This window comes from Shewanella sp. P1-14-1 (assembly GCF_001401775.1).
Lineage (GTDB): Bacteria > Pseudomonadota > Gammaproteobacteria > Enterobacterales > Shewanellaceae > Shewanella > Shewanella japonica.
Window position 1 is genome coordinate 1 of record NZ_LKTL01000031.1, and the last position, 50,429, is coordinate 50,429.

A 50,429-nucleotide genomic window follows, 5' to 3' on the forward strand; every position below is an offset into this window, starting at 1 on the left:
AGCAACGGCAATGACCTGTCTGCCAACGACACTGAAAACCTTGATGCTGTTGATGCTGAGCTAACAGTAGACTTAGTGATTGATGCATCTAACCAAGGTGACATCACTGGTACATCACAAGATATTCCAGCTGGCGGTACAGTCACTCTGGTTATCACCGATATTGCGGGTACTGCAATTACCATCACTGATGTGGCAGTAAACGCAGATGGCACTTACTCTGTCGATAACGTTGACCTATCAACACTTGTGGATGGCGACATCACAGTGGTGGCAACCGCGACTGACAGCAACGGCAACGACCTGTCTGCCAACGACACTGAAAACCTTGATGTCACTGACGGCTCTATCACTGTCGCCTTAACGGTTAATGATGGAACTGAAACAGCAAATATTTCTGGTAGCACTGTCGATGTAGCCCCAGGAAGCACTGTAACGCTGACTCTCACAGATATCACTGGCGCAGTGCAAGTAGTGACTAGTGTAACCGTTGATAATGACGGTAACTATACAATTTCAGGTGTCGATATCTCTGGTTTAGCAGATGGTGATATCACCGTCGATGCTTCTGCTGAAGATCGTAATGGAAATACTGTTAGTGCAGATGATACTGACGAATTAGATTCGACCGCACCAACATTAGACATCACTGTCGCAGACGCCACTCTTGAGTTTGGTGTTTCTACCCTGGTTACATTTACATTTAGTGAGGCAGTCACTAACTTTAACTTAGTTGATGATGTCGTTGTTTCGGGTGGTACACTTACTAATCTCGTTACAAATGATGGCGGTGAAACTTGGACAGCCACATTCACTCCAACTGATGGCTACAGCGGCCCTGCTAGCATCACAGTGAATGACGATACCTACACAGATTTATCAGGTAACTTAGGTTCCGGTGATAGTGAAAACCTCACCATTGCAGATAACACAGTTGATGCCGTTGATGATGCTGTTGGCACCATATTCACAACGTCAGCAGACTCAGACAATAACTGGGTAAGCCCAGTAAATGCAGATGGAGAAGCTGACTTTACTATCAGCGCAAGAAATGCTGATGGCAGCGTTGGCGCAATCTCAGTCAATGCCGATAATAACCACATAGGCGTAGCTGGCTCGCCACGATCTGCTGGTCAAATTTCAGGACAAATTGAATATGACTCTGAAACAGGCACATCTGAAGCCATAATCATTGATTTCAATGGTCTTGTTAATCAAGCAGAATTTAGCGTTTCACGTATGTTCGCTGATGAAAATAGTGGTGAACAAGGTACATGGTACGCTTACTATAATGGCCAATTAGTGGCTTCTGAAACTTTCACAACCTCAACCGGTACAACAGGTAGTTTTACCATCAATACCGGTAACCTAGTATTTGACCAATTAGTCTTTGAAGCAGCGCCAACAATTAGCGAAGCCAACGGCGGCGCAGCACTCGCAGACTCATCTGATTACTATTTAGATTCTGTTACCGTTACAGGCCCTGCATTAGTCGATGCGTACGTTGTGCAAGAAGATTCAACCTTGGTCATTAGCGATGTTTCTGAAGGGTTATTTGCTAATGATAGTGATGCGCAAAACCATGACTTTGACATCAGTCATGTCAACGGTAACGCATACGTCTACGGGCAAGAGATTACGCTTACTAGCGGTGCTAAACTCATTATTAATGCTGACGGGACATACACCTATGATGTTAATGGTGCATTCGACAGTCTAACTGCAGGTGAATTAGATACTGATACATTTACATATACGCTAACTGATGAATATGGCGCTGTCGACACCGCCACAGTTACCATCAACATTGTTGGTGTTAACTTAGTGCCAGAAACAGTTGCAGATCAATTAGCAGTACTTGAAGGTGAATCGCTATTATTTAGTGCATCAGATCTACTCATCAATGACACAGATCCTGAAGGTGACAGCTTATCAGTAACTCGATTTGCTCCTAGCAACTCTGACGTCGATAGTATTGATGCGACACAAGCAGGACAAAGCTTCACTACCACACTGGGTGGCACCATCACAATTAATAGCGATGGAAGCTATACGTATGAAGCACCACAAAACCTCGACCATACAAGTAGCGATACACTGGTTGATAGTTTCTATTACCAAGCTACCGATGGAACTGGTGCCTCTTCTTGGACCCAAGTATCAATTGATGTAAATGATACAGCTCCTGTAGCTGAAGATGATACAGACCATGTTGGCTTTGGTGGTTTAGCATTTGGTGATGTCATCACGGCAGCAGGAACCGATGGCTCCGGTATTGATAACCTTGGCGCTGATAGTGCACAGATAACAAGTGTGACGTTTGGTGACGTGACTTATAGCGGTTTTGATGCTGATGGAAACCTGACTATCACCACAGATAAAGGTGTACTCACCATCAACCAAGATGGTAGTTATCAATACCAGTCAACCCAAACTGATACGATTATTGATAGCTTATCATTCAATGACTTGGTCAATAATAATGGGGTTTCATTATATGGCTTTGGTAGTGGGGCATCGTTTAACTTTAATAGCTTAGGAGTGCCTGGTAATAATGTCGGAGATAATGGCTCTAGAATTGGAGTCGGCAACTCTACCATTAGCAATGGTGAACAACTTGTCATTGACCTTGGCTCTGAAGCTCCTTTCAATGCGTTAGACATTAGCTTAACCAATGTCGGTAACTCTGAAAGCGTCATTTGGACCGTTTATGATGCAGATGGCAATCTAGTAGAGACAGGTACAACGAATAGTAATAGCCTTAATATCTCTACCAGCTCGCCGTTCCAATATCTGGTACTTTCAGCAAATTCAGGTACAACATATGGCCTTAATGCAATCACAGCTTCTTCCATTGGTGATGGTGTAATTTCTAGTGAGGAGTTTACTTACCAGCTCACAGATATTGATGGTGATTCAAGTACAGCGATATTAACTGTAAACCAAGATTCAACCCCACTTGCTGAAAATAATGCCGCTATTGTATCCGAAGCAGGTTTGGCAGGTGGTACTGAAGAAGGAACCAATTCGCACATTGCAACCGGAAACTTACTTGATAATGACTCTGGTGTTAGTAGTAGCACTGTTATAACAAGTATTGAAGGTGTCGTACCTGTCAATGGCATTATCTCAATAACGACAGCTGATGGTGTATTAACCGTTTACACCGATGATAGCAACGGCTTTAGAGCAGGTGACTATCAGTATGAATTAACGTCTACAAATACAACCAGTAACGATGTTTTAGAGAACTTCAATTACGTCATCGAAAACGGTGTAGGTGACACGAGCAGTGCCACTTTAACGGTATCAATTACTGATGATAAGCCGATGGTGAATGATATTGAGCAGAACTTGCAAGCAAGTGCTGCACCTATCACAACAAACTTGACCTTAGTATTAGATGTGTCAGGCAGTATGGACAACAGTGCAGGTAATGGTAAAACTTACCTAGAAACAGCAATTGAATCATTAACAGCACTTATCAATGAGGTCGACTCAACGGGTAATGTGAATGTTCAAATTGTTGCTTACTCAGATTCTGTTAGTAATTCTAGCTGGCTAATTGATGATATCGATAGCGCCATTAATTACTTAAATGCATTACAAGCTGGCGGTGGTACATATTACGATAGCGCCTTGAATGAAGTGATGTCGAATGTTGTCTTACCACCAGCAGACCAAAGCTTTGTTTACTTTATCTCTGACGGTGTGCCTTCAAGTGGACACAATATTGATGGAACTTTACAGAGTAACTGGGAAAGCTACCTTGATACTTATTATGATATTTCATTCGGTATCGGTATTGGCAATGCAGATTTAGATGAAATTTACCCAATTTCTTACCCTCAAACGACTGAAATAACAGAAGAAGAGCATGCGATCAAAGTTAACGATGCTGACGATTTAACGAATACAATTCTTGATTATTTCGAGTCCAATGCCGTTAGTGGCAGTTTAGGTATTCTCGGTACTAGCTCTACGGGTGTATTAGTTGGTGCCGATGGCGGTTATGTTAACCAAATCGTTGTCGATAACACGACTTACTCGATTAATATGGCAGATCCGATCCAAGTTATCACCACTGCGCTTGGCGCGACATTCACCATTGATTTCTCAACTGGTGAATATAGTTACTTTATTGATTCGACAGAAAACATTCTTAATGAGCAAGAAAATATCGAAGTCACAATTATCGATAACGATGGTGACTCAGATACATTGAACCTAGCTATCAATATCGATTACTACGCTTCACTCGATGCCAATGTAAATAATGTCATTACTAACCAAGCTCAAGGCAGTAATATCACGATTGCAACTGAGTATTTAACCCATGGAGATGCAACGCCAAGCGATGCTCAGGTAACAAGTGTCAACGGAACCAATGCTTCATTAGCAAACGACGCTGTCACTGTTACTGCCGCAAATGATGAAGATTCTTTTGAATATACTTTAACAGGCAATGGTGCCAGTGACACAGCTGAAGTGTCCATTGATTATCAAAATTCCAATGTCCTCACAGGTACAGCAGAAAACGATATTATCATTGCGACGTCAACTGCTGTTAATCCGGCATCTTCTTTGATTAAAGCAACAGTGAAATCAGGAGATACCTATAATGCTTCCAACCAGTTCGGTTTTGAAGCAGCATTGCTCGCTGCAGGAATATCTATCACCCAAATAGAAATTAATCTCAGAGGTGGAGGAGATACCAATGCGATAGTAGACGTCAGTCAGTCTAATTTAGTAAAAGGAACTGACTCCGTTGGCATTAATGACAGTGATTCAAATATCTTTGCCAATATGACGCAAGATAGCGGCACACTGACCGCAGTATTTACGGCAGGAGACTTCACGAACGGAGATGAATTCTGGTTTGCGTTTGATACCGATAATTTAGGTAGTGACACTGGCGCAAGTTTAGTTGGTGCGACATTCACGATTACCTTAAGTGACGGAACCATCCAAACTGGTACGTATATTTCCGATGGAAACTCAGGAGCAACAGGCAGCTTGTACTTTGCTGACGCGATTCTTGAGGGCGGAGCCGGTGATGATGTACTCATTGGCGGTGAAGGTAACGATATGCTTATCGGTGGTTTAGGTGATGATTTGCTTATCGGTGGCTTAGGTGATGATGTCTTAAGTGGCGGTGAAGGAAGTAACACCTTCGCATGGAATGCCAATGACACCGGCAGTGACACAATCACTGACTTCGACACAAGTAAAGATAGCTTAGATTTACGCGATTTATTGGTGAATGAAGATCTATCTAACTTAGAAGACATGCTGAGCTTCAGTTACGACGGTAACAATACCACTATTGATGTCGACGTTAATCTAGATGGCACTGCTGATCAAAAAATCGTGCTAAACGGTGTCGATTTAACTGACATCTACGGTAGTTCAGCTAATGGCGAAATCATTAACGGACTGCTAGATGACGGCGCTTTAATCGTCGATACATCAGATAACGCACCCGCACAAAATGCTGCAGCAATCGATCCATTGGAAAATAACCTGGATGGTAATATTATTCCTTAAATACAACAATTTGTTGACGCTACGTAGTAATATGTTAGCGTCTGCACATTGTGCTTAACAAAACTATAATTACAAAGGATAAGTAATAAGTGCCAGCAACTGCGTCTGACCAACAAGAACAGTGGACGATTTCGGCTTCACAGCGAACAACTGTCGATCCCCTGCTTGATTGTCTTGTGTTAATGACTGAACATTTTGGTTCGCCTTGCTCAAGTGATTCACTTGCGGCAGGCTTACCATTGACTAGTGCTGTCATTACTCCAGAGTTACTGCCACAAGCCGCTTCTCGTGGCGGTTTATCTGCAAAATTGACCCGTAAAGATTTAAATCAAATCTCGGATATTTTGCTACCTTGTATTTTATTATTGAAAGATAAAAAAGCCTGTATTTTACGAAAAATTGATATTGATGCGGATCAAGTCACTATTCAATTGCCAGAAACAGGCGGACAAGAAACCCTCACAGTAGAAGAACTCGAAACCCTTTATGTGGGTTATTTATTTCTTGTGAAGCAGGAGTTTCGTGGAGATAACAGCTTTGATGTTCATATCCATGACAATAGCACTCACTGGCTAATTCAAAGTATTAAAGACTCTGCTCCCATTTATCGAGACGCATTAATCGCTTCAGTATTAGTCAACCTGTTTGCACTGGTATCCCCTCTATTTATCATGAATGTCTATGATAAAGTGGTACCCAACCTAGCATTTGAGTCTTTATGGGTATTAGCGATTGGGGCAGGAATCGCCTATTTGTTTGATTTAATTCTACGTCAGCTTCGTAGTTACTTGATTGATATAGCTGGTAAAAAAGTCGACATTATTGTGTCTTCAAAGTTATTTGCCAAAGCCATTGGAATCCCACTATCAAAACGCTCTCCCAGTGTCGGCGGTATGGCTCGACAGCTCAGTGAATTCGATAGTATTCGTGAAATTTTAACCTCAGCAACCATTACCACATTGGTTGATTTACCTTTTGCACTCTTGTTCGTGACCATTATATATATTGTGGCGGGAGACCTAGCCGTCATTCCAGTAATAGGCGGTATTATCATTATTGGTTTTACGCTCTTTATTCAGCCCAAACTCAAAGCTGCTATTGAAGAAAGTAACCGTTTCTCAAGCCTCAAACATGGTCATTTAATTGAAAGCCTTACAGCTCTTGAATCAATTAAAGCCAATGGTGCTGAAGGGCTTGTTCAAAAAAGCTGGCAGCAGATGATAGGCCATACTGCTAACTGGCAATTAAAATCAAAAAAACTAACAAACTCAGTCAGTAATGTTGCTAATTTTATTGTACAGCTCACCGTGGTTTGCGTCGTTATATTAGGGGTTTACCGCGTCGCTGATAATGCAATTTCAATGGGTGGCATCATTGCAGCGGTGATGCTTTCAAGCAGAGCGATTTCACCCATGGCACAGTTAGCAGGTCTGATTACGCGAGGCAATCAAACAGCCAGCTCATTGCGACAACTTGATGAAGTAATGAATCAAGAAGAAGAATTTGAAAACAAAGGCCACCTCGTTAGTAAACAGCGCTTACAAGGTAAAATTGACGCGGATAATGTCGCATTTACTTTCCCAGAAGCTGAAAAACCGGTTTTACACCCACTTTCTGTGCACATTAAGCCAGGTGAGAGAATTGCCATCATTGGCCGCAATGGTTCAGGTAAAAGTACCTTAGCAAAACTGCTGGTTGGTCTGTATAAACCAACACAGGGCAGCCTTCGATATGACGGATTAGATTCAGGTCAAATTCACCCAAGTGACTTACGCAGTAACTTTGGCTACTTACCGCAAGATGTCACCTTATTTCATGGTTCAATTAAAGACAATATCTTGTTTGGAACTCGTCAAGTCACCGAACATCAACTGATCCGAGCGGTGCAGCTATCTGGGGTCAGTATGTTTACCAACCTTGAGTCAGAAGGCTTAGATCAACAAGTTGGTGAAGGCGGCTTATCGCTCAGTCGTGGCCAACGACAAACTGTGGCTCTTGCTCGAGCGACACTCAATGACCCGCCAGTATTATTAATGGACGAACCTACTGCTAGCCTAGATGCACGAGCAGAAAAACAATTTATTCGTTCAATGGAACATGTCAGTAAAGACCGCACACTATTACTGATTACCCATAAAATGCATTTATTGCGTTTAGTGGATCGCATTATTGTCTTAGACAAAGGCCATGTAATAGCTGATGGGCCAAAAGACAGCATTTTAGAAAAACTCAATAATGGATTACTTGCAGGAGGTCGTGCCTCATGAGTAATAAATTATCGAATCACGACTTAGAGATGGTTGATGATGTCTATGGCGCCATGATGACAGACTCCCCTCGTGGCCATAGTCTTATCATATGGTCACTGGCAGCCATGACCTTATGTTTCTTTATTTGGTCTTATTTTTCTGAGTTAGATCAAGTGACATCTGGAATGGGAAAAGTAATCCCCTCCTCTCAAATTCAACTTATTGATAGTCTCGATGGCGGTGTACTGCAAGAGATATATGTTCAAGAAGGAATGATCGTCACTAAAGGGCAACCGCTAGTTAAAATTGATGATATTCGTTTTCGTTCAGACTTTGCCCAACAAGAACAAGAAGTGTATAGCTTACAAACCAATGTTATACGCATGCGCACTGAACTTGATAGCATCGTTATTTCTGATATGTCGTCTAACTGGCGAGAACAAGTCAAAATCACCAAACAACCTTTAGTGTTCTCTGATGAAATTATTGAACAAGAACCTGACTTAGTTAAAAACCAGCAAGCAGAATACTCAGGCCGTCTTGACAACCTTACCAATCAACTGGAAATTTTGGTGCGTCAAATACAACAGCGCCAACAAGAAACAGAAGAGCTGACGTCTAAAATCTCTACGCTAACTAAAAGTTACCAGCTTATTTCTCGTGAGCTTGAATTAACGAAACCATTAGCCCAAAAAGGGATTGTACCCGAAGTTGAGTTACTTAAACTCGAACGCACGGTCAACGACATCCAAGGTGAATTAAAAACAATGCGCTTATTGCGCCCTAAGCTAAAGGCATCGATGGATGAGGCAATTTTAAAACGACGTGAAGCTGTATTCGTTTATGCTGCTGATTTACGTGCCAGTTTAAACGAGATGCAAACTAAGCTTTCTCGTATGAACCAAGCCCAAATTGGTGCTTTTGACAAAATTAATAAAGCTGTGATTACTTCGCCGGTAAACGGAACCATTAAAACATTACATATCAATACTCTAGGTGGCGTAGTTCAACCCGGAGAAGAGATTATTGAAATCGTACCTTCAGAAGATCAGCTATTAATCGAAACTAAAATTACACCACAAGATATTGCATTTTTGCACCCAGGCTTACCCGCTGTCGTCAAAGTCACTGCTTATGATTTTACCCGTTACGGCGGCCTTAAAGGCACTGTTGAACATATCAGTGCAGACACCAGTCAAGATGAAGAAGGCAATAGCTTCTATACTATACGTGTCAGAACTGAAGAATCGAATTTAACAAAAAGCGATGGCACAAAGATGCCAATTATTCCCGGCATGCTCACATCAGTGGACGTCATTACCGGGCAAAGAACTATCCTTGAGTACATTTTGAACCCGATATTACGGGCAAAAGAAACAGCACTTAGAGAGAATTAGCCAAAAAACCGGGAGGGTTTTTTACATGAAAATTAACATTAACCAATGCAGTAAATTAAGTATCTTCGCATTGGCAATGTCAGCAATTTTTGCAACGCCTTTGCTTAACGCACAATCGTTAGAGCAGGCTGTTGCACACACTCTGGATACCAATCCTGAGCTTCGTATTGCGTTTAACCGTTTTAAAGCACGCGAAGAACAAGTTAACCAAGCCATTGCTGGGTATATGCCAACTGTAGATTTAACAGGGGCCTATGGATGGGAACAAACTGACAGTCCTTCAACTCGTCGTAAAAGACAGCCAGGAAATGACAATCTGGATGAAGGCGTCATGGAACTTGAACGAGGTGAAGCAGGGTTTAGTATCAAACAAATGCTGTTTGATGGTTTTTATACAAGTAGTGAAGTTGACCGTTTTTCTTTCGAAGCGAGTTCTGAGCAATGGGCGTTATTCGCCGCTGCAGAAGATATCGCACTCGAAGTTAGTAAAGTGTACATGAATTACATTAAAGCTGAGCAACTGTTGGTGCTTTCAGAGAAAAACTTAAATAGCCATAAAGAAATTTATGAGCAAATTAAGGAACGTACTGATTCAGGTTTAGGCTCGATTGCTGATTTATCGCAAATCTCTGGTCGACTGGCTCGTGCAAATGCCAATCTGATGTCAGCTAAAAACAATCTATCTGATGCAAGAGCCCAATATATTCGCATCGTTGAAATTGCACCTGAAAACCTAGTTGTTCCTGTGCCTGATATAGATTTACTCCCTGCTAACATCGCAGAGAGTGTCATCATGGCCCAAGACAACCACCCAATTTTAAAATCGGCAAGTAGTGATATCAAAGCCGCCGATAGTGAGCGCAGTTCAGCACAATCTAATTACTATCCAAAATTCTCATTAGAATTAAACGGTAACTGGAATAATAACCTTGATGGTGAAGATGGTTATGGCACAGGAACCACACTTGACCCTTATGTGAATGGTTACAGTAATGATCTGGTTGGTATGGTTCGAGTGAAGTACAACTTATTCTCTGGCGGTAAAGATCTCGCACGAGAAAAGGAAGCTGCCTACAAAATTAACGAAGCGAAAGAAATTCGCCAACGTGCTCATCGTCAAGTCGTTGAAGGTGTGCACCTTTCATGGAATGCTTATGAAATGTTAGCGCCGCAAAAGCAATATATTCGTGATCATGTTATTGCCTCAAAAGATACTCAAGTTGCTTATGCTCAGCAATTTAACCTAGGGCAACGTAGCTTGTTAGATTTACTTGATACTGAAAACGAACTTTATCAAGCCCGTCAGGACTATCTACAAACAGAATATGATGAAACGATTGCAAAATATCGCTTATTGAATGCAACTGGACAGTTACTAGATTCATTACGTGTTACTCGACCAGATATTTGGCAAGGCGAACGTGACTACGAAGGAGGAGTAAAATAATGAAATACCTCATTTTACTACTCAGCATGACACTAACGGTGGGCTGTTCAATGCGTGATATCGTCACCGCAGACAGCCCAACTGAGCAGCAATTCGATTTAAACGATAACGATAAAGACGGCGTTATTGTGGCACGTGAGCGCTGTTTAGATACCGTCATTGGCGCAGGCATAGATAATTATGGCTGCCCAACAATTAGCGAAATCAACGAACGCCAAGAGTTAGAGATTTTATTTGAAAATGACTCAGATCATATCAACACACGCTTTTACCAACAAATAGAAGAAGTGGCTGACTTGATGAAGTTATACCCAAATACGGTTGTGACTATAGAGGGACATTGCAGTAAAACTGGAACATATGAGCACAATTTAACGCTTTCACAAGCGCGTGCTGATAATGTTGTGAATGTCTTAGTTGATACCTTCAATATCGATAGATCACGTTTAACGGCAATTGGCTACAGCTATGATCAGCCAATTGATTTAAGTGGTACGCCTGAAGCAAATGAAGCAAACAGACGTGTTATTGCTGAAGTTACAGGCGATGATCAAAGAACAGATATGAAGTGGCACATATACACGGTTGATCAATAAGCTTTTAATGTAAGGAACTGATTTTTGCCAAAGCAGGGTTATTCGCAATTACAAAGTGTTACGCGAGCTTGCCGTTACCCATTATTGGCATCTATTTTCATTGTGTCGGGGCTTTACGCAGCAGCTCCGGCAACAATGGATGCACAGAAAACGATCAGCGCCTTATCAGATCAATACGGTGAACGCGCCGGAAAGCGTGCTAAAGCTTGGTTTAAAATCGTCAATGACGCGCAAAACCTTGACGATATAGCCAAGCTTGAAAAAGTGAATAGCTTTTTTAATTTATTTAAATTTGTCGATGATAATAAAGTCTGGGGGGAGTCGAATTATTGGGCCTCCCCTATGGAGTTTATCGGCGTCAATGCAGGCGACTGTGAAGACTTTTCCATCGCCAAATATTTTACGCTCCTTCAGGTTGGTATTGCTGAAGATAAGTTACGCATTACTATGGTTAAAGCAACATCTGTAAACCAATACCATATGGTCTTAGCTTATTATGAAACCCCTGGGGCAATCCCATTGGTGCTAGATAATTTAGATCCAGTGATTAAGCCTGCTACCAAAAGAAATGATTTGCTGCCTGTTTACAGCTTCAATGGTAAGCAATTATGGCTTAATAAAGAGAAAGGACGAGGTGTGCTTGCGGGCTCTTCCTCGCGTCTTGAAAAATGGAATGATTTAAAATTAAGGTTGGGCATAGACCGGTTACGGCAGCCCAAACAAAAAATGGAGTAGTGGCCAAGATGACCCTTTTTCGTCAAATCTATGCGTTACTGTTTGGTTTATTTTTATTGGTTATAACCAGTCTAGGTTATGTTCAATTTACAGAAACCCAAAGCTTTCTCGTTAAGCAAATGGATTCAGATCTCAACAATGCCAGTCACTCTCTTGGTATTATGCTGGTGCCTGCTTTAGAAAGTGGCGATGACGTTGCGGCTGAAACTTTAGTGAATGTCATTTTTGAAGGCGGTTATTATCAGCAAATCAAATTGACTTGGCTGGTTGACGGTAAACAACAAGTTTGGAATAACGCCATTCGTATCGAAGGCGTGCCTCAATGGTTTATCGACTTAGATTTGTTTACGACCATCACTAAAGAAAGTGTTATCACTTCTGGCTGGTTACAACTCGCTAAAATTGAAATTACCGCCCACCCAGGCTTTGGTTACCATGAGCTTTGGCGCATTATTTCTAATACAATTATCATTTTTTCAATTCTATTTTTACTTGCCATCGTTTGCGCACGTTTTGGCTTAAGCTACATTCTCAAGCCATTACACGCACTATCAGAACATGCTAAAAAGGTCGCAAACCGTCAGTTTGGCCCTGATATGCCAGCGCCAAAAACTAAAGAACTACAAGAGTTAGTCGGCGCATTTAATAGTATGTCTGCACAGCTAAAACAAGTCTTTAGCTCATTAGATGAAGAAGTATCAGCCCTACGTAAAAAGAATTTAGTTGACCAAGTTTCTGGCTTACCGAATCGACAATACATGGTCAGTCGAATAAATGGCTGGTTAGGTGAGCCGAGTAGTGGCGCCATATTTTTAGCTAAGTTTGATTGGCTAGAAGAAGTACACAGTAAGTATGGCTATCAAGTTCGTGATGAAACCATCAAGTTATTATCACAAAAACTTGAGCATCATTTAAACGAGGTATCCCCATCCGTCATTGCCCGAATTGCTGCGTATGAATTCGCTTTTCTAGTCACGGATGTAGAACACGATCAACTCACTAAGTACTTACAGACCTTACTAAGAACCTTGAATAAAGAAATTTCTAAAGCAGGCTGTAAGCCTAATGAAGGTTTCGCAATTGGTGTGGCTGAACGTACAGGGCACATGACGGTCAGTGATATTTTGGCTCAGGCTGATAATGCGCTGCAAAAATCATTAAAAGACAACAAGGTATTCCATTGGTTTGAGACCAATGAGCATCAACTATTTAGCCGCGAACAATGGCGAGATAACCTCACTGATGCCATTAAAAACAAAAAATTCCAATTTAGATGGCAGCCCGTTTTACTAACTGAAAACGAAGAAGTCTGTCAGCGTGAGGTATATTGTCAGTTGATGGTTAACGATAAACTTCAACATGCCGGTCAATTTATGCCTTATGTGGAGTTACTGTCTTTAGGTACCTTAATGGATCAATGCCTCATTGAAACCGTGATTGATAACCGCCTGCTTGAGCGAAACTATGAGCCGTTAGCGATTAACCTCACATTCCAGAGTATCAGTGACCCGCATTTCCATTCATGGCTACAAGGTTTACTGCGTAATACCGCATTCCCTGAAAGGATCTGCTTTGAAATCCCTGAGGCCAGTGTGTATAGCGACTTAGATAATTGCGAAAATCTGTGTAACATTATCAGAGATAATGGCGCCAAGTTTGGTATTGACCATTTTGGTCGCCAGTTTGGCTCAATGAGCTACTTACAAAGCCTACGTCCAAGCTATGTAAAACTCGATCAATCTTTTGCCTACATGGAAGATGACCAACATAATACTGAGCTATGTCGCGCCTTAGCAAATGTCGCCAAAGGCTTAGATATCCAAGTTATCGTGACAGGTATACAACAGCAAGAGCAGCTCGAGCGATTTACTTCAATGCGCTTAGATGCATATCAAGGGTTTATTGCTCCGCCTATCGCAATTACCTTTTAAGCTGTTTACTGCTATTAAAGCCACTCACTGAGTGGCTTTTTTATGACTTTAGCCAACATGAGATTTAAGCTGACTGAATATCAGACACAAAAAAGCCACTCAAAGAGTGGCTTTTTTGTTTATTTGGTCGGTGATAGAGGATTCGAACCTCTGACCCTCTGCTCCCAAAGCAGATGCGCTACCGGGCTGCGCTAATCACCGGAAATCGTATTGATATGTTGAGTCTAACAAGGCAAGCCTTAGCTCCACTCTAATAGAGTGAGTGATACGTAATCAATAAACGCTAATCACTAAGTTGTAAATTAATACGGTAGGCCAATTTGAAAGGATCAAAAATAAATCACTAATTGGAATACAAAAATTTGGTCGGTGATAGAGGATTCGAACCTCTGACCCTCTGCTCCCAAAGCAGATGCGCTACCGGGCTGCGCTAATCACCGAGATATTCTATAAATAGAATGTAGATTGAATGGGGTGACTGATGGGGCTCGAACCCACGACAACCGGAATCACAATCCGGGGCTCTACCAACTGAGCTACAATCACCACTGATTTCAATCTTGCTAACAAACGACCTTACCGAATGGTGCGCCCAGAAGGATTCGAACCTTCGGCCTTACCCTCCGGAGGGGTACGCTCTATCCAGCTGAGCTATGGGCGCTCGTCTTGGTTAGCGACGCACATAATAGGGATAAATCACCTTCACGTCCACCTTTGTTTAAAACTTTTTTGTTCGTTTGCTCAAGTTTTGAGTAAATTGTGAGGTTTTTAAGCAATTTTCAAAATAAACGTCTAATACTTAGCTGCTAAAAAGAGATATTTTCATATTTCAGCCTAAAGGACTAACTAATAGTTCCCTTTGTTGCTCAAGCTTCATATACTCAAGTGTGGGTAGTTAGCATAAAAGGATTGAAGGAGTCATATGGAAAAGGGAGCCTTCCCTAATCACTCTAATAATATCGAACATCTACAAAGAAGGGTGTCGAGGCTTAGACGTTTAGCGACAAAATATAAGCGCGCAGAAATCATTCAAAATGCGCTATTAGAAATTTCCAATATTGCTACCCAAGCGATCTCACTTGACGCTTTCTATAAAGGTGTCCACAGTCATCTGCAAAGCTTGATCCATGCCGATAACTTTTTCATTGCCTCTTTCGATAATCAAACTGGCACCATATCCTTACCTTTTTTTGCTGATGAGAAAGATCCCCACCCATCAGAGCTATATCCAGATGAAGAAATATCATCATTATTAGAGCGTGGCATTACAGGTTATGTGCTAAAAACCGGTGAACCACTTTTTTGTAATGAGCGACGTTTTAATGAATTGGTCGAAGAAGGAAAAATTGATGGCTTAGGTTCACCTTGCCTTCAATGGCTCGGCGTTCCCATCAAACACAATAACCATGTCTCAGGAGTATTGGTCGTTCAAAGCTACAGCGACGATATTATCTATGGTGAGCTCGAACTCGAATTAATGGGCTTTATTTGCCACCATATTTCAGGTGTTATGGAGCGACTGCGTCACAATGAAGAGCTTGAAATAGCAATTATTGAACGTACTAAAGAACTCAGCGAAGCGTATGACAAAGTAAAACTTGAAGTTACTGAGCGTGTTAAAGCAGAGAAACTGCAAAAGTCATTATTTCAAATCGCTGATTTATCCGCATCTGATGTGACTCAAGCCGAGTTTTACCCACAAATCCATCAAGTCATCAGCCAATTACTGCCTGCTGACAACTGTTTTATCGCATTAGTACACAAGCCATCACAAACCTTATCTTTTCCTTTTTATGTCTCGCAGATGAACGCCGAAGCGCCTAAACCAAGGGCGTTAAAGGATGGCTTAACAGAGTATATTTTAAAGCACCAGCAACCACTATTGTTAAATCAGCAAGACATTAAAAGGATGATTACTGCGGGTGAGATTTATGGCAGTAATCCCGATTTAAACCACACTCAAACTATGAAGCAATGGATTGGTATTCCGTTATTCATTCACGGGGAAATAGCCGGTGGATTAACGATTTACAGTCTGACCGACAAAAACTCCTTTGCCACTAAAGATTTAGAGCTACTCACCTTTGTCTCGCAGCATATTGCCAATGCAATTGAGCGTAAACTTGCCGCTGAGCAGTTAAAGCGAAGCTATGAGCAACTTGAGGATAAGGTCGAAAAACGCACCAAAGCGATTGCTGAGATCAATGACAACTTACAACGTCAAATCATGCAACGTAAAAAAATCGAAGCTCAATTGGTTTACGATGCTAAACATGACAATTTAACCGGTTTACCTAACCGTAGCTTTTTCATGGAGCGGCTATCACAAGCCATTAAGCATGTTCGACGTCATCAAAACGAGCAGTTTTCCCTGTTATTTATTGATTTAGATGGCTTCAAGCAAATCAATGACACCTTAGGTCACCTTGAAGGTGATCGCTTTTTGATTGAAACATCAACTCGGCTAAAAATGTGTATTCGAGACAATGACACTTTAGCTCGCTTGGGCGGTGATGAATTTGTCATTTTACTCGACTCCATCCACCAGCACCGAGATGCCGAAGATGTATGTGAGCGCATCTTGCAAGCTATTGCAGAGCCATACACATTAGCTCAACAGCAAGTGATTTCTGGTGCCAGTATTGGCGTGGCTTACAGTTCTGTTAACACTTCAGATAACAGTGAGTCAGTATTGCGTAATGCCGATACCGCAATGTATCAAGCAAAGTCAAAAGGCAAAGGCTGTTATGTTGTTTTTGACCAGAAAACCGAATACAGCTTCAATCAACGTATCGCGCTGGAGCAAGACTTTTTACACGCCCTAGAGCGCAATGAAATCATAGTAGAGCTAACGCCCATCGTCACTTTCGATCAAAGCCATATTTTAGCCTATGAGCCAGTTAGCTACTGGCACCATCCTAGCGAAGGGATGATTGATAACCATCAGTTAAAAGCACTTGCCGAGCAAACGCAAAGCATGATGATGTTAGACGATTATATTTTTCAATATATTGATCAACACTACCAAGCTTTAGCAAATGGATTAGGTGACAACATTCACTTTCATATTCCACTATCAAGTCAGCACATTAAACATAAATACGGCCTTCGCAGCTTAAAGAACACCATTAAGCGCAGTCGTATCTGTGCCACAAAGCTATGGGTATTCTTTCATGAGAAGTCATTTGTGCAAGACAGCACTAACCATATCAGTGCCTTTGAGTCTTTAACCGAAATGGGTGTCAATATTGGAATAAATGGTTATGGAACAGGTTATAGTTCACTGAGTAGCTTAAGCTTTTTACCGATTAAAGCGTTAAAACTCGATGCCGATGTTAGCCAACACTTACTCAATGAAAAACAACTGCAACTGGCTAAAGCCTATCAGCTTATCGCTCAAACATTGGGGTTCGATATGTATGCAGAAGGTATAAATACTTCAGAGCAGAAGCAAAGTTTATCAAAACTGGGCTATAGCCAAGGGCAAGGTAACGTTTTTTCTATCGTTAATATTGTCCTAACAGATCTTAATGACGTTAAAGAAGCCGTAAGCTAACCTCGCACTCAACCTTGGCATTACCGTTTACTTTTTAAACATATCTCTTAGGTTAGCAATATTCGCTTTAGCAGATTGCACCTTCTCTTGTTCAGTTTGTTTAGGCTTGCGGTTTTCCCAAATCAAATCGTCTTGAGGTAACTCCATTAAGAAGCGACTCGGCTCACAACGCATAGTCTCACCAAACTGACGACGTTCACGGCACATAGTAAACCACAACTCTTTTTGCGCACGTGTAATTCCTACATAGGCGAGACGACGTTCTTCATCAACATTATCTTCATCAATACTCGATTGATGAGGCAAAATTCGTTCTTCAGTACCTACCATAAAGACATAGGGATATTCCAACCCCTTTGAAGCGTGTAACGTCATCAACTGAACTTGGTCACCGCCTTCATCTTCTTGGTTTCGTTCCATCATGTCTCGCAGCGTAAGACGTGTTACCACCTCAGGTAGCGTCATCGGTTCATCAAGCTCATCACCTTCCAGCATTTCCGTCACCCAACGATAAAGCTCAGAAATATTCTTCATCCGCATTTCTGCAGCTTTGGCGCTGGTACTGGTTTCGTACAAGTAATCTTCGTAATTAATTTTACGAATTAACTGCTTGATCGCATCTACCGGCTCACCACGAGTTGCTATCTCTCCAGTATCGACAATAAATTTTCCGAATTGATACAAGGATGACATCGCCGCTGGCGCTAAATGGTGATTCAGCTCAGCTTGAAAAATCGCTTCAAACATCGAAATATGTTTTTGGTTCGCATAGTTGCCTAAGCGCTCTAAGGTAGCTGGGCCGATTCCACGCTTAGGTAAGTTCACTACACGTAAAAACGCATTATCATCATCTGGATTAACGACCAGACGCAAATATGCCATGATATCTTTAATTTCAGCTCGAGCGAAAAATGATGTGCCACCAGACAATTTATAAGGAATACGGTTGGTCATCAATGCCCGTTCGAGTAAACGAGACTGGTGATTTCCTCGATATAATATGGCGTAATCACCAAATTTAGTTTTGCCGACAAACTTATGACGAACAATTTCAGCAACGACTCGCTCAGCTTCTTGCTCTTCATTCGCGGCAAACAACACACGCAGTGGCTCACCATAAGCAAGTTCACTGAACAGCGTTTTATCGTACACATGGGGGTTGTTAGCAATGAGAATGTTGGCTGCTCTTAAAATCCGCTGGCTTGAGCGGTAATTTTGCTCCAACTTAATCAGTTTAAGTTTAGGGAAATCTTTACCCAGTAAGACTAAGTTCTGCGGTTTTGCTCCCCGCCATGAATAGATGGATTGATCATCATCCCCTACCACGGTAAAGCGAGCACGTTCACCCACTAACAGCTTCACTAGCTCATATTGACTGGTATTTGTGTCTTGGTATTCATCGACTAGCAAGTATTGAATACGGGTTTGCCAGCGTGTTCTGACTTCTTCGTTATGACGCAATAAAAGCGTTGGCAATAAAATCAAATCATCAAAATCAAGCGCATTATAGGCTTTCATATGTTGGGCATAACGTTGATAAAGCTTGGCAAACAATTGTGTTTGCTCATCTCCACCTCGTTTAATTGCCACATCAGGCACGACTAAGTCGCCTTTCCAATTTGAAATCGCACCGGCTAGCGCTTTAATTAAATCTTTGTCTTCTTCAAGTTCATCTTCAGTCAGCTCTTTTAACAGCGCAAAGGTATCTTGATCATCAAATAATGAAAAGCCAGCCTTTAAACCAACCACTTTATGTTCACGCTTAATGATCTCAAGCCCTAATGTATGGAACGTCGAGATCCATAATCCTCTGGCTTCTTTGCGTCCCATGGACTGAGCTACACGCTCTTTCATCTCTCGTGCCGCTTTATTAGTAAAAGTCACCGCAGCAATATTGCGTGCTTTATAGCCGCACTTTTCAACTAAGTATGCAATTTTGTTAATAATTACCCGAGTTTTACCACTGCCTGCACCCGCTAATACTAAACAAGGTCCAGAAACATAGTGAACGGCATCATTTTGCCCAGGATTTAACTTCATGCTGACGACTTTACCAATAACCAAAATAAACGGAGTGCGATCATACCAGAAAGCCACGATCGACAATCAATAAATTTAAACGTCTACTGCGATCAAAAAGCCAATGACGATCGTATCACTCCACTAAGGTGAACTCACCCATAGGCTTAATCGATAACTTTGGACATGGCCGGTTGCTGAGGTACAATTACCCCATAGACTAGAAACCTAATTTAATATGGAATTGATGATGATTAATCCAAAAAAACTTGAAGAAGTGGCTAAGCAGTTAAGTGAAAACCTTCCTAGCGGCGTTAAACAATTCGCTGGCGAATTTGAAGAGCGCTCTAAGCAGGTGCTTCAAAGCCAACTGATGAAGTTAGACGTGGTTTCTCGAGAAGAATTTGAAGTACAACAGCACGTGTTATTAAAAACTCGTGAAAAGCTCGAAGCACTGCAAGCACAAGTCGACGAATTAGAAAAAAAATTGTCTGCTGACGCTTAATACATAATGATCTAACAAAAATGGCATCCTTTGGGATGCCATTTTTTTAACCTTAATTTATCTCAACTGATTGTATTAAGATTAGTTAAGCACTTCATCTAGCGCTCGTAGACATAAAGCTACGTTTTCGCGTCGAGCCCCAAAACCCATCAAGCCGATACGCCATGCTTTACCAGCTAATGCACCGAGTCCAGCACCAATCTCTAAATTATAAGTATTGAGTAACTGCTGACGCACTGCGGCATCATCCACCCCTTCAGGAATATAAACCGCATTTAATTGCGGTAAACGGCACGTTTCATCCACGACGAAAGTCAGCCCTAACTGCTCAAGTCCATCACGTAATATTTGATGCATATCCTGATGACGTTTCCACGCATTTTCCAAGCCTTCATTAGCCAGTAAACGCAGTGATTCATGTAATGCATATAAGGCATTCACTGGTGCAGTATGATGATAACTGCGTTTAGCGCCGGTTTCTTTATTACCCCAATAACCCATCACTAAGGTTTGATCTAAAAACCAGCTTTGGACAGGGGTCTTGCGACTTTTAATCTTTTCTACTGCTTTGGCTGAAAATGACACTGGAGAAATACCAGGAACACATGATAGACATTTCTGACTGCCCGAATAAATCGCATCAATGCCCCATTCATCCACACGCAGCTCTACCCCACCTAGTGATGTCACAGCGTCAACAATGGAAATACAATCATGTTGTTGAGCCAAGGCACATAGGCTTTTGGCATCTGATAAAGCACCGGTTGAGGTTTCAGCATGAACAAAAGCTAAAAACTTAGCGTCAGGATTTGCGTTTAACGCAGCTTCTACTGCTGAAACAGATACAGGTTCGCCCCATTCATTATCAACAACAACCGCTGTAGCACCTACACGCTCAACATTTTGGCGCATGCGCTCACCGAACACACCATTACGGCAAACAATGACTTTCTCACCCGGCTCGACCAAATTAACAAAACACGTTTCCATTCCCGCACTCCCTGGTGCAGAAACAGCTAAAGTCATTTCATTATTGGTTTGAAAAGCATATTGAATTAAGGATTTCAGCTCATCCATCATCGCAACAAACAATGGATCTAAGTGGCCTATTGTTGGCCTAGCTTGGGCGGCTAACACTTCAGGATACACATCCGAAGGGCCTGGTCCCATAAGGGTACGGCGAGGTGGCATAAAGGCATTTATGCCAGATACAGAATTAGTGGGTACAGATAACATCAAAGTCTCCTTGGCTCGAGGTCAGTTGTAATAGCTCAATGAAACCTACATTTTTTATTTTACTTAACGCCACCGAATATGATTTCGTTTGTGGCTTTCTCGCCTCTTTGGGCAGAAATGACAATAACACAGACTATGTATTGAATCTGTATCCTATTGAAATTTATTAGCTTGAAATCGCTTTTTTATCTAAAAGGCTCCCTAAGTAGGAAGCCTTTATTCGCGATTTAATTTAGTGACCAGAGTTCAAAAACAATTGATAAGCAGGGCTATCAGTTTCCTCTTGGTAAACAAAACCGAGCTCTGTTAAAAAACGAGCAAACGCCGCTTCGTCAGAAGATGGGACTTCAAACCCAGCTAGCACACGCCCAAATGCAGCGCCGTGGTTGCGATAATGGAATAAACTGATATTCCATTGGCTTTGTAAGGTGGTCAAAAACTTCAACAGTGCACCAGGGTGCTCAGGAAACTCAAAGCTAAATAGACGCTCATCTAATGGCTCTGGTGGTCTGCCACCAACCATATAACGCACATGCAGTTTGGCCGTTTCATCTTCTGATAAATCTTGCACCTGAAAGTCTTCCGACTCTAGGTTAGCAATAATCTCATCTAATTCAGCTTGACCTTGGCTTATACGAATGCCGGCAAATACCACCGCACTGTCACGACTGCTAAATCGATAATTAAACTCGGTCATTGCACGTTTATTTAAAATTTGGCAAAAACGTAAAAAGCTCCCTGGTTTCTCAGGCACTTTAACCGCTAAAACCGCCTCTTTTTGCTCGCCTAATTCACAGCGTTCAGACACATAACGTAAGCTATGAAAGTTCACATTCGCACCACTTAAAATGGCGGCTACCCGCTCACCTTTACCAGCTTCTTTAGGGTGTTGTTGCAAGTATTTCTTTAATCCTGCAATAGACAATGCCCCAGCCGGTTCTGAAATTGCACGGGTATCTTCAAAAATATCTTTAACTGCGGCGCAGATTTCATCTGAGGTGACAGTAACCACATCATCAACATAATGTTTTGCGATTCTAAATGGCTCTTCACCGATACGTTTAACTGCAACTCCATCTGCAAATAGTCCAACTTGAGATAGAGACACTGGCTCGCCTGCATCTAACGCCGCTTTTAAGCAAGCGGCATCTTCTGGCTCAACACCAATAATCTTAACTTGTGGCATCACAGCTTTATAATAAGCAGCGATGCCAGCAATCAGTCCACCACCACCGACAGGAACAAACACGGTATCGATATCACGTTGCTGTTGTATCATTTCTTGTGCGACAGTGCCTTGACCTGCAATGACATGTTCATCATCAAATGGGGCAATGTAAGTGCGCATTTCACGCTCAGCAAGTTGCTTTGCATGTTCGTTTGCTTGATCAAACCCTTCACCAAACAACACCACATTGCCACCAAGGCGCTTTACCGCATCAATTTTAATATCAGGCGTTGTGCCAGGCATAACAATCACGGCATCAATACCACGGCTTGCCGCCGACATCGCCACACCTTGCGCATGATTACCAGCTGACGCACAAACCACCCCATTCTTACATTGATCAGGAGTCAGTTGCGCCATACAGTTATACGCGCCACGTAGTTTAAAAGAGTGTACCGGCTGCATGTCTTCACGCTTTAAGTACACCTGACACCCCAATCTGGCTGACAGTTTATTTAAGCTCGATAACGGCGTTACTTTGGCCACATCATAAACTGATGATAACAGCGTTTTTTGCAAATATTCTTGTGCTAAAGACATAGGCCTCATTCCATCAGTTTTAGGTTAACGCTCATGTTTACACTAGCCTTCTAGCTTACTGCGATCTCTTACCGCACCTTTATCAGCACTGGTTGCCAATAATGCATAAGCTTTGAGTGCTAATGACACATAACGCTCGCGAGCTAGTGGTTTCCAGGCTTGTAGCCCTTTGGCTTCCATCGCTGCTTTACGCTGCGCTAATACATCATCAGAAACCGCGAGTTTGATCGAGCGTGAAGGAATATCAATTTCTATTTGGTCGCCATTCTCAACCAAGGCAATGGTGCCACCCGCAGCTGCTTCAGGAGAAATATGACCAATAGACAATCCTGACGTCCCACCAGAGAATCGGCCATCAGTAATCAATGCACAGGCTTTACCTAAACCTCGAGATTTAAGGTATGTGGTTGGATACAGCATTTCTTGCATGCCTGGGCCACCTTTAGGACCTTCATAGCGGATAACAACCACATCACCAGCAACCACTTCGCCACCTAAAATGCCGTCAACAGCATCATCTTGGCTTTCATAAATACGTGCCGTCCCGACAAAAGTCAGGTTTTCTTCATCCACACCGGCCGTTTTAACAATACAGCCATTCTCAGCAACGTTGCCTGACAACACCGCTAAACCGCCTTCTTGGCTAAAGGCATTTTCACGAGTACGAATACACCCTTCTTGACGGTCATCATCCACACTATCCCAATAACAGTCTTGGCTAAATGCAGTTTGTGTTGGAATGCCTGCTGGACCTGCACTATAAAAGCGGCGAATCGTTTCATCTTGAGTTTGGGCAATATCATACTTTGCTAGAACAGACTTTAAATCGCCGCCATTATCAGCAGCAACATGCGGCACATCCGTATGCAGTAAGCCAGCTCTATCTAGCTCACCTAGAATGCCCATAACACCACCCGCACGATGCACATCTTCCATATGATATTTAGGTGTTGAAGGCGCAACCTTACATAAATGAGGCACAAGGCGTGACATTCTATCGATGTCAGCCATCGTAAAGTCCACCTCACCTTCTTGAGCCGCTGCAATCAAATGTAAAACGGTATTAGATGAACCGCCCATCGCAATATCGAGTGCCATAGCATTTTCAAATGATTTAAAAGACGCAATATTACGAGGTAATACGCTGTCATCATCGTCACGGTAATAGCGTGTCGCAAGATCCATGATACGGCGACCCGCTTCTAAAAATAAATTACGACGAGCTGCATGCGTTGCTAAAAGAGAACCATTACCTGGTAAAGATAAGCCGAGGGCTTCGGTTAAACAATTCATCGAGTTAGCAGTAAACATGCCTGAACATGAACCACATGTAGGACAAGCACTACGCTCAATTTGCTTACTGTCTTCATCACTGACATTGGTATCAGCACCTGCAACCATAGCATCAACTAAATCAAGCTTGATGATTTGATCTGAAAGCTTAGTTTTACCCGCTTCCATCGGGCCACCTGATACAAATATCACCGGGATATTCAATCTTAATGCCGCCATCAACATACCAGGAGTGATTTTGTCACAGTTAGAAATACACACTAAGGCATCGGCGCAATGGGCATTCACCATGTATTCAACACTGTCGGCAATTAGTTCACGAGACGGTAAGCTGTAAAGCATGCCACCGTGACCCATTGCGATACCATCATCAACTGCGATGGTATTGAATTCTTTAGCAATACCACCAGCCTCTTCTATCGCGCCAGCAACTAACTGCCCCATGTCTTTTAAATGCACATGACCTGGAACAAATTGGGTAAATGAATTAGAGATCGCAATAATCGGCTTACCGAAGTCTTTTTCTTTTACACCCGTCGCTCGCCAAAGTGCACGTGCGCCAGCCATGTTACGACCTTCGGTACTGGTTGCTGAACGTAGTTTAGGCATTGTCTTTTCCTTCCTGTGTCGCTTTACTGGGATGAAGCCATCAGTAAAACCTTAAAAATATTCATTATGAGTTATTGTTGTGTATATCAGTCTTATATTGACTGATTAACGATGCTTAAATCGCTTAGTCTGATGCGACTAACGGCTCTAACCAGCCCCATTTATCTTCAGTTTCTCCGTTAAATAAACCAAAGAAAGACTGTTGAACTTGCTGGGTAACGGCACCACGCTTTCCTGAGCCAACTTCAATTCTATCGACACTTCTGACTGGAACAATTTCAGCCGCTGTTCCTGTCATGAAAATTTCATCTGCTACGTATAAAAACTCTCGTGCCATGGCTTCTTCAATAACCTCGTAGCCTAAGTCTCTTGCCAACACCATGATGGTGTCGCGGGTAATGCCTTTCAAAATAGCAGCGGTAGCCGGCGGGGTATAAATTTTATTATTTTTAACAACAAAAAGATTAGCCCCTGCACCTTCACTCACTAAGCCATTGGTATCAAGTGCAATACCTTCATCAAAGCCATTACGTTTAGCTTCTGTCGAAATTTGTAATGATGATAGGTAATTACCACCAGCTTTAGCGCCAGTCGGAATCGTATTTGGTGCTAAACGTTGCCATGAAGTAACGGCTACATCAACGCCAGCATCCATACTATCAGCTCCTAGGTACGCTCCCCACTCAAATGCTGCTACCACTAATTCACATTGTGCATCGCTAGGCGGTGTTATCCCCATTCCGACATTTCCCATAAAGATAAGCGGACGAATGTAGGCACTTTGCAGATTATTCTTAAGAACTGAGTCACTGCACGCTTGCATGACTTGCTCAAAATCATATGGCACATTCATGCGATAAATTTTGGCTGAATCAAATAAACGCTGTACATGATCGGTTAACCGGAATCCTGCTGGACCAAGGTGCGTATCGTAAATACGAATGCCTTCAAAGACAGACGTGCCGTAATGCATTGCGTGTGTCATCACGTGTACCGTAGCATTTTGCCAAGGCATGATTTCACCATTAAACCATATCAGTTCTGATTGAGTCGCAGCCATTTTCTTTCCCTTCTATCGAATATTGATGAAATGCATTAAGCAGTTGCGCAAGTAGAAGCCGTTTGAGGCTTAGATGGCATAACCACTTGGCAATTAATCACATCAAATAATTTACCTAATTGATGCGTTAATAATTCAATGACTCTGTCACTATTAACGGTAAAGTTAACCTTAAACTCACCCGATTCTGTGACTGTCATGCTCAGTTCACTGATTGTAAAACCACGATGACGAGTTACTCGTAATACTCGTTCTAACACTTCAGGTTGCGGCGATAGCAACAGCTCTATTGAATGCATCATGTTTGCTTCTCCATTTGGTCCATCATGTCACTATTGCACGCTCCTGGCGGCACTAAAGGCCAGACGTTAAATGCATCATCAATGGCTACGTGCAGCATAAAAGGTCCAGGTGCAGCAAGCATTTCATCGAGTGCAGCTTCTACTTCTTCTGCACGATGTATGGTGCGGCCCGGAATATCAAATGCCGATGCCATTAACACAAAATCAGGATTGTCAGATAAATCGGTTTCGCTGTATCGCTGCTCAAAAAACAATTGCTGCCATTGCTTCACCATGCCTAACTTTTGGTTATCAATAAGCAAAATTTTCACAGGTAACTTGCGGCGCTTAATGGTTGTCAGCTCTTGCACATTCATCATGAATGAGCCATCACCCGATACCGTCACGACTGTTGCATCTGGGCGAGCAACTTGTGCACCAATTGCTGCAGGCAAGCCAAATCCCATTGTGCCAAGACCAGCACTGGACAAGTGATCTTCTGGACGGCGGAACCACATATGCTGAGCTACCCACATTTGATGCTGACCGACATCACAGCTCACAACACTGTCTTCAGGTAATTTATTCGCTAAGCGGCGTAACATTGCTGGCGCATAGATTAAATCGCCAGGATGTTGATAATCCCATTGATGCTCACGATAAAGCTCTTCCACCTCTTGTTGCCACAGTGCTAACTCATGTGATTTAAGTTCAAGTGAGTTAGACAATGCGGGTAATACTTGACGAAAATCAGCTGAAATAGCCACATCCACTTGGCGTAATTTATTGATTTCAGCGATATCAATATCTAGATGCAACACCTTGGCATTGCCTGCAAACGTAGCTAAACGTCCGGTAACACGGTCATCAAAGCGCGCACCGACCACTATCAATAAATCACAGTTTTGCACAGCGAGGTTAGCGGCTTTGCCGCCGTGCATACCTAACATACCCAAATAGCCTTTGGTGCCGTGTTCAATCGCACCCAAGCCCTTTAAGGTTGCAACCGAAGGTATGCCTGTTTCATTGATAAATTGACGCAAATGATCAACCGCGCCAGCCATACCTACACCACCACCAACATAAAGGATAGGTTTACTCGCTTGTTGTAATAGTGCTCGTGCTGCCTCGATATCGGTTAATGCCGGAGCTGGCTCTTCAACCACTGAAAGTAGAGGTGTTTTATATTCAAGCTCAGCGATTTGAATATCTTTTGGGATATCAACCAATACAGGGCCTGGACGACCAGATGCAGCGATTTCAAACGCTTTATAAAGTGTAGGAATTAATTCATTAATGTCTGTCACCATAAAGCTGTGTTTGGTGCATGACAGCGACATCCCGAGTACATCTATTTCTTGAAAAGCATCGGTACCAATTACAGCGGTAGAGACTTGCCCCGTTATCGCAACCACAGGGACGGAATCGAGTAAGGCGTCCGATAATGACGTTATCAAGTTCGTCGCACCAGGCCCTGATGTTGCAAAGCACACGCCTGTTTTGCCACTGGCTCTGGCATAGCCTACAGCCGCAAAGGCCGCGCCTTGTTCATGACGACTCAGTAAGTGCTCAACAGGATGACCATATAGCGCATCATAAATCGGCATGATTGCCCCACCAGGGTAACCAAAAATCGTCGTCACACCATGTGCCGCTAATACTTTGATAACGGCATCGGCGCCGCGCATTGTCTGTCCTGATTCCATATTGATAGTCTCGTATTTCATCTGCATTTACTGAGCTAAGATCAGTGCGTCTGATAAATCGTTATTGCCACTTATTGGCTCTCATTTAACCTTGCTTTTGTGAAACAAAATAAACCCTAGAAAACAAAAAACCCCCGGTCCTTTCGGAGCGGGGGTTTTGCAAATTCTGACGATTAACTCTGTCTCTTTGCCAAACGCCACCCCCGCGGTGACTTAATAATCACGACGGTAATAATCACAATAATGAGCTGGGCAGCTTGGTTAAACATGGTTAACTGATTCCTAAAAAATAATTGTTTATTTTTGTTGAGTCAGGCTCCATGCCGGACTTGTTTATAATTTATCCTCTATAGGAGTACCATAAAGTGATTTATAAACACAACAAAAAATCATGTGTTGTAAAAAAAATTCAGCTTCCCTGCCGAGACAATGCAAACAACAACAAAATCTAAAGCTATGATGATTAGGACATAATCCGTCTTTATCATCCTAATTTTCTATAGATTGTTTCTTCTACGCATTTAGCAAATGGTAGATAGATGCCTGCTCGATAGCTTAGCTGAACAGGTATTTCACAACACAATCAACAAATATTAGCTAGCTTCAACAATACCTTTCATGTCAGTCATGTAACCGCGTAACTCTGCACCAATGAACTCAACATCGGTATGACGAATCGCTTCATTTACTTCAATCAAACGCTTGTTATCAACACTGTTTGAGCCTTCTTTTAGACCAGCTCCTAACAATTCTGAAGACATGCCAGCTACATAGTCACGTAATAATGGCACTGCAGCATGGTTAAATAGGTAACAACCGTATTCAGCAGTATCAGAAATAACCACGTTCATTTCATATAAACGTTTACGTGCAATGGTGTTGGCAATAAGAGGCGTCTCATGGAGTGACTCATAGTAAGCCGACTCTTCGATAATGCCCGCAGCAACCATAGTATCGAACGCTAATTCAACACCTGCTTTGATCATAGCAACTAAGAAAATGCCTTTATCAAAGTAAGTTTGCTCGTCGATATACTCATCAGATGCCGGTGCATTTTCAAATGCTGTTTCGTTGGTTTCAGATCTCCAACGCAGTAAATTTGCATCGTCATTAGCCCAGTCTTCCATCATAGTGCGAGAAAACTCACCACTGATAATGTCATCCATGTGCTTTTCAAATAACGGCTTAAGAATCACTTTTAGTTCTTCGGCAACTTCAAACGCTTTCACTTTGGCAGGATTCGATAAACGATCCATCATGTTCGTGATGCCGCCATGTTTCAGCGCTTCAGTTACTGTTTCCCAACCTTGTTGGATTAACTTACCCGCGTAACCTGGCTCAACACCGTCAGCAACCATTTTCTCGTAACCAAGGATTGCACCAGTCTGCAACATGCCGCAAAGGATGGTTTGCTCGCCCATTAAGTCAGACTTAACTTCGGCAACAAATGAAGATAACAACACACCAGCTCTGTCGCCGCCTGTTGCACTTGCATATGCTTTAGCAATGGCAAGGCCATCACCTTTAGGATCATTCTCAGGGTGAACAGCAATCAATGTCGGTACACCAAAACCACGTTTGTATTCTTCACGCACTTCAGTACCAGGACACTTAGGCGCTACCATCACAACGGTGATATCTGAGCGAACCTGCATACCTTCTTCAACGATGTTAAAACCATGAGAATATGACAAGGTTGAACCTTGCTTCATTAATGGCATAACTGCGTTAACAACATTTGAATGTTGCTTATCTGGAGTTAGATTTAATACCAAATCAGCATCAGGAATAAGCTCTTCAAATGTACCGACTTTAAAGCCGTTATCAGTAGCTTGTTTCCAAGAGGCACGCTTTTCAGCAATCGCTTGTGGGCGAAGTGCAAATGAAATATTCAGTCCAGAGTCACGCATATTGAGACCTTGGTTCAGGCCTTGTGCCCCACAACCTAAAATCACAATGTTCCAATCTTTAATAAAATTACAACCGTCACTAAACTCATTACGGTCCATAAAGCGGCATTGAGCTAATTGAGCTAATTGTTGACGTAAATTCAGAGAGTTAAAATAGTTAGCCATCTGAGATACCACCTTTAATTCAGAAATTTGAGACACAACATTTTGGCAATCTCACGGCACAAAAGTTGTGATTGGGATCACTATAGCGTAAGCTGCTCATTGCTTAAAATGATATATTCGGGATGTTATATTGCATTTTATGCAATACTAAAATGAGCCATTTCATACTGTTTTTTTACTCATTTATTTAAGGTTGATTCATGGATATTCGTGCGTTAAAACTGTACTTACACCTATGTGATAGTCTGCATTTTGGTAAAACTGCAGAACAAACCCATGTGAGTCCATCTACGCTCAGTCGAGCGATGCAGCGATTAGAAGAAGAAGTGGGCTGCAAATTATTTGAACGAGATAACCGCAGTGTCAGTATGACCCATGCGGGAACTGAATTTAGGCGTTTTGCAGAACAAACCTTATCCGAATGGCTCAACCTGAAAGGTCGAATTGACCCGGACCAACCTCTACTGCACGGGCGGATCAATTTATATTGTTCAGTTACAGCAGCATACAGCCACCTTCCAGCCTTGTTAGATCGATTTAGACGTGAACATCCTATGGTAGAAATCACCCTTAATACAGGTGATGCAGCTAATGCTGTAGATGAAATTCAGCATAACCGCGCTGATATTGCCATCATCGCCTTACCTGATTCATTGCCGAGTAGTCTCCACTTTGCAGAAATTGATCAAGTGCCTTTGCATGTTTACGCTCCGACAATTAATTGCCAAGTACAGCAAATGGTTAATACCGTTCCCATTGATTGGGCAAAATTACCCTTCATTGTGCCAGATCATGGCCCCGGGCGACGTCGAGCTGACAACTGGTTTAAAGCAATGGGATTCAAACCTAATATTTATGCTCAAGTATCAGGTCAAGAAGCAATAACTTCTATGGTGGCGTTAGGGTGTGGTGTCAGTATCAGCCCAGAAGCTGTGGTTGAAAATAGTCCAGTAAGAGAACGACTGGTTAAATTAGATACACAGCAAAATATTGCCCCATTTCAGCTTGGCTGTTGTTGTAAACAAAAACGCACCCACGAACCCATTTTACATGCCTTTTTAGAGGTCATTTAATCACTCAGATTATTGATTTAGAGTTGAAGAAGCTGCGCTAATTGACACTGCATACCGCTTTGACTTCTTGCTCAAGAATTTGGTGCCATTGATTGTTAACAATCATACGAAATAAAGGGCATTCAAGTGTTAAGTGACGATAAAAATTATGTTCAAGGCATAGGTCAAATGTTTGTTTTTGCTGATGACGAGCAATATTTAGCCCCACCACACCTGCTAATAAAAATGAGCCTCCTCCTATCGCATTGACGTCACCATTTTTAAGTAACTCATATGACAAGGCCGAAGGGTTAATCGCCAATACTTTAATATCTTCACCCGGTTTTCGGTGGGTTTCTTTTAAGGCTTTAACGACCCCAACTGCCATTTCATCATTGCCAATCCATAAGCCGTCTACCCCAGGAAATCGATTCAGCAATATATGCGTTTGTTCGTAGGCTTTATTGGCTTGCCAATCTGCATAAACGACCAGCTCCAATACGGTATTCAAATGCAGGTTAAAATACCCCTCCATTCCTTGTGTGCGTAGTAGCGATGTTTCCCTTACATCATCTCCCGCTACAGCCACCACATATGCGGGGGTAGTCGTAAATAATTGAGTTAATGCTGCTGCAGACTCACGACCAATATGATAATTGTCTTCAATAACTGCAGGTAATAAGTACTTTTTCCAGTGGGGATCGTTCATTAACTGCAACCTAAGTGGCTGCTCAATATCATTAATCATAAAAATAATGTGAACGGGTTTTTGGTAAAAAGTATCAAGCACTTTTTTAGCAACATCTTTATCGTTAACCATGACAAGATAGTCCGGTAAAGATGCATGATTAGAAATTTCAACCGCCTGATTTAACATCAAATTACGGTCACGGTTTGAATGTAAAACCGTTAAATTAAAATCTTGATCTTGCGCTGTAACTTGCATGACATTATCGATATGGTGCCAGAATGAATCATCGGCTGCACCGGGATTTAAAAACACGACATTAGTACTCGCCAGCACTGAATTTGAAAGCATGAATAACATAAAAATGAGCAAAGCTCGCATAGTGACATGTCCTTTTTCAACCAATACCTATCGCAGTTATCTGAATAAAGCATAGTCTAACGGCATACAACACAGCCTAACTGTATATAACATAGTCTATTTGAGTAATGATTCGCCTCCGCAAACTAAAGCTTGAATGTCATTTAACTTAATTATGTCTGTAAATAGTACACCTTGCATGATTAAGTTCTGTGAGAAAGCTTACTTACCATGCAATATGCTACTGATAAAAACCAACCCGCCAAAACCGCTTATTGTGACTCACTGTAATTCACAAAATAAAGCGACAAAAATATGATTAAAAATATTGATTTATATCACTTTTAACGTTTTAATAACCAGCTCAATTCCAACGGAAGGAAATCTAAATGAGTACCATAGACTCATCACAAGGCAGTACCGCCTCTACAGCTTCAACATCAACAATATCTTCAGACACATCAACAACCAGTACTCCATTTAAATTTCACGGTATTGGTGGTGAATTTTTTGGTATTTGGATAGTCAACGTTTTACTCACCATGGTGACATTCGGCATTTACTCAGCCTGGGCCAAAGTGAGAACCAATAATTACTTTTACGGAAATACTGAATTAGGCGGTGACAGATTCGAATACCTTGCCAAGCCAATGCAAATCTTAATTGGCCGAATTATTGCCGTATTCCTATTGATTACATGGTCAGTGCTCAGTAGCACTATGCCTCCTGTCGCTGTCGCATTAGCCATCATATTCATGTTTGCAGTACCATTTCTAGCCGTTAGAAATGCCCGTTTTGATGCTCGTATGACACGTTTTCGCAATGTTAGGTTTGATTTTGCTGGCTCTTATGGCGGTGCATATATCAACCTACTGCTAAAACCCATTGCGGCATATATTATTGTTGTCGCGGGTGGATTTGGTATTGGTGTTGTTACAAGGTTAATGACAGATAACCCCATTGCTATCGGCATTGCAATTACCGCAGGCGTGGTATTTTTCTTTGTTGCTGCTATTTATTCTTACGCTTGGGTTAGCGCTGGAATGGCACAATACTTAATCAATGGTTATCGCTATGGTGATAAGGCATTTAATGCCAAACTTGAAATCAATCAGTATGCCAAAATTGCCGTCACCGCTATTGGGTTATTCTTCGGTGCAGGCTTACTTTTTTCAGTTTTTGCATTTGCTTTTGGCATGATGGGGTCGATTGTTGAGCTAATTCAAAGTGGCGCCTCTGAAGAAGCATTTAAAAATAATGCTTCGTTGATAGGCATGATGTTCTTTGGATACTTCTTCATGTTTATTTTATCAATGCTCATCGCAGCCTATGTTCAAGTCTGTGTTCGCAATTATGTCTTTAGCCAAACATCTATTAATGATGACTTACAAATGGCATCGACAATGAAAACCTCAAGTTTCTTATTCTTAGTTATCACTAATCTACTGCTTGTTATGTTCACCTTTGGCATGGGTAAAGCTTGGGCTGATGTCCGTTTTGCTAAGTACATGGCAGAAGTCACTGCAGTTGAAGGAAACTTAGATGCTTTCACAGCTCATGACCATAATGAGCAAAGTAGCACCGCTGTGGCAGATGAAGTGGCAGATGCCTTTGATATTAATATTGGCATAGTTTAGCAATGCCAAGGTTTGCTGGAATAAAGCTGTGATAGAACAAGTTAATGGGCATATTCTTGCCCCTAAACAAGCCACAAAATACCCAGCCACATTAGTGCTGGGTAAAAATGGAATGCTGACATTGTCCTCTGACGTTCACCGAGGGCAATTTCAACTAGACCAAACCACTGTTACAGATCCTATAGGTAATATGGCTCGTCATATCACGTTTTCCAGCGGACATGTTTTTGTTTCAACAGATCCTCAACAGCTTAATCAATGGCTCAACATTCACGCTAAAAAAAGCTGGATAGCCCAGCTAGAAAAAAACCTTGGACTGATTATTATTGCAACCTTGGTTTCACTAGCTGCGCTGTATTTTATTGTTGCGCATGGCATACCTGCTGCTTCTAAAACCATCGCCCACTTATTACCGGATGCCGTAGTGGAAGAAGTCGGTGAGCAAACGTTCAGCTTAGTGGAGTCCATGGGATTCACCGAAAGCCAAATCAAGCCACAAAGACAAATTGAACTGCAGCAGTTATTTCAGCAGACATTAGATAAACTGCATCAAGAGCAGATAGTATTTTCAATCCAACCTTCTTTGTTAATCTATAACAGCAAAGATGGTGCTAATGCTTTTGCACTCGCAGACGGTCAAATTATATTAACGGATGACATGATTAACCTCGCGAAAAACGACCAACAACTTGAAGCGGTTATTTTGCATGAGCTGGGTCATGTTCATCACAGGCATGTACTGACAACGTTAATACAGTCATCAATCCTCTCTGTTGGCGCAGCGCTAATTGTCGGTGATGCCAGCGGGATCTCGGATATGCTTGTCAGTGTCACGGTATTAGGGACCAGCTTAACCTATTCTCGAAATCATGAACGAGAAGCCGACCAGTTTGCAGCATTGCAACTTCAAGCTTGGTACAAAAATACCGACTCTATCGTCGAGCTATACCAGTTATTGCAAACTGAGCATAATCTCGACATACCAGACTGGGCCAGCACTCACCCCGACATTGACGAACGCATCGAAACCTTACGCTCTGATTCTATTCAATAAATACTCATCCTAACCCACTTATTTTTGTTATAGGTGGGGTTTGACTACAGCGATTTATTTACCTGCTACACTTAATGGGCTTAATAACCTCATTAAGTGTCATTAAATATCTGTAAACGAAAAACAAAAGGATTTGTTTATGGCGATTGCCTGCGTTGTCACACGTGCTTGCTGCGGCGTTGAAGCCCCTAAAGTCACAGTCGAAGTTCACCTAAGTAATGGATTACCTGCTTTTAATTTAGTCGGATTACCAGAAACCTCAGTAAAAGAAGCCCGTGAACGGGTTAGAAGTGCATTAATCAACGCCGGCTTTGAGTTTCCCATGCAGCGCATTACCGTTAACCTCGCTCCAGCCGATCTCCCCAAACAAGGAGGTCGATATGACTTGCCCATTGCAATCGGTATTTTAGCGGCTTCAGGCCAAGTGCCGTCGGATAAATTGGCTCACAGTGAATTTATTGGAGAGCTGGCGTTATCGGGAGAGGTTCGTCCATGTATTGGCATACTGCCAGCAATCATTGCAGCCAAAAACCAACAACATCAATTGTTTATCCCTTTAGAAAACAGACGAGAAGCAGAGTTAGTCGGCTTTGAGCAAACTCACTTTGTTGCCCATCTACAGCACCTTGCCGCCTTTATGCATGGTCAAGCTCAACTACCACTTGTTGACCAGCAACCGCAATGGTTTGAAGATGAAGCAACAGACCCGCAGTTATGCTTAAGCGAAGTCATAGGCCAATATCAGGCCAAGCAAGGGTTAGAAATCGCTGCAGCAGGTGGGCACAATACTTTATTTTTAGGCCCTCCCGGCACCGGCAAAAGTATGCTCGCTAACCGAATCATTCCGCTATTGCCCAAGCTCAGCTATGAAGAAGCTATTGATGTTGCCGCTATTCATTCTGTCGCAGGGTTAAACATCAAACCAAACGCTTTTCTTGAACGTCCCTTTAGAGCACCACACCACACATGCTCATCAATTTCATTAGTTGGCGGTGGCAGCATCCCAAAGCCAGGTGAGATATCACTAGCCCATAGAGGAATATTGTTTTTAGATGAAATAGCCGAGTTTCCACGTAAAGTATTAGATTGCCTACGTGAACCTATGGAGTCTGGCGAAGTCGTCATTTCTCGCGCAGCAGCAAAAGTAAAATTCTCGAGTCGTTTTCAACTGATTGCAGCCATGAACCCAAGCCCTTGTGGTGATGTAGATAATGCCCGCTCAACCCCCGACCAAATTCAGCGTTATCTATCTAAACTTTCAGGTCCATTTTTAGACCGTTTTGATTTAACAATCGAAGTCCCTAAACTGCCAGCAGGCACTCTCACCCAACCCCAGCAAACTGCTGAAAGCAGTGAAAGCATTGCCAAAAGGGTCAATCAAGCAAGACAGATACAGTTATCGCGCGCAGGTTTGCTTAACAGTGAACTGTCCCCTTCACTGTTAAAACAGCATTTAAACATGAACCAAGCTGACTTAGAGTTTTTAGACGCAAGTGTGCAGCAGCTCGGTTTATCTGTGAGAAGCTTTCATCGGATCCAGCGGGTTGCTCGAACCATCGCAGACCTACAACAATCCAAAACAACTGAAAGACGTCATATTGCTCAAGCATTAGGATATCGAGCCATGGATAGATTGATGCATCGATTGAGTCAGCAGTGAGTACGAACAATCATCATAGTAAGTCAATGATACAGACTGAACAGCGTGTAATTTTTGCGTAAAAATTGCGATATTATTGTCCTTCGGATTGAGCCAAATCATTTCACGGAGTAACATAAGCCTCCATTCACAGGAGAGCTAGATGCCGCTGTTTGCAAAAATTAAAGGATCGATAGCATTTATTTGCTATGTAATAAATACCGTATTCTGGGTAATACCTATACTTATATTTAGTATATTCAAAGTGTTACCAATAAACATCATTCGTAAAATATGCAGTTATATTTTAGATAACTGTGCCAGTGCGTGGATCACTGTTAACGGTGTGATTGAGTCAATATTGCACCCAACGAAGATAAGGTTAACTGGCGATAGTCAGTTTTCAGAAAAAGAATGGTATATGGTCATTGCCAACCACCAATCTTGGGTCGACATTTTAATTTTACAACGAGTATTTAACCGCAAAATTCCTTTTTTGAAATTTTTCTTAAAGCAGCAACTCATTTATGTTCCAGTGTTAGGGCTAGCTTGGTGGGCGTTAGATTTCCCTTTTATGCGCCGTTATTCCACAGCACAACTTAAAAAGAACCCTAAACTTAAAGGGAAAGATATTGAGATAACTCGCAAGTCATGTGAAAAATTCAAGCATAAGCCTGTGAGTGTAATGAACTTTGTCGAGGGAACTCGCTTTCATCCTGGCAAACATACAAAACAAGCCTCACCGTATCGTCATTTATTAAAACCTAAAGCAGGCGGAATGGCATTTGCCCTTGACGCAATGGGCAGCCAGATTAATAAATTAGTCAATGTCACCATTTATTATCCTGATAAAATACCTTCCTACTGGGAATATATTTGTAATGGCCTCGATGAAGTCCATGTTGATATTCAAGTGACAACGATTCCTGACGCAATGCGTGGTGACTACAGTAAAGATCGTGAGTTTAAAATTGAGTTCCAAAATCAACTCAATCAACTATGGCTCGAAAAAGATAACAAAATCAGCGAAATGGCTGACAAAATAACTAGAGGTATTTAGCTCCATGCTAAGTTTTTTACCAGGTCCGATACTGTTCTTTATCAGTTCATTACTTTTAATTATTAACACTGTTGTATGGGCAGGATTAATCAGTATTGGCGGCATCATTAAATTATTCGTGCCAGTGGCTCTAGGTCGTAACCATATTTCACGATTAATGAATCGCTTTATGTGGGCTTGGGCATCATGTAATGGCGGCATTTTAAATTTAATCGCCAAAATTGAATGGGACATTGAGGGACTAGAAGGACTGGATGAAAATGGCTGGTATTTAATTATCAGTAATCATGTCAGTGGATTTGATATTGCTGCACAAACGTATATTTTGCGCAACAACGTACCAATGATGAAGTTCTTTTTAAAACGAGAGCTCATATTTGTCCCATTTTTAGGATTAGGCTGTTGGGCATTGGATATGCCATTTATGAACCGAACCAGCCCAGCCAAACTAAAAAAGAATCCTAAACTCAAAGGCAAAGATTTAGAAACGACTCGCAAAGCATGTGAGAAGTTTATCCATATCCCAACGTCAATCATCAATTATGTTGAAGGTAGCCGTTTCACTGAAGATAAACATCGTCGCCAACAATCACCTTATCGTCATTTATTGCGTCCTAAAGCAGGTGGAATCGCGTTTACTCTTTCAGCTATGGGTGAGCAGTTTACTGGCTTATTGAACATGACATTGGCCTATCCTGATGCTGATGCTAAAGCAAAAGAAGGCATTTTGTACGAAGTCATGTCAGGGCGGGTGAAAAAGATTGTCGTACGTATTGAGCAAATGCCTGTGCCAGAAGTCGATTCTGAAGTGTATTTCTCGCAAGCTGAAACCCGGGTTGAATTTCAACGTTGGTTAAATCAAGTTTGGTTTGATAAAGACCAGCAGCTTGAGGAAATTTTCCAGCAACATGCCCCTGATCAAAAACAAGATAATTAATAGCATTATCGAGCATGACTAAAAACACGCTATTCAGCGTGTTTTTTACTTTATAGCGTTAACTTTTAAGTAAATTGTTAACTCTATTAAGCTTTTGCAACATCCACCCTACGTAAAACTGAAATGTAATTTGAAATAAAGCATATAGCTACGTAATATGGTTGCTTATGACGATTTAAATGCTTTTTTTTGTGTATTTAACAAACGGATAGTGTGTTATTTCTCTCCGCTATGACTATTCTTGTTAAGCATTTACATCCTAACTAACAATATGCAACCAACATCACTAGGTGTTTATTCTAATTACTATAGGTGCAGATTGAATTTACGTTTAGCCACATCATTTAGCACGTCTTTTATCATTGCGATGTTTATCATCTCAATGACAATTCAAGCTATCGCAATCACACCTAAAAATGATAATCATTTATTATCGTTTGATCAGTTCGAAGGCTCTAATGAGCTGAACCAAAACTCAGTCACCAAACTGTTTATGGATAAGGCTGGTATGCTATGGGTCGGAACCCAAGATGGACTGCATAGCTATAACGGAATCGAGTTTGATATTTTTCTCAATGACAGTAACGACCCGTCTAGCATTGTCGGTAATTACATTATTGATATCTTGCAATCACCTGACGATAGCTTGTGGGTTGCGACCTTCTCTCAAGGCCTCAGCAAACTAGATTTAGCCACTGGCAAGTTCACCAATTATGGCTTAGAAAGCGGTCTAAATGACTTACGCTTAACCAGCTTAAGTTTAATTGGTGACTCATTATGGATTGGCACCAAAACAGGCCTTTATACCCTCTCGCTAAAAACCAATAAAATCACCAAGATTAGTATCAGTAATAGCATTGACCCCAGCATCAGCTATGTCGCTAATGTCGATGATAAATATATCTTTGTTGGCACTGAGCAAAGCGGAACATTTGCCATTGATAGCAATACCATCATTCGCTTAGATATCCCTGCAGATTTAAGAGTCAATAGCATTCATACTAACGCTCAAGATGACTCTGTTTGGTTCGCGATAGGTAACGAGCTAGTTCGCTATGATCTCATCACCCATGAAAAAACACTCGTATGGACTAATCAGCAGCCAACCATCTTTAACGAAATTCATGATTTTGTCATCAGCAATAGCCAACAAGTATGGGCTATTGGTGCTAATGCAGGATTAATACAACTTGATTTAATCGACGGTCAGTGGCGCAGTAAAGTCCATAAATATGACCCTAATAGCCGTCATTCAATCAGCGAAAATAACTTACAAACCATCATGCTCGCGCCCGATGGTACATTGTGGTTAGGCACTCGTTATTCTGGTATTAATAAGCTTAATCTTAACCAAGTCTATTTTAATCATATTTATGAAATGCACCCATCTAAGCCCAAAATGGCTAATATGATCAGAGCTATATTTCGTGATAGCCAAGACAGACTATGGGTTGGAACCGAAAGCGCAGGAGTTAAAACCTTTGATGAAAAACAAGGCCAATTTTATTATTACAATGACTTGTTTGCCACAGCATTAAACCTTAATGAATCTGAATTAAACATCACGGTACATGCAATAACTGAAACGCCCGATGGCAACTTATGGTTCGGAACTGATCATGGTTTAGCCAGACTGACACCGGATCAACAGCTCAGTTTTTTACCGGCATTTGACCACCTTATTCCTAACACTTTGCATATACGCTCGCTCGCGTTAGACGACAAACAGCGTTTATGGGTGGGAAGCAGTAATGGACTGTATTTTGTCTTACCTGGCGAAGGGGTACTACATCAATATCAATTTGATTACCAAGAGACGTACTCACCTCAAGAGCGCTCAATTCTTTCTCTAAAGTATCATCAAAATAACCTTTGGATTGGGACAATGGCAGGCTTAGTAAGGCTAAAGCCAGATGATAAAAAACTCACGTTAAAGGTTCGCCAACCCGCGGACGAATCAACACTGAGTGATAATCGTATCCGTGATTTTATTGCTACCAGCACGGGTGACTTTTTAATGGCAACCCATAGCGGTGTCGACAAAATTATTGAATTGGCAGACGGTAGCATTCACTTTGAAGCCTTAAATGAATCATTAAAGCAACACACGGTCTATGCCATTCTCGAAGATAACCAGCAAAACCTCTGGTTAAGCACGAACTCAGGCATCATTCGTGTCACTCCTGATAATCAACTCGTGGCATTTAATGTCTTTGATGGTGTGCAAGCCAACGAATTTAATGGTGGGGTCAAGTTTAGGGATGCAGATGGTGACTTATGGTTTGGCGGGATTAATGGCATTAACCAATTTACCCCAAATGAAGTGCCCGCAGAAAGGCCTGATGTCAAATTAGCGCTTACGAGCTATACCATTGGAAATGAGCATCATCAATTGCATGACTTATCTCATCCTCCTGAGCTGACCATGCCATTTGTGAATAATGTCATTCGTTTTGAAGTCAGTGCGCTTGAATACAATTACCCAGGATTTCACCAATTAAGTTATAAATTAGTCGGGCACAATAACGATTGGGTTGATCTTAACAATACCAACAATATTACTTTTACAGGTCTTGCACCTAAAGAGTATGAGTTATTGGTGCGCTTCACGTTAACTGACAACAGTTTTAACCAAGCTCCGTTTAGTATCAAATTTACTATCGTCCCACCGTTTTATTTAAGTAAAGCAGCTTACGTCATTTATGGTATTGCCATCATGCTGGCGATTACTTTCCTGATTTATCTTAAACAGCTAAAGCGTGAACAGCAGCGTGAATTTGAGATCAGTATCCGCGCCTCTGAAGAGCGCCTGAAACTGGCGCTATGGGCGTCTGGTGATGGCATGTGGGACTGGAACATACGTGAAAATAAAGTCTACCGAACAGACATGGTACCACCGCTGCGCCTTGGTAATGAAGATCAAGCTTTGATTAATAATATTCACCCAGAAGATAAACCTAGGGTGTCGAAAATTCTTAATCAACATCTTGAAGGTAAACTTGAGTTCTTTGAAGCTGAATATCGTGTTGAAAAACAAGCGGGCAAATGGATCTGGTTAATCGATCGAGGCAAGGTTGTTGAATGGGATCAACAAGACAGACCGGTCAGAATGGCAGGAACCCATAAAGACATCACTGTCAGAAAAGAAACTGAAAACGAGCTGAAACTCTCCACTCAGGTACTGCACAGTATGAATGAGGCCGTAGTGGTGGGAGAACTAGATTACCGTGTTCGCTCAGTAAACCCTGCTTTCAGTCGAATAACAGGTTTTGAGCCTGATGCCATCGCGGGCAAGCATTTCTTATTCCTCGCCCATGGAAAGCGTTCTCGAGATTTCTACCATAATGTCGAATTACAGCTACTGCGTAAAAAGCATTGGGCCGGTGAAATCAACATTCGAACTAAAGATAAAAAAGGTATTTTGGCTTGGCTAGAAATCAACCAAGTCATTGATACTAAGGGTGAGACCAGCCACTTTGTTGCAGTATTTACTGACATCACGAGCCGTAAAAAAGCGGAAGAAGATTTGCGAATTTTAGCAAACTTTGACCCATTGACAGGCCTGCCAAACCGAACCTTATTCCAAGATAGACTTAATCAAGCTATCACTAAGGCCCATCGTTCGAGATCAATTGTTGCCTTGTTATTCCTTGATTTAGACCGCTTTAAACACATCAATGACTCCATGGGACACCATGTGGGTGATTTACTGCTAAAAGCCGTTGCGAGTCGATTGCAAAATGCTATTCGTGAAGGCGATACCGTTGCCCGTCTAGGCGGGGATGAGTTCACCATTATATTGGAAGGGGTCGCCAAGTTAAAAGCGGCTACCATCATTGCTGAAAAAGTGCTTAAAGCGTTTAAAGCGCCTTTCTTACTTGAAGATAAAAATATTACTGTCTCGCCTTCTATCGGTATCAGTTTATTCCCTAATGATGCTGACGACAGTACCTCACTGATCAAGTATGCAGATACCGCCATGTATCATGCAAAATCTTTAGGTCGTAATAACTTCCAGTTTTATACCGAAGAGCTAAACCAATATGCCACCCGTCATGTTGAGCTTGAAGCAGGGCTAAAAGAAGCGATTCAAAGTAACGAGCTCTATCTGGTTTATCAGCCTAAATACGATATTAAAACCAAGCAAATTTTAGGCGTTGAAGCGCTACTGCGTTGGGAAAGTAAAACGCTCGGCTTCATTTCACCCGTTGAATTTATTCCATTGGCAGAAGAAACTGGGATGATCAACGCCATTGGGCACTGGGCCATTGATGAAGCGTGTAATCAACTTGCTGAATGGCATAAACAAGGCTTTGAAGATATCTCAGTTGCCGTCAATCTCTCAGCAAGACAATTAAAAGCGGATATTATTTCAACCATTGAAGTCGCATTGGCCGTCTCAGGGTTACCTGCTGGAGCATTAGAGCTTGAGTTAACCGAATCTATGATCATGGGTAATCCAAAGGATTCAGTGGAAGTACTGTCGCAACTTAAAGCCTTAGGACTCACCATTGCTATTGATGACTTTGGGACTGGGTATTCGAGCTTGAGTTACTTAAAACGTTTCCCTATTGATACGTTAAAAGTCGACCGAGAGTTCGTGCGCGATATCATTGAAGATCCTGATGACGCAGCAATAACCAGTGCAATTATTACCTTAGCCCATAGTTTAGAGCTGAATGTCGTTGCTGAAGGGGTAGAAACCCAAGAACAACTCGACTTCTTGCAGTCAGAAGGCTGTGATCAAGTCCAAGGCTTCTTACTGAGTAAACCTCTGCCAGCAGATGAATGTTTGGCCGTATTACAGCAAGACAAACTTGAAAAAACTAACAGTTAACAGGCATGTGATAGATACACAAAAGGCTCCCTTAGGAGCCTTTTTAATGGTCAAAACACCTGCACTAGCTATTCTACTAGGTATTAAGGAGCCACTCGCTCAACACGTTTAACCCAGCCTTCAGGGCCTTCAAGTTGACCATTTTGTAGTTCAGTAAAGATTTGGTAGATTCGCTTAATACACGGACCGACCTCACCATCACCAACGGTTACCACTCGTCCATCTTCAAAAATGTACGATCCCACAGGTGACACAACTGCTGCTGTGCCAAAGCCACCCGCCTCAACAATTTCACCCGCCTCGATATCAGCAATAAACTTATCTAGCATGATCGTCTCTTGACGCACTTCACAGCCTAATAGGTGCCCTAGCTCAAGCATTGATTGCGAGGTGATTGATTTTAAAATCGTATCAGTAAATGTTGGGATCACCACAGTGCCATCTTTTAGCACATGGAAGTGGTTCATTGCGCCCACTTCTTCAATCTGTTGATTGTTAGCATCAAGATATAACACTTGAGCAGCGCCATATTCAGCAGCAGCTTGGCCCGCTCGCAGTGACGCAGCGTAGTTACCCGCCGCTTTCGATGCGCCAGTGCCACCCGATACTGCACGGTGGAACTTCTTACTAATAAGCAAACGAATCGCTTTGCTTACCCCATCAGCATAATAAGCGCCACTTGGGCTTAAAATGACACAAAAAGTAAAATTCAGGCTAGGACTCACCGATAAACGATCTTCGGTGGCAAAAATGAAAGGACGAATATACAAACAAGCGCCATCTTGCATCGGGAACCACAAACGATCTACATCAATAAGCGCATTAATGGCTTCAAGTTGAATCTCTTCATCAAGGTTAGGAATACATAAGATATCTGCAGAGTTGTTTAAACGTTCCGCATTCTTATTCAATCTAAAGGTATAGATTTCACCGTCGTCATGCATAAAGGCCTTTGCGCCTTCAAAAATAGACTGACCGTAATGCAATGAAATTGCACCTGGCGCAATCTCAAAAGGAGCATAAGGTTCGATACGTGGATCGCACCATTGGCCATCTCGATAATCCATTAAAAACATATGATCAGTTCTGAGATTACCAAATCCAACATTACCTTCTGGATGAAATTGCTCAGTACGGCGTGACGATTTTAAATTATATTTGATGTCCATTTGCTACCACCTTGAAAACAGAGCTAGCAGACTATGAATCATCAGTTGTAATGTCAAGCAAATGGACAATGTGGATGACATTTAACCGTCAATCGTTCTGCACAAGATGACAATTCCCAAAAAAGGCCGTTTTAAAACGAGGTTTATCTAATGAGTAAGACTTTCATGGGACACTGAACATCAGGGATTGCTGCTAGATATCAGTAAAAAATTACCTAAATACAGCTCAAGGTGATTAAAGCTTAGAAAATAGTAGTAAAACTGGTACTTTTTTTAACCACTTAACAGATTTGTCTATTCCTTAAACCCCAGTCACTGCTAGAATCAGCATTCCATCCAGAAACTATTAGGACTCCCGATATGAGCCTTGAATTATTGTCCCAACTGGAAGCCAAAATCCAGGCTACTCTTGAAAATGCTGAGCTACTTAAAATGGAGCTTGAAGAAGAGAAGCAAAAGAACGCTCAGTTGACTGAGACTAATCAACAACTACAACAAGACCTCAACTCTTGGAATGACAAAGTTAACGGTCTTGTTGGATTACTTAATAGCGAAAGCTAAATAGCATTAGCTTCATTATGCTGAGCAGCTAATAGCTCATTAAGTTCTGAAACAGCCTGCTTTACTTTTGGCAGGCTTTTTTTTGGCATTAAAAAACGTCCCTTCTTAAACTCTAAGCAACCTAGATCTTTAACCCAAATAACCCCTGTAAGAAAAATACGTGCATGTTTGACAATAAGCTTAGGTGCGTAAACGGGGAACCTTCTCATGAGAACTCCTCAAGCATGTTGTTATTGGTTTTTGATGACTTCACTTTGACAATATAAATCCCCAAAGAGTTTCGTAAAGTTAAACATTTTTCACCTTAAATTCAGCGATTAAGTTCAAATAATGAAATAACACAAAAATGACACTTGCCATTTTTTTGACGCTTTGGTAGAGTATTTAACGTTACTCAGGGTAAATAACGAGCCAATTGGCTCAACACCGTATCGTTTTAAAATGAATAATTTTGAAACCTACGGTTTTTTTTTGACTTTTTTCAGGTAGTTGGACAATTAACCTCACAAAATACAGACATAAAAAAAGAGCCACTGCGGGCTCTATTTTTTTATCAAATTATCGAACAAATACTGCGTCAATAATTCGTCTTAGTTAATCTTAATCGATTACTTATCTTTAGACGTTAAGTAGTAAGCGATATCTAAAAGCTCGTCATAAGATTTAATTGAACCTGTCTCAACACGATATTTACCGTTAACCACTAATGCAGGCACACCTGATAGTTTTGCGTTTTCAGTATCACGCTTCATTTTAGACATTTGTGCATTCACCATGAATGAGTTTGCAGCCGCATCAAAGTCTTTACCATCAACACCGTTAGCAATAAACAGCATACGGATATCATCTTGGCTAGTGAAACGTTGCTTAGTATCGTGAATAGCAACGAAAATTGCATGTTCGATTTTCTTTTCAACATTTAATTGGTGAGCAATCGCAAAAGCACGAGACATTTCAGTGCCCATTTCACGGCCAATAAACTCTACGTGTGCTTGGTTAAACGCAACACCTTCTGGCAATGTTTTCTCAATTTTTGGTACAACTGTTTTTGAAAAGTTATAACAGTGGCCACAGAAGAATGAGAAAAACTCTGTAATTTCAGGCTTAGACGTTGCTGGGCCTTCATTAATCACAGTGTAATGTACACCTTCTTTATAATCTGCAGCAGTTGCCGCCAATGGGGCTAAAAGTAGTGCTGCTGCCATTAATAGTGCTTTTTTCATTTTGCTTCCTTTAGTGTGCAATCTTAAATTATTTTTTAATTTTAAAATTTGCCATCTATTGCCTGCTTTACGCAGAGCTAATGTATGTATTACCTAAACCGTATCATAATTTAGGTTATTGCAATATCTCAAGACCTTATCAAGAACATTTGTAACAATCTACGTTAGTTAACACCTAGTATCCCATCAAGCTTAATGGTGCTTCATCTAACGCTGCAAGTTGTTCTTTAAACGCTAAGGTTTGTTGTTCCCAGTATTTGATATCACCAAACCATGGAAAGTTCATTGGAAATGCGGGATCTTGCCATCTTTTACTTAACCAAGCGTTATAGTGAAGCATGCGCAAGGCCCTTAGAGGCTCAACTAAAGCGAGCTGACCTTGGTCAAAATCGTAAAACTCTTGGTAACCTTCTAGCAAGACGTCTAATTGTAACAGCCGTTGAGATCGATCACCCGTTAGCATCATCCATATGTCTTGTACTGCCGGGCCTTGCCTTGCATCATCTAAATCCACAAAGCCTGGGCCATCGGGCGTCCATAAAATATTACTGGGATGCAGATCTCCATGTAGACGAATCGTTGGAAATTGATGCCCTGACATCGCACTTTTAGCTTTATCTAACACTTGCTCTGCCACGGTAAAAAACTGCTGACTAATGCCATCAGCCACTTGACCAGATTGCTGTAAATACGCCAACGCATCATCACCCAAAATCTTTGATGAAACTGGCTCTCTATATTGGAATGCTTGTTTACTAGCATATTGATGAATACGGCCAATAAAGCGACCAACAGACTCTAATTGGTCGAGATTGTCGACCTCAAAAGCACGCCCACCAATAGAAGGAAATAGCGTAAATTTATAGCCTTGATAGTGGTGTAAAGTCTTACCATCGATAATCGCTGGAACAGCTATAGGAATATCTTCTGCAGCCAATGACAGCGCATAATCATGTTCTTCTTGAATTTGTTCTTCGGACCAACGATGCGGCCTGTAAAACTTAACCACATATCGATTCCCACGATCACACCGAAATTGGTAAACACGGTTTTCATAGCTATTTAAAGCTAATAAACCGGTTTCTGGGTATACCGCTAAGCTCTCGATAGCATCTAAAATTAAGTCAGGCGTTAAAGCTTGAAAGTCAAATGATGCATCTTGGCTTTTATTCGAATTGGCTTGCTCTGTCGAATCGTTATCTATTTGACGATTACTCATTTGCGCCCTTCACTGTGACTAATGGTGTTAATAACGTCATTAAATACGTTAACACTTCAATATCCGAGGCGACATCGGTCGATATCCAACAAATATCGCCATAAAACTCGTAATGTAACCAAAGCTGGCTGCCTTCGAAATTCAATAGCCATTGATGTCTATCTGCGCCCCATTGTTGCTCACGGATTTCGCAATCTATCGCCGCGGCCAATGGCTCAGCAAATTGTTCAAACTGCTCAAAATCAATATCTGCACGGATTAAAATACTGAGCGACTCTTTATCTAATGCGATTGAATGCAAGCCAATCACGGGCTTTTCGCTATTCATATTGTTAGGTAAACCTGCGTTATTGATAAGCCTACATGTTTACTGTTCGGCTTATCGTATGCTTAAAATAAAAATTAACTACTACAAGACATAATTAATCCCTGTCCCCACTGCGGCGGACGCTGAGCATAATGTGACATATGTTCTTGCTCGGCATAGGGCTGTGTTAATAACCGGTGTAATTCAACCAATTTACCATTATCTCCATCTTCTGCGGCGACAATGGCTTCCTGTGCAAGATAATTACGCAGAACGTATTTCGGATTGACACTGTTTCTTGCACCTTGCCAAGCCTCAATATCTGTCACTTGTCCCACTCGTTGCTGATAGTCCTTATACCAAGCATCAAATGTTGGCCTATCGATGATTTCATCTGCAATATTGGATTTAGCGCTATTGACATCCAAGTTACCAAAAGCCCTAAAGGTATTGGTGTAGTCCAACATATTATGCTGCATCACCCCACAAAATCGGCCTATTAGGTCTAAATCTTGTTTGTCTTGTTCTGACGAATTGGCGATCTGCTCTGTTACTGACAAGCCCATTTTAGCCCGCATCAATAACAAGTATTGCTTCACTAATTCTGCTTGGTAGGTATTCAGTGCAGCGACCAAATCATCAGATTCGATCACAGGCGTTAATGCTTGCGCTAAACGTTGCAAGTTCCATAACCCAATACCGGGCTGCTGACCGAACGCATAACGCCCTTCTGGATCAGAATGATTGCAGATGAAGTCTTCTTTAAACGTGTCTAAAAAAGCAAAAGGGCCAAAATCAAAGCTGTCGCCCAAAACAGACATATTATCTGTGTTCAACACCCCATGAGCAAAACCAACGGCTTGCCAATGACCAATCAGCACAGCGGTATCTTTAACCACTTGTGTGAACCAGGCTTTGTAACCGTGATAATCTTGCGATAAATGCGGGTAATGTTGGGCAATAGTAAAATTAAGTAACTGAATGAGCTTATCTTTACTTCCTTGTTCGCTATGACAAAAATATTCAAAATGGCCAAAACGAATATGACTTTTTGCCAGCCTTACGGTAATAGCTGCGGTTTCTTGGGATTCACGCCAAACGGGCAAATCAGAACCTATAACGGCTAAGGCACGTGTAGTAGGAACAGATAAAGCTGCGAGCGCTTCCGATGCCAAAAACTCTCTTACTGCAGAGCGCATTACTGCTCGGCCATCGCCATGTCGGGAATATGGGGTTGGACCTGCACCTTTTAAGGCAATGTCCCAAGCTTGTGGATGTGTATCTTGCCCATTAAATGCTTCACCTAGAATAATTGAACGACCATCACCCAATCGTGGTGAATAACCACCAAACTGATGACCGCTATACACTTGCGCATAATAACTCGCACCAGGCATCTGGTGATTACCTGACATCTGCATCAGTAACTCATCGGTGGGCTTAGTTAGGCCAATTAATGCCGCGGCGTCATCACTCCAAGCAAGCCAATGAGGTTGACTAATAGGCAGCGGGTAAACCTGCGAATAAAATCCTTCAAGTTGTTCAAAAAAATCTTGTTTTAGCTGCATTCATCTTCCCTAAAGCAGGCTATTGGCAATGAATCACATTTTCATCATCGACCTGACATAGCTGCTCACATTGATATCCTTTTTCGATAGCTACAGGTATTGCTGTAGCATTTTCCAGAGCCTGCTTGTCTATTTCAACAAGGCTTTTTCCACTAAGGCGTAACATACCATCGCCTTTTAACTGACACTGCTCAAGCGTGTCATAATAACCCGCAATATAATCCGCTTGTATCGGATTAGCCGGCTTTTTAGCTTGGTCTGCGTAATAAAAAAGAGTCCATTCAGGTGTACGAATACAGCCTGACAAGCTGAATATTCCTAAGCATAAAACCAACAAAGTCAGTACTTTGGTATTCATAAAAAACCTCTTAATTTCCTCAAAAGTGAAGGGAAGCATTAACTCGCCGAGCAAAAAGTAGCGCGATATTGCAACTCCGTTGGCTCAAACGCGCCCTATAATGGCAAGATCCATCAATATGTCTATAACTAACAAAGATATTAGCAATAAAAAAGCGAACCTAAGTCCGCTTTAATTGAATCTAGGTGAAATAGTATTCACCAACAGGTTAAATAGCCCTTAGCCTGCAGCTTTAGATTTTGCTTTCTCGATACGTTTAATTCGACCTTCAAAACCAGTAACAGTTCCATCGCTTAGCTGATATTGCAGCGCTTGCTCACATAGCATAATGGCTTTATCAAACTGCTTAGTATCATTAAGCATGGTTGATAACTGCATAAAGCCTGGACCTTTTTCATCAGCAGCAACCTTATTCTGTTGCTGGTACTTGGCATAAACAGCTAAATAGTTATCGGCCAATTGCGCACCATATTGGCAATAATCTGCCTGTTTACGTAATTTATAACTATGACCAATAATATTCAGTAACGTTTGATGCTGCGCTGTGACATCTGCACTGGCATCAAAACTGCTAACGAGATTAGCAAACACATCACCCGCCCATGCACCTGTAGCAGGCAAGTTTACATCCGTTTCTTCGTTTTCTTTTTCTTTTACAACTTCTGGCTCTGGCTCTGGCTCTGGCTCTGGCTCTGGCTCTGGCTCTGGCTCTGGCTCTGGCTCTGGCTCTGGCTCTGGCTCTGGCTCTGG

Annotated in this window: 33 protein-coding genes, 4 tRNA genes and 1 pseudogene; 17 read left to right on the forward strand and 21 right to left on the reverse strand. The window is 41.8% G+C overall.

Annotation, left to right across the window (positions count from 1 at the left end):
• The 7 genes from AN944_RS18515 to AN944_RS18545 all read left to right on the forward strand — a co-directional run.
• Positions 1-5,547 (forward strand): Ig-like domain-containing protein (locus AN944_RS18515; RefSeq protein WP_055026135.1); only part of this gene is annotated, 5,547 nt, incomplete at its 5' end.
• Positions 5,548-5,636: 89 nt separating this feature from the next.
• Positions 5,637-7,814 (forward strand): type I secretion system permease/ATPase, encoded by a 2,178-nt coding sequence (locus tag AN944_RS18520; protein WP_055026136.1) that lies wholly within the window; start codon positions 5,637-5,639, stop codon positions 7,812-7,814.
• A complete protein-coding gene (locus AN944_RS18525; protein WP_055026137.1) occupies positions 7,811-9,193 on the forward strand; it encodes an HlyD family type I secretion periplasmic adaptor subunit in 1,383 nt (460 codons plus the stop codon). Before AN944_RS18520 ends, AN944_RS18525 begins: the two co-directional genes overlap by 4 nt.
• Positions 9,194-9,218: 25 nt before the next feature.
• Positions 9,219-10,640: a TolC family outer membrane protein gene (locus tag AN944_RS18530; protein ID WP_055026138.1), complete on the forward strand. Its 1,422-nt coding sequence runs from the start codon at positions 9,219-9,221 to the stop codon at positions 10,638-10,640.
• Complete coding sequence (locus tag AN944_RS18535; RefSeq protein WP_055026139.1) at positions 10,640-11,236, forward strand: OmpA family protein; 597 nt, start codon at positions 10,640-10,642, stop codon at positions 11,234-11,236. Before AN944_RS18530 ends, AN944_RS18535 begins: the two co-directional genes overlap by 1 nt.
• 135 nt (positions 11,237-11,371) lie before the next feature.
• Positions 11,372-11,971 (forward strand): transglutaminase-like cysteine peptidase, encoded by a 600-nt coding sequence (locus AN944_RS18540; RefSeq protein ID WP_080917533.1) that lies wholly within the window; start codon positions 11,372-11,374, stop codon positions 11,969-11,971.
• Between the two features lie 8 nt (positions 11,972-11,979).
• Positions 11,980-13,902 (forward strand): EAL domain-containing protein, encoded by a 1,923-nt coding sequence (locus AN944_RS18545; RefSeq protein ID WP_055026141.1) that lies wholly within the window; start codon positions 11,980-11,982, stop codon positions 13,900-13,902.
• A gap of 124 nt (positions 13,903-14,026) precedes the next feature.
• On the opposite strand, the gene AN944_RS18550 is transcribed toward AN944_RS18545, so the two are convergent.
• From AN944_RS18550 to AN944_RS18565, 4 genes are all read right to left on the reverse strand, one after another.
• A tRNA-Pro gene (locus AN944_RS18550) sits at positions 14,027-14,103 on the reverse strand.
• Between the two features lie 162 nt (positions 14,104-14,265).
• Positions 14,266-14,342, reverse strand: a tRNA-Pro gene (locus AN944_RS18555).
• Positions 14,343-14,372: 30 nt separating this feature from the next.
• Positions 14,373-14,448: transfer RNA gene (locus AN944_RS18560), tRNA-His, on the reverse strand.
• 38 nt (positions 14,449-14,486) lie between these two features.
• Positions 14,487-14,563 (reverse strand) — tRNA-Arg (locus AN944_RS18565).
• Positions 14,564-14,824: 261 nt separating this feature from the next.
• Here AN944_RS18565 and AN944_RS18570 point away from each other — a divergent pair.
• Complete coding sequence (locus tag AN944_RS18570; RefSeq protein WP_055026142.1) at positions 14,825-17,458, forward strand: diguanylate cyclase domain-containing protein; 2,634 nt, start codon at positions 14,825-14,827, stop codon at positions 17,456-17,458.
• 27 nt (positions 17,459-17,485) lie between these two features.
• Here AN944_RS18570 and rep read toward each other — a convergent pair whose 3' ends face one another.
• Positions 17,486-19,498, reverse strand: a complete 2,013-nt coding sequence (gene rep / locus AN944_RS18575; protein ID WP_055026165.1) for a DNA helicase Rep — start codon at positions 19,496-19,498, stop codon at positions 17,486-17,488.
• A gap of 229 nt (positions 19,499-19,727) precedes the next feature.
• Between rep and ubiK the strand changes: the two genes are divergently transcribed.
• Positions 19,728-19,982, forward strand: coding sequence for a ubiquinone biosynthesis accessory factor UbiK (gene ubiK, locus AN944_RS18580; protein ID WP_055026143.1), 255 nt, complete (start codon positions 19,728-19,730; stop codon positions 19,980-19,982).
• A gap of 81 nt (positions 19,983-20,063) precedes the next feature.
• Here the strand turns inward: ubiK and AN944_RS18585 are convergent, their stop codons facing one another.
• The 7 genes from AN944_RS18585 to ilvC form a co-directional block, all read right to left on the reverse strand.
• On the reverse strand, positions 20,064-21,218 hold the full coding sequence (locus AN944_RS18585) for an alanine--glyoxylate aminotransferase family protein (protein WP_055026144.1): 1,155 nt from the start codon (positions 21,216-21,218) through the stop codon (positions 20,064-20,066).
• Positions 21,219-21,450: 232 nt separating this feature from the next.
• Positions 21,451-22,986: a threonine ammonia-lyase, biosynthetic gene (ilvA, locus tag AN944_RS18590; protein WP_235531007.1), complete on the reverse strand. Its 1,536-nt coding sequence runs from the start codon at positions 22,984-22,986 to the stop codon at positions 21,451-21,453.
• A 42-nt stretch (positions 22,987-23,028) separates the two neighbouring features.
• Positions 23,029-24,888 carry a dihydroxy-acid dehydratase gene (ilvD, locus tag AN944_RS18595; RefSeq protein ID WP_055026146.1) on the reverse strand — a complete coding sequence of 620 codons (1,860 nt, stop codon included), beginning with the start codon at positions 24,886-24,888 and terminating at the stop codon, positions 23,029-23,031.
• A 124-nt stretch (positions 24,889-25,012) separates the two neighbouring features.
• Complete coding sequence (locus AN944_RS18600; RefSeq protein ID WP_055026147.1) at positions 25,013-25,948, reverse strand: branched-chain amino acid transaminase; 936 nt, start codon at positions 25,946-25,948, stop codon at positions 25,013-25,015.
• 35 nt (positions 25,949-25,983) lie between these two features.
• Positions 25,984-26,250: an acetolactate synthase 2 small subunit gene (ilvM, locus tag AN944_RS18605; RefSeq protein ID WP_055026148.1), complete on the reverse strand. Its 267-nt coding sequence runs from the start codon at positions 26,248-26,250 to the stop codon at positions 25,984-25,986.
• Complete coding sequence (gene ilvG / locus AN944_RS18610) at positions 26,247-27,935, reverse strand: acetolactate synthase 2 catalytic subunit (protein WP_055026149.1); 1,689 nt, start codon at positions 27,933-27,935, stop codon at positions 26,247-26,249. Before ilvG ends, ilvM begins: the two co-directional genes overlap by 4 nt.
• Positions 27,936-28,528: 593 nt before the next feature.
• Positions 28,529-30,010: a ketol-acid reductoisomerase gene (ilvC, locus tag AN944_RS18615; RefSeq protein WP_055026150.1), complete on the reverse strand. Its 1,482-nt coding sequence runs from the start codon at positions 30,008-30,010 to the stop codon at positions 28,529-28,531.
• Positions 30,011-30,210: 200 nt separating this feature from the next.
• On the opposite strand from ilvC, the gene ilvY reads away from it, so the two are divergent.
• Positions 30,211-31,083, forward strand: coding sequence for an HTH-type transcriptional activator IlvY (gene ilvY / locus AN944_RS18620; protein WP_055026151.1), 873 nt, complete (start codon positions 30,211-30,213; stop codon positions 31,081-31,083).
• A gap of 37 nt (positions 31,084-31,120) precedes the next feature.
• On the opposite strand, the gene AN944_RS18625 is transcribed toward ilvY, so the two are convergent.
• Positions 31,121-32,131: a substrate-binding domain-containing protein gene (locus tag AN944_RS18625; RefSeq protein WP_055026152.1), complete on the reverse strand. Its 1,011-nt coding sequence runs from the start codon at positions 32,129-32,131 to the stop codon at positions 31,121-31,123.
• A gap of 368 nt (positions 32,132-32,499) precedes the next feature.
• Between AN944_RS18625 and AN944_RS18630 the strand changes: the two genes are divergently transcribed.
• The 6 genes from AN944_RS18630 to AN944_RS18655 all read left to right on the forward strand — a co-directional run bounded on the left by AN944_RS18630 (position 32,500) and on the right by AN944_RS18655 (position 43,274).
• On the forward strand, positions 32,500-33,747 hold the full coding sequence (locus tag AN944_RS18630; protein WP_055026153.1) for a YjgN family protein: 1,248 nt from the start codon (positions 32,500-32,502) through the stop codon (positions 33,745-33,747).
• A 28-nt stretch (positions 33,748-33,775) separates the two neighbouring features.
• Complete coding sequence (locus AN944_RS18635; RefSeq protein WP_055026154.1) at positions 33,776-34,801, forward strand: M48 family metallopeptidase; 1,026 nt, start codon at positions 33,776-33,778, stop codon at positions 34,799-34,801.
• 139 nt (positions 34,802-34,940) lie between these two features.
• Positions 34,941-36,461, forward strand: coding sequence for a YifB family Mg chelatase-like AAA ATPase (locus AN944_RS18640; protein WP_055026155.1), 1,521 nt, complete (start codon positions 34,941-34,943; stop codon positions 36,459-36,461).
• Between the two features lie 142 nt (positions 36,462-36,603).
• On the forward strand, positions 36,604-37,500 hold the full coding sequence (locus tag AN944_RS18645) for an acyltransferase (RefSeq protein WP_055026156.1): 897 nt from the start codon (positions 36,604-36,606) through the stop codon (positions 37,498-37,500).
• Positions 37,501-37,504: 4 nt separating this feature from the next.
• Positions 37,505-38,437: an acyltransferase gene (locus AN944_RS18650; RefSeq protein ID WP_055026157.1), complete on the forward strand. Its 933-nt coding sequence runs from the start codon at positions 37,505-37,507 to the stop codon at positions 38,435-38,437.
• 319 nt (positions 38,438-38,756) lie between these two features.
• A complete protein-coding gene (locus AN944_RS18655; protein WP_235531014.1) occupies positions 38,757-43,274 on the forward strand; it encodes an EAL domain-containing protein in 4,518 nt (1,505 codons plus the stop codon).
• 83 nt (positions 43,275-43,357) lie between these two features.
• Here AN944_RS18655 and AN944_RS18660 read toward each other — a convergent pair whose 3' ends face one another.
• A complete protein-coding gene (locus AN944_RS18660) occupies positions 43,358-44,443 on the reverse strand; it encodes a branched-chain amino acid aminotransferase (RefSeq protein WP_055026158.1) in 1,086 nt (361 codons plus the stop codon).
• 360 nt (positions 44,444-44,803) lie between these two features.
• On the opposite strand from AN944_RS18660, the gene zapB reads away from it, so the two are divergent.
• The gene (zapB, locus tag AN944_RS18665) at positions 44,804-45,004 is read left to right on the forward strand and encodes a cell division protein ZapB (RefSeq protein ID WP_055026159.1); all 201 of its coding nucleotides are present in this window, start codon (positions 44,804-44,806) and stop codon (positions 45,002-45,004) included.
• Here zapB and AN944_RS18670 read toward each other — a convergent pair.
• The 7 genes and pseudogenes from AN944_RS18670 to AN944_RS21565 form a co-directional block, all read right to left on the reverse strand.
• Complete coding sequence (locus AN944_RS18670; RefSeq protein ID WP_055026160.1) at positions 45,001-45,213, reverse strand: DUF1107 domain-containing protein; 213 nt, start codon at positions 45,211-45,213, stop codon at positions 45,001-45,003. The two genes, zapB and AN944_RS18670, sit on opposite strands and share 4 nt — an antisense overlap.
• Positions 45,214-45,612: 399 nt before the next feature.
• Positions 45,613-46,227: a thiol:disulfide interchange protein DsbA/DsbL gene (locus AN944_RS18675; RefSeq protein WP_055026161.1), complete on the reverse strand. Its 615-nt coding sequence runs from the start codon at positions 46,225-46,227 to the stop codon at positions 45,613-45,615.
• Positions 46,228-46,402: 175 nt separating this feature from the next.
• A complete protein-coding gene (locus tag AN944_RS18680; protein ID WP_082420058.1) occupies positions 46,403-47,446 on the reverse strand; it encodes a serine/threonine protein kinase in 1,044 nt (347 codons plus the stop codon).
• Positions 47,439-47,774 (reverse strand): DUF3630 family protein, encoded by a 336-nt coding sequence (locus AN944_RS18685; RefSeq protein ID WP_055026162.1) that lies wholly within the window; start codon positions 47,772-47,774, stop codon positions 47,439-47,441. Before AN944_RS18685 ends, AN944_RS18680 begins: the two co-directional genes overlap by 8 nt.
• Before the next feature lie 74 nt (positions 47,775-47,848).
• Positions 47,849-49,321: a YdiU family protein gene (locus AN944_RS18690; protein WP_055026163.1), complete on the reverse strand. Its 1,473-nt coding sequence runs from the start codon at positions 49,319-49,321 to the stop codon at positions 47,849-47,851.
• A gap of 19 nt (positions 49,322-49,340) precedes the next feature.
• Positions 49,341-49,679: a hypothetical protein gene (locus AN944_RS18695; protein WP_065108869.1), complete on the reverse strand. Its 339-nt coding sequence runs from the start codon at positions 49,677-49,679 to the stop codon at positions 49,341-49,343.
• Between the two features lie 219 nt (positions 49,680-49,898).
• Positions 49,899-50,429 (reverse strand): annotated as a pseudogene (locus tag AN944_RS21565) (hypothetical protein); the annotation flags it as partial.

Coding starts and splice junctions, on each gene's coding strand:
- AN944_RS18525 (WP_055026137.1), top strand. CDS start 7,811: ATGAGTAATAAATTATCGAATCACGACTTAGAGATGGTTGATGATGTC.
- AN944_RS18530 (WP_055026138.1), top strand. CDS start 9,219: ATGAAAATTAACATTAACCAATGCAGTAAATTAAGTATCTTCGCATTG.
- AN944_RS18535 (WP_055026139.1), top strand. CDS start 10,640: ATGAAATACCTCATTTTACTACTCAGCATGACACTAACGGTGGGCTGT.
- AN944_RS18540 (WP_080917533.1), top strand. CDS start 11,372: ATGGATGCACAGAAAACGATCAGCGCCTTATCAGATCAATACGGTGAA.
- AN944_RS18545 (WP_055026141.1), top strand. CDS start 11,980: ATGACCCTTTTTCGTCAAATCTATGCGTTACTGTTTGGTTTATTTTTA.
- AN944_RS18570 (WP_055026142.1), top strand. CDS start 14,825: ATGGAAAAGGGAGCCTTCCCTAATCACTCTAATAATATCGAACATCTA.
- rep (WP_055026165.1), bottom strand. CDS start 19,498: ATGAAGTTAAATCCTGGGCAAAATGATGCCGTTCACTATGTTTCTGGA.
- ubiK (WP_055026143.1), top strand. CDS start 19,728: ATGATTAATCCAAAAAAACTTGAAGAAGTGGCTAAGCAGTTAAGTGAA.
- AN944_RS18585 (WP_055026144.1), bottom strand. CDS start 21,218: ATGTTATCTGTACCCACTAATTCTGTATCTGGCATAAATGCCTTTATG.
- ilvA (WP_235531007.1), bottom strand. CDS start 22,986: ATGTCTTTAGCACAAGAATATTTGCAAAAAACGCTGTTATCATCAGTT.
- ilvD (WP_055026146.1), bottom strand. CDS start 24,888: ATGCCTAAACTACGTTCAGCAACCAGTACCGAAGGTCGTAACATGGCT.
- AN944_RS18600 (WP_055026147.1), bottom strand. CDS start 25,948: ATGGCTGCGACTCAATCAGAACTGATATGGTTTAATGGTGAAATCATG.
- ilvM (WP_055026148.1), bottom strand. CDS start 26,250: ATGATGCATTCAATAGAGCTGTTGCTATCGCCGCAACCTGAAGTGTTA.
- ilvG (WP_055026149.1), bottom strand. CDS start 27,935: ATGGAATCAGGACAGACAATGCGCGGCGCCGATGCCGTTATCAAAGTA.
- ilvC (WP_055026150.1), bottom strand. CDS start 30,010: ATGGCTAACTATTTTAACTCTCTGAATTTACGTCAACAATTAGCTCAA.
- ilvY (WP_055026151.1), top strand. CDS start 30,211: ATGGATATTCGTGCGTTAAAACTGTACTTACACCTATGTGATAGTCTG.
- AN944_RS18625 (WP_055026152.1), bottom strand. CDS start 32,131: ATGCGAGCTTTGCTCATTTTTATGTTATTCATGCTTTCAAATTCAGTG.
- AN944_RS18630 (WP_055026153.1), top strand. CDS start 32,500: ATGAGTACCATAGACTCATCACAAGGCAGTACCGCCTCTACAGCTTCA.
- AN944_RS18640 (WP_055026155.1), top strand. CDS start 34,941: ATGGCGATTGCCTGCGTTGTCACACGTGCTTGCTGCGGCGTTGAAGCC.
- AN944_RS18645 (WP_055026156.1), top strand. CDS start 36,604: ATGCCGCTGTTTGCAAAAATTAAAGGATCGATAGCATTTATTTGCTAT.
- AN944_RS18650 (WP_055026157.1), top strand. CDS start 37,505: ATGCTAAGTTTTTTACCAGGTCCGATACTGTTCTTTATCAGTTCATTA.
- AN944_RS18660 (WP_055026158.1), bottom strand. CDS start 44,443: ATGGACATCAAATATAATTTAAAATCGTCACGCCGTACTGAGCAATTT.
- zapB (WP_055026159.1), top strand. CDS start 44,804: ATGAGCCTTGAATTATTGTCCCAACTGGAAGCCAAAATCCAGGCTACT.
- AN944_RS18670 (WP_055026160.1), bottom strand. CDS start 45,213: ATGAGAAGGTTCCCCGTTTACGCACCTAAGCTTATTGTCAAACATGCA.
- AN944_RS18675 (WP_055026161.1), bottom strand. CDS start 46,227: ATGAAAAAAGCACTATTAATGGCAGCAGCACTACTTTTAGCCCCATTG.
- AN944_RS18680 (WP_082420058.1), bottom strand. CDS start 47,446: ATGAGTAATCGTCAAATAGATAACGATTCGACAGAGCAAGCCAATTCG.
- AN944_RS18685 (WP_055026162.1), bottom strand. CDS start 47,774: ATGAATAGCGAAAAGCCCGTGATTGGCTTGCATTCAATCGCATTAGAT.
- AN944_RS18690 (WP_055026163.1), bottom strand. CDS start 49,321: ATGCAGCTAAAACAAGATTTTTTTGAACAACTTGAAGGATTTTATTCG.
- AN944_RS18695 (WP_065108869.1), bottom strand. CDS start 49,679: ATGAATACCAAAGTACTGACTTTGTTGGTTTTATGCTTAGGAATATTC.